Origin of the sequence: Gorillibacterium timonense (assembly GCF_001457415.1) — a bacterium.
Classification (GTDB): Bacteria; Bacillota; Bacilli; order Paenibacillales; family NBRC-103111; genus Gorillibacterium; species Gorillibacterium timonense.
In genome coordinates, this window is sequence record NZ_LN881720.1 from 1 (window position 1) to 56687 (window position 56687).

Sequence of the window (56687 nt, forward strand, 5' to 3'; positions counted from 1 at the left end):
GACCGGGATGGACGTACCGCTGGTGTACCAGTTGTTCCGCCAGGAGCATCGCTGGGTAGCCAAGTACGGACGGGATAAGCGCTGAAAGCATCTAAGCGTGAAGCCCCCCTCAAGATGAGATTTCCCAGTTAGTAAGACCCCTGGAAGACGACCAGGTTGATAGGTCCGAGGTGGAAGTGCGGCAACGCATGCAGCTGACGGATACTAATCGGTCGAGGGCTTATCCACACAACACACACAGGTAAGAATGTTCCAAGCGAGTTGCTTCGCATCCGGTTTTCAGGGAATAAATATCTCTGACTGTTTGGTGATAATGGCGGAGGGGAACCACGCGTTCCCATCTCGAACACGACCGTTAAGCCCTCCAGCGCCAATGGTACTTGGACCGCAGGGTCCTGGGAGAGTAGGACGTCGCCAAGCACAATCAAGTCTGCACACACCGTGCAGGCTTTTTTGTTGTTTCAGGGTCCTGGCCAAGCTGGTAAATGCAGAGTGGGGATGGAAATGAAAAAGCTGTGAAGACTAAGCGAGACAGCAATTTCGGTCGATTTTTGTGTATTCTTTTTCCAAAGTGATAGACCCTTTTTATAATCCACATAAATGCTGCCTTGACACCAAAATTGGGCTTTTGTTAAACTTGCAATAATATAAAAAGGGTTAAGAAAAAAGGGAGGCTTCCATACGTGTGGGAATCCAAGTTTGACAAGGAAGGTTTAACGTTTGACGATGTGCTGCTCGTTCCCCGTCGCTCCGAGGTTTTTGGACCGAAACAGGTCGATGTATCCACGACGCTTGGCAAGTCGCTGAAGCTGAATATTCCGCTTCTCAGCTCCGCCATGGACACCGTTACGGAAGCAGCTTTGGCAATTGCAATTGCTCGCGAGGGCGGAATCGGCATTATTCATAAGAACATGTCGGTGGCACAGCAAGCTGAAGAAGTGGACCGAGTCAAACGTTCGGAAAGCGGAGTCATCACGAATCCCTTCTCGCTCACTCCCGAGCACAAGGTCTATCATGCCGAAGAATTGATGGGCAAATACCGGATCTCCGGCGTGCCGATCGTGGATGGCTCCAAGCGGTTGATCGGAATCATCACCAACCGCGATCTGCGATTTATCCACGACTTCTCCATGAATATCTCGGAAGTCATGACCAAAGACAATCTAGTGACGGCTCCGGTTGGGACAACCCTGGCGGAAGCCGAAGTCATTTTGCAGCAGCACAAAATAGAAAAGCTTCCGTTGGTCGATGAGAACAACGAGCTGAAGGGCCTTATTACCATTAAGGACATCGAGAAGGCGATTCAATTCCCCAATGCTGCAAAGGATGCACAAGGTCGGCTTGTAGTCGGAGCTGCCATCGGCGTTTCGAGTGGCTGGAAGGAACGGGCGGACGCGCTGGTTGCGGCCGGAGTAGATGCCGTTGTCGTCGATTCGGCTCACGGGCATCACATCAACATTCTCAATACGGTCAAAAGCCTGCGTGAAGCCTATCCCGAGCTTCTCATTATCGCAGGCAATGTGGCGACGGGAGAAGGAACCCGCGATCTGATCGAAGCAGGAGCTTCGGTCGTCAAGGTGGGCATTGGTCCGGGGTCGATCTGTACGACGCGGATCATTGCAGGTATTGGTGTTCCGCAAATTACGGCGATTTATGACTGTGCAACCGTGGCTCGTGAATACGGGGTGCAGATTATCGCAGACGGCGGGATTAAATATTCCGGCGATATTACGAAGGCGCTTGCGGCTGGAGCGGATGCGGTAATGATCGGCAGCCTTCTCGCCGGTACCGAAGAGAGCCCGGGTGAGCAGGAGATTTTCCAAGGGCGGCGCTTTAAAGTCTATCGGGGCATGGGCTCGCTCGGCGCGATGAAGGAAGGCAGCAAGGACCGCTACTTCCAAGAGGATGAGACCAAGCTCGTACCGGAGGGAATCGAAGGGCGCGTCGCTTACAAGGGTCCGCTTAAGGATACGGTTCATCAACTGGTTGGCGGCCTGGTTCAAGGCATGGGCTATTGCGGTACGCGTACGCTGACTGAGCTCAAGCTCGATACCAAGTTTATTCGCATTACCGGAGCGGGTCTGCGGGAAAGCCATCCGCATGATGTTCAGATTACCAAAGAGGCGCCTAACTACTCGCTGTGAGCGAGGGATAAATAGTTGAATAAGACCTTCCAAATCGTTCCTACGGGCCTTGATTCAGCGAGGCGGGGAACGAGGACGTACGGTTCATTCTCCGGGAGCGAAAGCTCCCGGTTTTTTCTTTTTTTGCCCCGGGGCCTGTGCTACAATAGGGAAATGAAATCAAGTAAACCTATAGGAGTGTGAATGGTGAAACGCTTGTCAGGATTGAAGAAAGGTCTCTCTTTGGTGCTCGCTGTGTCCCTGGCGGTAACATTCGTCCCGCCGTCCTCCTCAAAGGCTTGGGCTGCACCCGAGTTGAAGCTTAATGTGAAATCCGCGATTCTCATCGACGCGGCGAGTGGACAGGTTCTCTATGAGAATAACGCTGATGTTGCTCTGCCTCCTGCCAGTATGGCTAAGATGATGACTGAATATATCCTTATGGAACAAATCGATAGCGGCAAGTTGGATTGGGATACGATGGTTCATACGAGCCACTATGCGGCAAACGTCGGAGGCTCCGGCGGCATGCTCGCCGAGAACGAGCAATTGTCCGTGAAGGACATGCTCTACGCCCTTTCTATTTATTCTTCCAATGACGCCGCCGTTGCTCTCGCAGAACATATGGCTGGCAACGAGCAATCGTTCGTGGCGATGATGAACAGCAAGGCGAAGGAAATCGGCTTGTCGGACAAAACTCATTTTACGAGTGCGACGGGGCTGACCCGGGATGACATCGAGGATCCGGCTTTGAAGGATAATCCTCTCGAAGGCGACACCCTGATGACGGCCCGGGATGCGGCAACGCTTGGCCTGCGCCTCATCAAGGATCATCCGGACATTCTGGAATTCACGAAGATTCCGCGCAAGAAGCTGCGCGAGTCTGATCAATATCCGATGGAGAACTGGAACTGGATGCTGGAGGGAAAGGTGAACTCCGAATTCCAAAAGCAGTTCGCCTATCAAGGAATGGATGGACTGAAGACGGGCAGCACCGATGCGGCGGGTTACTGCTTCACCGGAACGGCGCTGCGGAACGGCGTGCGGCTGGTTAGCGTCGTCATGAACGCCCAATCGACGAAGAAGAATCCGAACAAGCAGGAACGGGAAGCGGCGCGCTTCATCGAGACACGCAAGCTGCTCGATTACGGCTTCAATAACTTTGAAACGAAGACGGTCGTCACGAAGGACACCGCGGTAGATGCTTTGCCGACGGTCGCGGTCAAGAAGGGACTCAAGAAAACCGTTCCGGTGGTGACCGAGGGCGATGTCTCCATGGTTCTCATGAAGGGCGCCAAGGACACCGAAATCAAGAAGGTAAGCGTCGATACAACGAATGGCAAGCTCACCGCCCCGGTCAAGAAGGGCCAGGAAGTGGGAACCATGACGGTTACTTACGGCAAAGTCACCAAGACGGTCAAACTGGTTGCCGCTGAGGATGTCAAGAAGGCGGGAGCGTTCCGCTTGTTCTTCCGCAGCGTGGGAAGCTTCTTCTCCCGTCTTGGAGATACCATCAAGGGTTGGTTTTAAGCGAGTCAAACCATAAAGGAGCCGTACATTGCTGTAATTGGAGGGGGCGCACAATGGCAAACGAAACGGGAAAGGGAACAACGACCGTCAAACGCGGAATGGCCGAAATGCAAAAGGGCGGCGTCATCATGGACGTCATGAACGCGGAGCAAGCCAAGATTGCCGAGGAGGCGGGAGCTTCCGCCGTCATGGCGCTTGAGCGCGTGCCTGCCGACATTCGCGCCGCAGGTGGAGTGGCCCGTATGGCGGATCCGACGATTGTCGAGCAAGTCATGAAGGTGGTTTCCATCCCCGTTATGGCGAAAGCCCGCATCGGTCATTTTGTCGAAGCTAAGGTGCTGGAAGCGCTCGGCGTCGATTATATCGACGAAAGCGAAGTGCTCACTCCGGCGGATGATTTGTTCCACATCAACAAGCGGGATTTCACGGTACCATTCGTTTGCGGAGCCCGCGACCTTGGGGAAGCGCTGCGCCGGATCGGCGAAGGCGCCTCGATGATCCGGACGAAGGGCGAACCGGGAACGGGCAATATCGTCGAAGCGGTTCGCCATATGCGGATGATGGTTTCCCAGATGCGCAAGGTGCAGGCGATGTCCAAGGACGAGTTGATGGCGGAAGCCAAAAACCTCGGGGCGCCTTATGAGCTGCTTCTGCAAGTCCATGAGACAGGCAAGCTCCCGGTCGTCAACTTCGCAGCCGGCGGTGTGGCGACTCCCGCAGATGCAGCCCTCATGATGCATCTCGGCGCGGACGGGGTCTTCGTCGGTTCCGGTATCTTCAAATCGGACAGCCCGGAGAAGTTTGCCAAGGCTATTGTGGAAGCGACGACGCATTACACGGATTTCGGCTTGATTGCCGAGCTCTCGAAAAACCTCGGTACCCCGATGAAGGGGATCGAGATCTCGAAGCTGAATGCGTCCGAGCGGATGCAGGAGCGCGGCTGGTAAACGGAAGCCGCACATAGCGGTGATCCAGACCCATCCGTTTGTGGAACGAGCTGGATTGGCATAGCTAACGGATCGCCAGGCGGGCTCCCGTTTTATGAGGGAGTCTTTTCGGGAAGAATCAGGATAGATCCGGATGATACAGGGTAGAGGAGAGACCCGTATGAAGATCGGAGTATTGGCGCTGCAAGGCGCTGTGGCAGAGCATATGGTCATGATGACGCGAGCGGGAGCAGAAGCCGTTCCGGTGAAACGGACGGATGAGCTGGCCGAGCTGGACGGGCTGATCATTCCCGGCGGGGAGAGCACGACCATCGGCAAGCTGATCCGTACCTACGGCTTTACCGAGCCGCTGCGGGAATTTTCCATGGAGCGAAGGCCGATCTTTGGCACCTGCGCGGGGCTTATTATCTTGGCCAAGCAGATTACCGGCCAAGCCGACACGCATCTGAATTTAATGGACATTCGAGTCGCCCGAAATGCCTTCGGCCGCCAGCGGGAGAGCTTTGAGACCGATCTGCCGGTAAAGGGCATCGAGGAGCCGATCCGTGCCGTTTTCATCCGCGCGCCTTTGATCGAGGAAGTGGGCGAAGGAGTGGAAGTGCTCGCCAAGCACCGGGACGACATTGTCGCGGCGCGACAGGAGCATCTGCTCGCAGCCAGCTTTCACCCCGAGCTGACGGAGGATCATCGGCTGCATGCGTATTTTGCCGATATGGTGCGCAAGTATCGGAGATGATTTGCCGATAGTAGGAGTAGAGTTGTTAAGAGTGAACAGGCTGTTTCGGCCTGATATTTGTACCCCTTTGGGAGGAATCTTACGTGTTTGACGTGAAGCTGTTGAGAAATCAGTATGAGGAAGTAAAAGCATCGCTTGAAAATCGAGGTAAGCCGCTGCCGGATTTGGCGAGATTCGCTGATCTGGACAAGAGCCGCCGGGAGAAGCTCCAGGAGACGGAGCAGCTCAAGAATCGCCGCAACACCGTATCCCAAGAAGTCGCCGCGAAGAAGCGGGCCGGGGAGGACGCGGAAGGACTCATTCTGGAAATGCGCGAGGTCTCTGACCGGATCAAGGAACTGGATGAAGAAATCCGCGTGCTGGAAACGGATCTGAATGTCATCGTCATGTCGCTGCCGAATCTGCCCCATGCTTCGACTCCGGTGGGCAAGAGCGAAGACGACAACGTGGAAATTCGCCGTCATGGGGAGCCGAAGGCATTCCCGTTCGCGCCAAAGGCTCACTGGGAGCTGGCGCAGGAGCTTGGCATTCTCGATTTTGAAGCGGCAGCTAAGGTAACCGGTTCGCGTTTCGTGTTCTACAAGGGACTTGGAGCGCGTCTGGAGCGAGCTCTGATGAACTTCATGATGGACCTGCATAGCAATGAGCATGGCTACGAGGAGATGCTTCCTCCTTATATCGTAAACCGTGACAGCCTGACCGGAACGGGCCAGCTGCCGAAGTTCGAAGAGGATGTCTTCAAGCTGGATGGCATGGATTACTTCCTGATTCCGACGGCGGAAGTGCCGGTTACGAATTACCACCGGGATGATATCTTGAGTGGGGAAGAGCTTCCGAAGAACTTCGTGGCCTTCAGCGCCTGCTTCCGTTCGGAAGCGGGATCAGCGGGACGCGATACCCGCGGCCTCATCCGCCAGCATCAATTCAACAAGGTAGAGCTCGTCAAGCTGGTGAAGCCGGAGACCTCCTACGACGAATTGGAAAAGCTGACGAACGACGCCGAACGCGTACTTCAGCTCCTCGGCCTTCCTTACCGTGTACTGAGCCTCTGTACGGGCGATATCGGCTTCTCGTCGGCCAAGACATATGATCTGGAGGTCTGGCTGCCGAACAGCAACATGTACCGGGAAATCTCCTCCTGCTCCAACTTCGAGGATTTCCAAGCGCGGCGTGCTAACATCCGCTTCCGCCGCGACTCCAAGGCGAAGCCGGAATTCGTGCACACGCTGAACGGCTCGGGGCTTGCAGTCGGGCGCTCCGTCGCGGCCATTCTGGAGAACGGACAGCAGGAGGACGGCAGCGTCGTCATTCCGGAGGCGCTCGTGCCGTATATGGGCGGAGTGCGCGTCATCACGAAGAAATAAGACGGCCTTCCATTGCTGAAAATAAACATTGAATCATCCGCTTTCCGTATGGTAAAATTGCTTGTGCTGCACCTGGCTTACAGCAGAAAGCCGACGGAAAGCACCGCCTGGAGAGGTGGTCGAGTGGTTTATGGCAGCGGTCTTGAAAACCGTCGTACCTGCGAGGGTACCGTGGGTTCGAATCCCACCCTCTCCGTTCTTTTAAAGAGGCTTAACCCCCAGTTTGACTGGGGGTTTTTATTTTATATAAACGCTATACAGCTAGTACGCTGTCAACTCAAAAACCGTGGTTATGGCCCCCCTTCTCATACCGATTGACGCCGCTTCGTATCCACACGATTAAGGTTGACAGCGTATTAGAGCGTGTCTGCAAACCCATGAAACGGTCCAATCGCAGGTGAGAGTTGTCTGAAGTTTAGCCATTTTTGGCTATAGTCAGAGAAACTGATCCTGGAGCCAAGATCTAAGGTTCTCTGTTACTCTCCAAGCCTACGAAGCAAATCCTTTTTCTTCAGCCCGTTCTTCTTCGCCTGCGGATGCCAAAACCCACGGTCCGCCGATATGCGCCAAGCAAACCGCGGGAAATTCGGACTGAATAGCATCGGATCTCCGCTGTCCCGCGTTAGGATCGCTTGAGCGAGGCGATCCATCGCTTTGCCGAGGTTTTTGAGCGGCCCCTGCCCGAGCGGGACTTTCTCCATGAAATCGAGCATTTCTCCGGCTCCTTGACCGATTCCTTGACCGAAATGAAGCCCGCAGCGAGCACACCAGTTTTTGATGATGTCCATCGCGATGTGGTTTTGCTTCCCCTCATAAAATCCGTTGTTTAGGATGACATAGACGTAGATGTCTTTCTCCTGATCCTGCTTTCGGTATTCCTCAAAAACAGTCAGCATTCGGAACAACTGAGACGGAATGGCATCAATGTAGAGGGGAAAGGAAAGAACCAGCACATCCATACGGCACAGCTCCTGAACCTGCTCCTCGGTCAACGGGGTTTTGTTGACTTTGTAGTGGGAGAGTTCATTTCCGTTCTGGATCAGCGGTTCAAGGGCTTTCAACAGCCGACCGGAATTGTTCTTCCCGAGCTTGGGACTCCCGTTTATCATGGCAATTTTCATTGGAGCACCCCCTTCAGTTCTTGCAGGCTGTTGTGGAAGTGGACATGGTTTTCCTTGGCGTAAAAGTTAATCGCATTCGCAGCGACCAGCGACTTCGCCGTCTCCCGCTCCGCCTCGGTGATGTCATCGCCATAAAAGTGCACATTAAGCTCAAAATGATTGTCGTAGCGGTTCTTGTGATGGGTTTCTCCGTTCAAGGTAGCGAAATAGGGCAGCAAATAGGGGATGCTCCTGTCCCAAACATTGCGTACAAACGGGCTGTAGCTTCCATACAGGCAGCGACTGACGATGACCAGCTCATCGCACTTGGACAGCCGTTCTCCCATTTGCTGATAGCCGTCCTTCAGCACACATACCCCCGGTGTCTTGATCCAGCACCCGAAGCAGCCGATGCAGTGACGGATTCGGCCATTGTCCGATACAACGATAGTGTCCGCGTCCACTTCTCCGTACCATGTCTCAAATTCCCGCTGCTCCAAATCATGAACGAGCATCTTCATGGTCATTCCTCCCCATTTGAGTGACAAACGTGAATACGTCCTGCCAATCCCCGGAATAGTGAATCCCTTTGCTGGTGACCAGTGAGGCAATCCCGTGTACCATTGACCAGAGGGCCAGTAGCGCCTTCGTATCGTCCTCTTCCTTCAGATTCATGCTGCGGAATACTTGATTAGCGGTAGCTTTAAATACGGCGAAAGGAGGGTACAGATCGTCGGCTTCCTGCTTACCTTCCAGATCGATGGATATCGAGGAGTGATAATAGAGAAAGGGGAAATACGCCGGGTTTTCTTCGAAAAACGCGATGTAGGCTTTGCCCAGCGAGGAAATGGCCTGAAGGCTGTCTTCCGCCCCTTGAATAGAAGCTCTTAATTTATCCGTAAAGCGCTCGGTTACATGCTCGCTCATGGCGGAAATCAGCTCTTTCACATCTTTAAAGTGGCTGTAAGGAGCGGCATGGCTGACCTCGCATCTCGCTGCTACCTTACGCAGGGAAAAGCCGCTGATCCCTTCTTCGTTGAGAAGCTCGATTCCGGCTTCGATGAGCTGATTGCGCAGGTCGCCATGGTGGTATGGTTTTTCCTTCATGTGCAAAAATCTCCCTTTTGTTATCTTGACAGTGTAAAGATACTCTTTAATCTTTACACTGTCAAGATGATTGCCAAAGAAAAGGTTCCGGCAACTGAAAAAAAGAGTATGATAGGTATAATTGGCAGGGAATCCTTCCCTTTGCCGCAAAGCTAATAAATCGCATGATGATGACAAATGACATCCAAGAACACGGTCAGCCCTAATCGAGTGGATACGGACAGCGTTCTGGAAGGAGATATACGATGAGAGGCCTCTTTCTCTCTGGAATCAAATGCAAGCCGAGCATCTGGTCGCGAACCGATGACCTGCTTTCGCATCTCAGCATCGACTATGTTGAATATCCTCATTCCGTTACACAAGAAGCAAATTCCGTTTCGGATTTGACCAAATGGGTTTTGGCCACCTATCGGAACACGCCTTATGATTTTGTAGTTGGCCATAGCATGGGAGGAATCATCGCCTTGGAGCTTGCGGCGGATTGGGGCTTTGCCTGCCGCCGGATCATTCTAGTCGATACCAACCTAAAGCCGGCCAATCCATTCTATCGGAATCTGCTTACTCCCCGACACATGGAGGAATATGGGGATGAGCTCATTCAGGTCATGCAGGCCGAGGCGCCTTATTATCGAGAAGAATTAAGGAGTTCCCTACAAGCTGACTTTGATTATTCCAGCTATGTCCGGAGGGCCTCTCAAGAGATCTATGCCATCTATGGGGACCGGGGGCAGCATGGGTATCCGGATCGGATTCGCGATCTATGCTTGGATGAGGATGTAGCGGAGCGGATTTCCTTTGCGTTCGTTGAAGATGCGTGCCATATGCCGATGATGGAGAATCCGCAAGCGTTGGCCGAAACAATATCCAATATCGTAAGCGGCACTTAAGAACATGCGAGGTGAATGCTCCCTTGGATCAGAACCGGGTGCGCCGGAACCACACCCCGGATATGCCTCGCAGCCGAGAGCGACCCGCGTTTTTGAGTTGAACGTGTACCCGATAGAATAAACTCACTCACAATTCGGTACAAGGAGGGGATTGGATATGGGGGATCATCCCTGGAAAAGCGTACCTCTGAAGGACTATGAGGCGCATATGAGTCTGCCTGGTGTACATCAGCTGCAGACGTTGAATGCCATCATGAAGGATCAATTGAATCGGTATCCGGTGGAAACGGCGGCCATCGCGGGAGTTGCCGGAGGGAACGGTCTGGAGCACGTGGTCGATTCGAAGCTCAGGACCGTCTACGGCCTGGATCTCAATCAGGAGTATCTGGATGTGTGTCGAGAGCGATTTCACCATCTTGAAAAGCGCCTCGTGATGCTTCAGGTTGATCTGTCGGATGAGAGGGAGTCGCTGCCGGAAGTCGAGCTCGTGATCGCCAATCTGTTTATCGAGTATGTGGGAGTGGGTGTTTTTGCCGAACAAGCAGGTAAAACGTCTCCTCGTTACCTGTCCTGTGTCATCCAGAAAAATCTGGATACGGAGTTCGTCTCGGAATCGCCCTATGCCGATTCTTTCTCAGGCCTTGCGTGTGTACATTGGAATATCAATGCTGAGGAATTGACCGACAGCTTGCGCCGCGTCGGGTATGAGCGGACGCTGATGGAGGACTACCCGCTGCCGAACGGCAAAAAGCTGATCCGGCTCGATTATCGGGTGGGATAAGAATGCTCCGTTTTACAAAAAGTAAGAGCGGAGGTGGCGAAGCCCATGAGCGAGGATCTTATACCCATCGTGAACGACCGTCTGATTGCCGGTTGGCGTGAGCATTTGCCGGAATGCCTGAATCCGAACGACGAGGCGGAGGTTCAATTGGACGGACACGACCCGAACCTCTTGCGGATTCATATCGTTACGGAAGGGCGCTCCGGATACACGTTTGATTTTACCGTCCGCTACTTGGATGACCGGGAAATCGAGGTCGGCTTCGTCGATGTGGACCAAGAGGGAAGAACGGCCGATGAACGGACTGACAAGATTCAGGCGTTAATCGAGGACTATGTTCGGCACCTTCATGAATGCGCCCAAATCCTGCAGCGGGTAACCCATGCTTAACGCTTGAGGGAGAATCATGGACGAGGCCGGGACCAAACCGGAGAAGATGAACATTCGAAGGGGGTGGTGACCGTGAGCAAGAAGCCGAAGGTGGATAAAAATCTACAGAATACGGTCGATGAGCTGGACCGCAATCCGGTGAACAGCAAGCACGCCGCCGAGCTCCAGCAGGATCAGGACGACCGCCGCAAGCGCTCGTCTCGGCAAAACTATAACTGACGAAGGAATCAGGAGGGAACAGCATGCCGGTTAATATTCCCCAGCCCGTGAATCCTCCCCAGGACGAGGGAGGGCACAAACCGCAGAAGGAATCCCGTTCCCACGGCGGTCAGGAGCCTCTGTCCGGTTCGAAGAAGGTCAAGAATCGCAATCACTCCCGACAAAATCACGGAGAGGGAAGTTGAAGCGGCGGCGGGCGTAACGCTCCTTCAGCTCCGCCTGTATGCTTCCAAGCTCGGAGAGCGGCACATCGTTCGTCGCCTGCGAGTCGGCGGGGAAACTGAATAGCCCCGACCAAAACCAGTCCTCTTGCAGGGCTGGTTTTTTGCCATGTCAACGGTCTGCGGGTCTGAGCACTCTCCGTCCGGTCCGTCCAGGCATGTCGTGAAAATGATGTCGAAAGAAGGGATTTGAATGAATGGGGGAGAACTAGTACCGTCTTACCCTAACAGACACAAGATGAGAAGGAGAGGGCGATTCATGTTTGGAAAACCAATCGGCCGAATTTGCTTGACGGTCCTTCTTCTAGCCAGCCTCTTGACCGGCGCATCCCTGGCAAGTCCGAGGCAAGCAGAGGCAGCGGCGGGAGTCCGCTATGAGAGCAAGACGGTTATGTATAACGGCAAGTCATTTTCACTGCAATATGCGGTCATTGATGTGAAAAATCCTTATCTACGCGTCATGTCGGTTACCGCCAAAGAGGGGATCGGCCATGACGAAAGCTTGGCTTCCATCGTCAACCGGACCGGCGCGACGGTAGCGGTCAACGGCACGTTCTTCGACGCATACACAACCAAGGATGCGGAACGCTACCCGAACGGGCTCCTGCTGAACGAAGGGGAGACGGTCTTTTCCGGCGAAAATCAATCGCTCGTCATTCCGGTCGGCAAAACGCCGGACATCCGCAAGCTGAGCTTAAAGGTCAAGATCACCCTCACGGATGCTCCCTCTAAGCGATATACGTTCAGCCCCTGGAGCGTGAACCGGTATTACGGAGCGTCCAATCAGGAGCAGTCGGTACTGTTCACCCGGGCATTTGGCGAGAAGGTTTCGTTTGTCGGGGTGAAGGCGGTCATCAAGGGCGGCAAGATCGTGACCGTCACCGAGGGAACGGCCACGATTCCAGCGGACGGGCAAGTGCTGCTCGTTGGCAAGGCGGATATGAACAAACGCAACATTCTGCCCTATGTGAAGGCGGGCAACCTCGTCGATGTTACTCATACGGTGCTCGACCTGGAATCCGGCACAACCTACGACACGGAAGACTACGAAGCCGCCGTTGGCGTCGGGCCGAAGCTGGTGACGAACGGGAAGATGGACGTCGATCCGGCTCGAGACGGCTTTCAGGACCCGAAGATCACGACCAACGCGGGCGCGCGTAGCTTCGCCGGCATCGACGCCAAGGGACAGCTCGTGCTGGGCGTCTCCTCTGCTGCCACCATGAAGGACTTGGCAGGTGCTCTCATCAAGCTGGGGCTAACCGATGCCATGAATCTGGATGGCGGGGCCAGCTCCGGGCTCTATGCCGAAGGAGCCATGAAGCGGACCCCAGGCCGCGAGATCAGCAACGCCATCGTGGTGAAGCGCTATGCGAAGCCGCAGGTACAGGTGTTCCTGAACGGCAAGATCGTAAATGAAATCTACGGCTATATGGAAAAGGACCTGACGATGGTTCCGCTACGCGGCATCTTCGAACGCCTCGGCGCAACGATGCAGTGGGATAGCACCGGGCAGGTGCTGACGGTGCAACGGGGGGAGAGTCGGCTTGTGCTGCGGTTAAACAGCCGCCAGGCGATCGTGAACGGACAAGCCGTTCAGATGGATGCCGCGCCTGTTGTCACCGCCGGACGGACCTATGTTCCTCTGCGCTTTGCTGTTACGGCTCTCGGCGGCAAGGTCGTATGGGACAACAAGCTGTATCGCGCCTCCATTACCACGCCGCAGTAAAAGACGGCGAGCCCAGTGAGCGGCGGCCCAGCACTTTCACGGAGAGGGAAGAGTATAAACCCATGAAGGTACAGACGCGAAAAAGGAAGTCACTGCAAAAAGCGGTGGCCTCCTTTTTTAGCTGCAATTGTACTTTCTTTTCCGATTAAAGCAACAAGGAAATTGATTATACTCTATACGCGCCTAGCTCACGCAACCGTATTCTTGATGACCGTTTGAAATCCATTTTCTGAGGCCTTATAGATAAGATTCCATATGGAGTCGCTTGCGGCAGCGCTAAATTCATACCATTGATCCTCGGAAGGATCATGAATCACAACGCTCGGATGATCAGTCGTCCCATCATAAGAACCCCCACCAAATGAAGAATAGATATCAAACCGTTGTAGGCTCTTCCCTTTTTCACCCAAAAAATCATATTGTGCGTTCTTATAATACGAACCAGGTTCGCTATAATTAACTCTCCATGAATAACTCACAGGAGCTTCGATTTGTTTTCCTTTGTTATCGACAAGTAGCTTATAAATGGCCTCTATGTACGCATTCCCATTGATTTGTTGTACGACGCCGCCCATCGTCATATGGTATTCTTGTTGCAATGCGCCCACTTTCGTGCCATCTATGACCAATGGGGCAGTATGGATCGTTACCGTGGAGTTGCTGTAATCCACCGTGCAGCCAAACGTCTCAGCAATAAAGCGAAGAGGAACGAATAGGCGATTCTTCTTGACATAAGGCTTTACATCCATCAGGATCGACTCACCGTTCTTCACGGCAATGCTGCTATTTGGCTTCACCGTTACTTTCATGTTGTGTTTGGTTAGGGTTACTTCCGAATCCGAATGGGCCCAGTCCACCCTAGCCCCCAGATTCTCACTGATGATCCGTATTGGCACCATGGTGCGATTGTTTTTGGTTTCGGGTTTCACATCGGAAGCGATCGCGACTCCGTCGATCTCGATTTGCTTGGTTGCTGCATAGGCAGGGGACGATACCAGGATTAGCATGATGGTAAGAATGATACTTGATAATGCCTTCTTCATTTTTTTGCTCCTTCCTAGCGAGATAGAGGCGATTACTTGCTACAACCGTTAAGGCCTGTAACCAATAGGTGTTCTGAACATCTATAATGGGACTCGAACTTGATCTTACAATTGAAAGGGTACTCCTCTCTACCGTTAAACGCGTAATGCTTGTTTTTGTTACAATTAAATTCAAATGAAAATAAATAATTCCTTTTTATCATGGTGTAACCTTACCTTTTATGAAAAAGGTTCTTATCAAACCCACCCTGAAGCGAGAACGTTGAATGAAGTGCAGGGATGAGACCGGAAGCCTGCGTCCATACAGGCGAGAGGGGGAGAGAGAGATCGAAGACGAAGCGATTGTGGCAGCGGTCCTCGAGGGGCGGACGGAATGCTTCCGCCTGCTGGTGGAGCGCTACCGCATATACCTCTATCACGTCGCGCTCTCCGTCGTCCGCAATCCGAAGGATGCGGAGGATGTGACGCAGGAGGCCTTCCTGAAAATCTACTCGGCTCTCCCTGGTTATCGCAAGCAGGGCTTCAAGACGTGGATCACCCGGATTGCCACCAACAAGGCGATCGACCACGCCCGGAAAATGCGGCGCCGCAAAGAACAGCCGGACGATGAGATCGAGTTAATGGAAGGCAATGCCGGACCGCCGCTTCCTTCACAGGAAGAGCGCATGCTTGACAAGGAGAAACGGGAGCTGCTTCACGAACGGATTCGGGAAATGCCGAAAAATTACCGAGATGTGGTGCTGGCTTATTACTTTGAAGAGAAGAGCTATCAGGAAATTGCCGCTATGCAGAATGTCGAGATGAAGACGGTGGAATCGAAGCTGTACCGGGCTCGGCAGTGGATCCGCCGGCATTGGAAGGAGGAGGATTTTCGTTGATGCATTACTCGCGTGATACCTGGAGGAGCTACCAGGAAGACTTGCTGCCGGAGCAAGAGCGGCTGCGCATGGAGGACCATCTGGAAAGCTGCGATCATTGTCTGGCGATCTATCTCGAAGCCCTTCACCCTACCCTTGTACAAATGGCTGATCAGGGCGAGTCTTCCGTCGATTTCGTGAAGATGACTTCATCCATTATGGAGTCGGTTCAGCGGCTTCAGCCGCTGGAAGCAGCGGATGCCGAGCCGGAGCTTGTCGCCTCCCGTCCCCGGACGAAGGAGAGGTGGTACGAGCGCAAGCTGTTCCATTATGCGGTGGCGGCTGCCATGACGATGGCGATCATCTCGACCGGTGTACTGGAAGAGGTAAGCCGCCATTTGAATCAGGTCGAAAGCTCCCTCTCCACGCGGCAGGAGAAGACGGTATCCGGTCAACTGATGGAGAGAACGGCCGATCTCCTCAATTCGATTCAGCCGACAGAAAATGGAGGAACCAAGCGTGTACCCTAATCCCATTTTGGCCTTCCTGTTCTCGTTCATACCGGGACTCGGCCATTACTATCTGAACCGGAAAGGTCGCGCCTTTCTGTATGCGACCGGTTTTTTCGGAGCCGTCTGTCTGGCCGTTCTGTGCGGCTTGTACGATGTGGACGATTTGGCGGTGATGCTTTCCCTGGTGGCACTCGGCATCTGGGGCATCAATCTGCTGGACGCTCTGTTATACCTCTTGTCTCCGCGGCGGAACGGGGGCAATGGGCAAGCCGGCGGTTATCCGCCACCGCCGCCGCAGGCCTATCCGCCGGGATATGGCGCGGATGCCCGCTACGCAACCGATAACCGTTATGCCTCCGGGTATGGGGATCGTCCTGTTCCTCCACACAGCCCGGAGCAAGCGCAGAATGAACGCTTTTACACGATCTTGCTATCGTTTGTTCCCGGGCTTGGCCATTTTCAGCTCGGTCTCATGCAGCGAGGCCTGACCTTCCTGGTGTCGTTCTTCGGCTTGTTCGCTCTGGTCGCCTTTGTGACGTTCACTACGCGAGTCGAAGGGTTCTTAACCTTCCTCTTGGCTCTGCCGATCATTTGGCTCTACGGGATGTTCGACGCCGTGCAGCTGGTCACGCGCAAGCAGCGCGGAGAAGTGGTGGAAGACCGTTCGCTCTTCGAGGACCTGGAGATGGGCCGCGAGGAGGGGAAGCGCAGCCGCATGGTGGCCACTCTGCTGTCCATTCTCCCGGGTGCGGGGCACATGTACCTCGGCCTGCAGATGCGGGGCATTCAGCTGATGGCCGGATTCCTGATCTCCATCTACGTGATGGATACCTTGCACATCTCGCTGTTCCTGTTCCTCATCCCGCTGATCTGGTTCTATGCGCTCTTTGACGCGTTCCAGACGATCTCCAAATACGGCCGTGAGCCGCTCAGGGATAAACCGATCATCGAAGGGCTGATGACGCATCAAAAATGGTTCGGTGCCATTCTGCTAGCTCTCGGGATCTACTATCTGTTTCAATACATCGGGCTCGATCTGGTGGACCGGCTGATCGGCGACCGCCGCTTCTCGATCTGGTTCTATCGGTATTTTCAGTCGTTCGTCGTATCGCTTCTGCTGGTCGCAGGCGGCATCAAGCTGCTGATCGGCGAGCGGAAGGGAAAGAAGTAGCTGGTGCGCCTTCAACTCGAAAGGTATGGTTCCGCACCCTTTCCATGCTCCATTGACGCGGAAACGTAACGACACAATTAGGATTGAAAGTGTACGGGAGCTCGACAGCCCAGCCGATCGACTCCGTTATGCTCCACGTGGAACATCTTGTCCCGTCAAAAAAGACACATTCCGATCTGCGCGAAGCAGACGAAATGTGTCTTTTTGTACGGGTTACGGCAGGTCGGCGGTTAACGGGAAAGAAAGGAAAGTATTCCCTCCGCGAGCGGGTCCGGTGTCTCCAGCATGCTCATGTGGCCTGCCTCTTCCAGCTCTACGCAGGTGATGGACGCGCGCCGGACGGAGAAGGTTTTCTCCACGGGTACGATCCCGTCTCTCAAGCCCGCCACAAGAAGAACAGGCAGCCCGGTCTCTGCGAGCACCGAGTTGCGGTCTGGACGGCGTTTCATGCCTTCCTGGGTGGCGGCGGCTCCGGCGGCGGAGGTGCCTCGACCGATCCGCTTGGCCTCCTCCACCGCCTCCGGCATGCTGGTGAGATGCTCCGGAGCGAAGAGTTTCGGCACAAGCCCGTCAACAAAGGCGGTGATGCCTTCCGAGCGGATGGTGGCGATGCCCTTGTCCCGACCAGCGCGGCTTTCCTCGGTATCGGGATAGGCGGTGGAGTGGATGAGGCCGAAGCCGGACAGGAGCTCGCCGTACCGTTCCGCCAAAGCAAGGGCGATGTAGCCGCCCAAGGAATGGCCGAGCACGATCGGACGGTCCAGATCGAGCGCCTGAATTAAAGCCGCGATATCGTCGGCATTCGCTTCCATCGAATAGACCGCTTCCTCCGGCGCTTCCGATTCACCGTGACCGCGAAGGTCAGGCGCGATGACGCGGCAGTGCCCGGCAAGGAGCGGAATCACCTTCTGCCAGTAAAGGGAACTTCCACAAAATCCGTGCAGCAGGAGGAGCGGCTTTCCCGCTCCGTGGTCTTCATACGCCAGTGTAATGCCGTTCGCTTCAACTCTCTTCTTGGGCATCCTCTCTCCATCCTTTCTCCTCCAGGCGGACCGGCTTGCCGGTACGGGCGGACCAATTGGCGGCGAGCGTCAGTTCGAAGGTCTTCAGGGCATCGGCGTAGTCCGACCGGATGAGGGAGCGGTCCCCGGTGCGGAGCGCGTGGATGAACGCTTCATTTTCTTTGCGGAAGGCTTGGCCGTCGTAACGCAGCTCGGTCTTTCGGCCCTCCTCCAGTACGGTCATGGAGGAGTCGCGGAGCTCGATGACGCCTTTGTCCGTATACACATCGAGTCCGGTCTTGTGATAATGCGGCAGAAGGCAGGTGTTGGAGACGGTCGCTACTGCTCCACTCGCCAGCTTGAAGGTGACGGAGCCGACATCGTAGACGGTCGTTCTCGGTACCCGCTCATGCATGACACGCTGGCTGTATGCCGCGTATACTTCCGTCACTTCGCCGCACAGATCTCGCAGGAGGTCGACGATGTGGGTCGTCTGCTCCACGAATTGACCGCCGGAGCGGTCGTAGTTGATCCACCATTCGGCGCGCGGCATGGTGCCCATCCAATAGCCGTTCACGAGGCCGATGGCCGTGTTCGCCAGCTCGGAGCGGGCTGCGGCTACCGAGTCGAGGTATCTCCAATGATAGGCGACGGAGGTGAGAAGTCCGGCGGCTTCCACCTTCGCCGCAATCCGGGCGGGCAGATCCCACGAAGCGGCGAGCGGCTTTTCCACCAAGAAGGGGATGCGGCGATCCACCAGCAGCTCCTCCAGCCCTTCATGGGCATCCGGAGGAACACAGATATAGACGGCGTCGAGAGGGCCTGCGTCCAGCATGTCCGTGACATGGGCATAAGCTTTGGCGTTCGGCCATCGCCCCGCAGCCTGTACAGCATTGTCAAAGTTTCCGCTGACGAAGCCGGTAACCTCCACATCGTTCATGCGGGAGAGCTGATCCTGATGAGCGCGGGAGATTCCGCCGGTGCCGACAAATCCAATACGAAGAGACATGGGCAAGCTCCTTTTCAAGTGGTTATGGGCTGGGAGGAGAGCATGTAGAAATCGTGAAGAAATGCCTTTGAATTCAAGTGATACATCTGGACGCGGCCGACTTGTTCGCCCAAAAGGGATGCGATATAGGTAACTCGGCTTGGATGATGCGTCCGGTTGAAATAGTCGAAAGGCTTGAGCGCAACAGGCCACCAGAAAAGTCAACATCTTGAGGGCCACAATTGGACAGAACAACCACGCCTTTTCAGGAAGACTCCACCAAAATTATAGCATGAATGAAATCCCAAATCATTTTATGGACTGCGCTTACGTCGTCCGCCTCCGCGATAAAGGTCTCGCCGTTCTGAGTGACTTTCCATATATCCGATCACGTGGTCGCCGCGCCGGGCCATGAAGTAGCGGGACTTCAAGGTGGCAGGTAAGGGGTCGAGATCGGTTAGCTGCAGGGATGGGCGAGCCTGGAATCCGGGAATGACGTTTCACCCATTGGGTGGTATACTGGTCAAAAATTGGTCAAAACAAAAGGCAGGGAGTGCTGGTAGTGAACGTGAACGGTGAAAAACGGTGCTGGCGTGCGGACAAGCTGGGGCATCTCGGTTCGTCGATCTTCGCGGAGGTGGGAGGTTGGAAGGCGGAGGCACGGAGGAACGGACGGGATGTCATCGATCTGAGCATCGGGAGCCCGGATCTCGGCCCGTCCGAAGAGATCCGCCGGGCGCTTGCGGAGAGCGCGCTGCGAGAGGATAGCTACTCATACCCCGGTACTTCGGGAAGTTTGGCGTTCCGGGAAGCTGCCGCCGACTGGATGCAGCACCGGTTCGGCGTCCGTCTCGATCCGCGGGAAGAGATCGTCTCGCTCATGGGCTCGCAGGATGGGCTCTCGCATCTCGCGCAGGCGGTATGCAATCCCGGCGATCTAGCCATCGTTCCGAATCCAGGCTATCCGATCTATACCGGCGCGTTGGCTTTGGCCGGGGTGAGGCGCTGGCTCCTGCCGCTTCGCGAGGAGAACGGCTTCCTGCCGAACCTCGCTTCCATCCCGGAGGAGGTGTGGCGGGAGGCAAAGTTCATCCTGCTGAACATCCCCGGCAATCCAGCTTCCGCCCGCGCGGATCTGGCCTTCTTCGAGCAACTGATCGCTTATGCGCGTCGATACGGGGTACTGGTCGTCCACGATCTGGCCTATTCGGAGATGGGCTTCGACGGCTATCGCCCGATCAGCATCTTCCAGGCGGAGGGCGCTCTCGAGTATGCGGTGGAGTTCCATTCCTTCTCCAAGAGCTTCAACATGGCCGGCTGCCGCATCGGCTTTCTGGCCGGGAACCGGGAGGCGGTGGGGGCTTTGCGCGAGCTGAAGGAGAACATCGACTTCGGCGTGTTTGAGCCGGTGCAGGCGGCAGCGGTAACCGCCTTGCGGCAAGCGATGGCGGCGGGGGATGGCGTAGGTGAAGGTGACGGCGCGGGAACAGGCGGAGCCGGGGAAGGAGTCGGCCGGCTGTACGAACGACGCCGCGATCTCCTAATCGAGGCGCTCGCCCGCGAGGGCTGGGCCGTGCCGAAGCCGGCTGCGACCATGTTCACGTGGACGCGGCTGCCGGAGGGCTTCCGCCACCTAAGCTCGCGCGAGTTTGCTCGCGGGCTCCTCGCCGCGACCGGCGTGGCGGTCATCCCCGGAGACGCCTTCGGCTCTGAGGGAGAAGGCTATGTGCGTATCGCGCTTGTCGGAGACGATGAGCGGCTTCTGGAGGCCGCCCGGCGGATCGGCGGTTACCTGCGGGAGAATGCGGATATGCTCGCGGGCCGATGAGCGAGTACAGGGGAAGTGCGGGAAACGCAGATAACGCGGATAACGCAGATAACGTGGAAACCAAAAACGAAGCTGTCCCGTACAGGATAAACGATCCTGCTGACCGGACAGCTTCGTTGTTTTTTGCATTAGGGGAGGGGAATGGGGTATTACCGCTCGCCACACTGTTGCGCTTTAGATGGAACGGAGAGCAGAGCTGGGACAACTCGCTTTCTGGAGCACGGCTCTACAGGTCACCCCGTTTGAAGATACGCTCTAATCAGGCTTGCGCCGATTCTGCCTGAAGCTCTTCCACTTCCCGCAGCCATAGGGCCGCCGAAGCATCGCTCGGCATGCGCCAGTCTCCGCGCGGCGACAGGCTGACCGTTCCGACCTTCGGGCCGTCCGGCAGACACGAGCGCTTGAACTGCTGGGTGAAGAATCGGGTGAAGAACACCTTCAGCCAGCCGACGAGCTGCTCGCGGGTATACCCCTTGCCGAAGGCTTCCTCGGCGAGATAGAGGATTTTGCCCGGTCCGGCTCCGGTACGCAGCATGTGATAGAGGAAGAAATCGTGCACCACATAAGGGCCGAGAATGTCCTCCGTGAGTTGGACGATCTCACCCGTGGGCGACGGAGGCAAGAGCTCGGGGCTGATGCCGGTGTCGATGATGCTTAGGAGATACTTGCGGGCCGTCTCATCCGCTTCGTGTTCGGCGTACCATTTGACGACGTATTGGATGAGCGTCTTGGGAATGCCTCCGTTGACGCCGTACATGGACATATGGTCTCCGTTGTAGGTGCACCAGCCGAGCGCGAGCTCGGAGAGGTCTCCCGTCCCGACGACAATTCCACCGTTCTTGTTGGCAAGGTCCATTAGGATCTGCGTGCGCTCCCGGGCTTGAACGTTCTCGTAGGTGAGATCGTGCACCTCCGGGTCATGCCCGATATCGGCAAAATGCTGCAGGCACGCCGCCTTGATATCGACCACCTTCAGAGTGGCGCCGAGCGCGTTGATCAAGCCGACGGCGTTGTCGTACGTCCGGCTGGTGGTCCCGAAGCCAGGCATCGTGACCGCCAGCACGTCGCTTGCTGGACGGCCGAGCCGCTGCATGGCGCGCACGGCAACCAGGAAGGCGAGTGTCGAGTCGAGCCCGCCGGAGATGCCGATGACGAGCTGCTTGACGCCGATATGACTCACTCGCTTCATGAGGCCGGAGGTCTGGATCGATAGGATCTCCTGGCAGCGTTCATCACGGCGCAGGGGGTTGCCCGGAACGAAGGGACTCGCGTCTATCGTGCGGGCGAGCTTTCGGTTCGGAGCAAGCGTCTCCGATGGATCGCTGAAGCGGATAACCCGGTAGCCGCGTCCGCCTTTGCCTGCGCGGAAGGTGCCCATGATCATGCGCGAGTATTGCAGGCGGGGGATGTCGATGTCGGCCGTGATCATGCGGGTCTCTTGCGTGAAGCGCTCCGATTCGGCCAGCATTTGTCCGTTCTCGGCGATCAGGGAGTGGCCGCCGAATACGAGGTCAGTGGACGATTCGCCGGTGTTGCAAGCTGCGTAGACGTATGCGGCGACGCAGGAGGCGGATTGGCTCGACACCAGCTGACGCCGGTAATCCGCTTTGCCGACCAGCTCGTTGCTGGCGGACGGGTTGAACAGCAGCACCGCTCCTGCTTGGGCAAGCAGGCTGCTCGGGGGAACGGGCACCCAGAGGTCCTCGCAGATTTCAATGCCGAAGGCCAGATTGTCGTCCTCTTCGGAGACGAACATCAGGTCGTTGCCGACGGGAACGGCTTGCCCGCCGATGCGCAGCTCCGACGCTTCCAGCTCCTCGGCTCCGGCAAACCAACGAGGCTCGTAGAATTCGCTGTAGCCGGGGATGCAGGTCTTGGGCACGAGGCCTAGGATGAGGCCGTTCTGCAGCACGGCGGCGCAGTTGAACAGCCTTCCCTTGATATCGACGGGCAGGCCGACGATCACGATCAGGCTCTTGCCCGCCGTTCCGGCGGCGATGGTCTGAAGCGCTTGAAGCGCGGAATTCAGCAGCTGGCGCTGCATAAAGAGATCTGCGCAGGTATAGCCCGTGATGCAGAGCTCCGGCAGGATAAGGTATTCCACCTGTTCACTTTCTGCCAGAACGATCGCTTCGAGAATTTTCGCGGCATTATAGGTACAGTCGGCCACGCGCAGCTCAGGCGAAGCGGCGGCCACTCTTGCGAAACCATGCTTGTACAACTTCATCACCTGTCCTTCTGAGGAGTGCCATTATCCAATTTCTTCTCATTGTACCCCAAGAACGGGGATCTGTAACAGTCCGGGTGAAACCCTTTGCTTTGCCGAGATGTCTTTCCCGATGATGTCGAAGAGGATTCAAATGAGGCAACATCGTGAAAATTGCAATCGTCTCTACCGCATGCAGGTCAATTTCGCTAGGATGGAGGAAATGGCCTATTCCTGATCCGCCGGGGGATGTACTAATGAAGGATGATGTGGAAGAGTTTGAAAGGAGCCTATTGTATTTTAGCAAAGTGTTCACGGAGAACAATTCCCACCTTGAACGTCTTCATTCCATAAGCAATCGGGCTTTAACAGCGATCGGAGGAACCCTCTGACCCGCAGCGACTCCATCGCATAAAGTCAAGCACTGAATTTTAGATTGAACCATAAAAACCGGAGTTCCTTGTTCATTTATTTTAAATCAATTTCTTCGATGGAAATCTGGCCAATGAGTTCAATCGCAAGCTCTCAGATTGAGCTGAATTTAATTATAAAATCAAAGAAACTCGCTGCCTTTTTATCAGGCGCGAGTTTCTTTGATTTTGAATCAGGCTTGGATTTATAACGATTCGGTAAATCCTTGAGAGATGGCTTGTCTATCTTCAGGACTGTCAAACCCATCCCCCCAGATAAACCCAGCTCCGTCGCCGCCAGAATAGAGTATAGGAAGTGAAAATAAAAAGCTTCCGGTAAAACCATAATTGTAATTTCCAAACCATTCGCTCGTCCGGTATGATTGGCCCCATCTAGTGATAGCTAACCACCCCTTATCATGTGGAGCATATCCAGGTTGAACTTTATAATCCCATTCGCCTCCACCTCTTACTTTCGCTACCCAAACACTACTGGCGATTATATATGCACTTGCTGGTGTTCCAGGAAATTTGGAATATGATTGGTAAATGCTTTGTATGAAATCTCTATTACCCAATGCGATATGATATGCATCCAAGATGGAGGGACCGCTCATTAAGGATGAAAATGACTGCTTTTCCATATCCCTCTGAAATTCTGTAGCAATGATTTCATCCCGCGAGCGTGTAACAAATGAATAAGTTTCATCGAAGTAAGCATATCCTTTGGATACAGCAATGTTTGCATCATTCATTCTTTCTATGTACAGGTTATAAGTTGATTCTTGGAGTCCTACTTCTTTTGGGTTAATCTCTGCGATCACTATTTTACCACTTTCATCCACTTGAAGCAGATTCAACTCAATTAATGTTGAATGAATAGATTGGAGTTCTTGATCTGTAGGTTCAGTTGCCGACGTTACACCTTCATTAGCAGATGCAAACGAAGTAAATGCGGTGAACAATAGAAGAAACATTAATGTAATATATATCAATTTTTTCATAAATATACCTCCTTTTTATTGTGATCTAAGTATACCATTTATATAATAAATATGTAAATAATACTCATAAACTAAAATAATATGGAGTTGATTTATGATGAAGAAGGTCAACATTATCAGTTTTATTATGGGTCTAGGTTATTTTTTTATGGTCCAATTATATGGAAATATCTATCGAATCAGCAGATTAACTGGATTTGAGCTCAAAACTGTCATTCTTACTGTTCAATGGATAATTGTAATTCTCTTTATCGGAGTCACTATCATTACCTTTTTTTATTCGAGAACTAATCTCCTCGATGAAAAGTACAAATACATTTCTGTAATCCTATGGTTGCCGTACTTTTTACTCCTCAATTTCACCTTTACCAGGATATATCCAATTACAAACTCAGGGGAAATGGTCAGTCCAGCCATTGGTCTCCTCGTAATTTTTTTAACTCTCCTATTCCCACTCTATGTGTTTATTATTTTATTCGTAAGCTCAATCGTCCCCTTCCGTGGTCAAAAGAAACAATGATGATGTGTTTTGAATCTACGCGCACTCTAAGAAAGAGTAAGGATCTCCTCTTGGTTCTCCATGAGGAGGAAACAAGTGGCCGAGCGGAAGACCCACCGTTATTACCGCTGCCCCTCCTGCAACCAAACCTTGCGCGTTCCGAAGGGGAAAGGAAAGCTCTCCATCACCTGCTCCCGCTGCCAAACGTCATTCGTTCGGAAAAGCTAAGCCATGCTAGCGGTGACCGCAAGCAGCTGAGGAAGAGGGCTCGGCATGATGCCGACACCCTACGTACCTTTTTCATGAATAACTGAAGAGCTCCTTCCGATTTGAATTCGAGAGTGATGATCGAATTCGTTTGGAAGGAGCTTTTTTCGTAGGGAGGAACAGCATGCGGGGGCAGATTCATCTCGTTCAGGTATATCGGGAACTCTCATTCTGTCAATATTTATTATAAAAATTGCTAAATATTAAAAAATATGGTGATAAGTATTTTATATCATGATAGCATTCGAATTGCATAATCTTACCGACAAGGAGAGAAGAAAGGATATGATGAAGATGATCGTGGAAGTCCTACCTAGCTACCGCATTGCTTATGTACGGCAGGTTGGTCCATATGGTCCGGCGAACATTCAGGCGATGGAGAAGCTAAAACAATGGGCCAGGGAGAAAAAGCTGTTTACCGAATCGGCAATTCTACTCGCATTTCCGCAAGACAATCCCGAAACAACCCTTCCTGAAGCCTGTAGATACGATGCAGGTATTGTCCTTCCCAAAGACTATCAAATGGATGATTCTCTTTGTGAAAATGAACTCTCTGGCGGGCAATATGCTGTTTTCAAAGTCAACCACACCGTGGAAGGCGTTCAAAGAGCATGGGCTGAAATTTTTCCAGCTATCCAAAACAGTGGATATCAAATCGACAACAAACCGATTATCGAAAGATACGCAGGCGACATGATGGCCAATGAGTTTTGTGAATTATGTGTACCGGTAAAAGAGGAGGGCCGAGTTTAGGCAGCGAGAAGGAGGACGGGACGCGGATCAAGGCTTGGTCGAACGGTGTTTCATAAGGGAGTACGGCCGCCAACAAAACAAAAAGACGGCACCAATCAGTGCCGTCTGGGTATTTTTGAGTGATCTCAAGCAGGGGTACCGGGTCCGATCCTCTATAATCTTAGTATAAATTTCAGATCAGGATAAGTCTTTACTTTTTGAAGAAATACAGGTATTTTATACCTGTTGGTTGGCCAGCCGCGTAACCAAGCGGGACTTTCCGAGTGAGGAGTCGGGTATGGAGTCATTTATTCAACATGTCCATGAGCTTGGCCTGCAGGTAAATGGGGTTATCGTAACGCAGAATGGCAGACGGCTACTGGAGCATGCTTTTGTCCCGGATAAGCGGCAGCGGATTTATTCCTGTACGAAAACGTTCCTAGGAACGGCCTGCGGGGTCGCCCTTGATCAAGGGCTTTTTTCTCTTCACGACCAGGCGGTGAACTACTTTGCCGATGAATGGGCTTTGACCTCGGCGGATCGCCGGCAATGGGAGCAGGTCACCATCGAGCGTCTCTTGACCATGTCGATTGCCGATTTCCCCTTTTCCTGTAAGAGCGAGAAGAACTGGCTGAATGCAATCCTCGACCTGCCTTTACCGGAGATAAGCCGCAAACAGCTCAATTATTCCAATGTGCCGACTTACTTGCTCTCGATCATCCTGGAAAGGGCCTCGGGTCGGAAAACCTGGGAGTTCATGGCGGAGCATGTATTCACGCCTCTGGACATAGAGCCGGTTGCCGATGGAGCCAACTGTCCGGAAGGTTATTTTATCGGAGGATACGGCATAGCCGCTACGCTCCGTGAGTTGGATCGGCTGGGGCACCTGTATGGCAATGATGGCGTATACCAAGGGCGACGGATCGTCTCGGAGGAATGGACTCGGGAGGCGATGAAGCCGCATGGTATGAAACCCGAGGGGAACGGCGGGTATGGGTATCTGATGTGGAGCGTTCCGGGTGTCGGCGCGATGATAGCAGGCATGCTGGGGCAGATTTGCCTCATCTGTCGGGACAAGAACGCGGTGATTACGATCCTGTCCGATCTCCCGGACCGCAGCGGGCAAGAGGATATCCTGTACAAGCTGCTGTGGGACGATTTGTATGCCAATCTATCGTAGAAAGCGGGGAAAGCACTTGGGGCAGGTAACGTTTGCCGTGTTCACCGATCTGCATTACGACAGAATCTCGGGTGGAGACCGGCGGCTGGACGAGTTTCTAAACACGGTTCGCAGGACGGACCCGGACTTCATCATCGAGCTGGGGGACCTGTGCCATCCTATGGAAGAAAACCGGTTCCTGCTGGAGAGGCTGGAACAGGCCGGTGTCCCCTGCTATCACGTCATTGGCAATCACGATTCGGATCGATCTTGTCGATATCGAAGGAATGAAGGGAAGCTATCGGCATCTGACGCCGGCAGACGCGGGCATCGTGAATAATCGCTGGAACGGAATTTCGATGGAGCCGGTTGTTTCCTCTCTGCGGATAAAGGCAAAGCGGTCTGCTCCCGAGAGGGATCTTTGAATGGTATGATGTTACAGTTGAGATGTATTTCCAAAAAATAGTTAACTGTAGTAGTTTTGATATTAGGTAAATAAACCGCACTATATAGAAAGGAGAGGTTTGGATATGTCAGAAATTATGAGGTATGAGGGAAATGTAGGGCAATCCATTGAGGCACAGGTGAATGGCGCACTCGACGTAAAGGGGACACATCAATGAATAATGTAGTCAATTGGCTTCTTGAAGATGACACCCCCGAAGTAAAATACCGTGCAATGACCGAACTTCTAGGTATGTCAAAAGACGAACTTGAAGTGAAAAAGGCTTATGACCATTTATTAAGCTCAAATAGGCTTCGTTTAGTCATGGATAAATTCAAACATAATAAAAAGTGGGAGGATATCAACGCATTCTTGGCACTCACGGAATTTGGTTTAACACGCTTTGATGTACCTATTGATGACTATATTGAACGTATCATCAAACATATGAATTTGAGTATGAAGTGTGCGAAAATATTACTGTTGAGAAATTTGGTATCGCTTGGATATTACGAGCATCCGTGGGTGCAAGAGCAAATACCTTTGGCTTTTTCTACTATACGGCAAGACGGCACAGTTCGATGCCTGGACAAAACCAAAAAAACAAACGACTCTAAGTTGCTGGATATGGGTTGCTATAGACAAACTACTACCTATCTTTTACTCGGGGCAGAGCTGAAAAAGATAGGCATTATTCTGCCGCAATTTGAGCCATTACTTAATTTTTATATGAACCACTACGTTGCGTTCCGCTCTGACGCTCCCGGAAAGGTAATTATCAAAGATATGGCGGGGACGTTTTATCCGATTGATCATGTACACATGGGGTTACAGATGATTATGTATGGGCTTTCGGTTCTTGGTGAGGCGAATCATCCTAATTGCGATAAAGCATGGGCATTATTAGACAGCAAAAAAGACATCGAGGGTAAATATTTGCTTAGCGAATCTTTCGATGAGCCTTATTTCGATGTGGGTATGGTGGGCCAACCCAATAAATGGGTAACGCTATATGTTCTGCTCTCAGAAAAGTATCGAACAAAAAAAGCATAGCGAAAAATCCAAAGATAAACTCTTCTACGCAGAAGGCGTGAAATTCACTGGTGGTTCCCACATACCGCTCCATCGTCGCCGCGGACACATTGTTGAGCTTCTTTTCCTCGATAAAGTTCTTGATCGCAAATTTGAGCAACATAAAAGAGACAACTCCCTCCCGGATTTGCAACCCGTTAGGTTGTTGTCTCTTCGTCTGGAACGGTGTCTGCCCCTGACCACAAAACACGTTGATCGTGAAGAGGGGGAGAAAACCTTATGGTGTAAAGGAAATCGAGACGACAGGATTTGAACCTGCGACCTCTTGCTCCCGAAGCAAGCGCTCTACCAAGCTGAGCCACGTCTCGTCATGATATTTCACCCGGTCTTGAAAGGACCAGCAGAAAAGATTATATCATGGCCCAATTGAAAAAGCAAAGTGTTTTTTATACGGGAGGAAGCAGAGAATAAAGGGCAGATGAAAACGCTGCCTATTTTTGTCGTGAGAATTTTTTTCAATAAAACCTGAAAATCCTTGAAAAAGGTCTTGAAAGTGAGCGGAGATGGGAGTAGAATCAGCTTCAGTACCGAATGACTGGTTTGGACATTTAGTCAGTTTTTCAAAACTCGGGTCTTCCGTTCTTTCGGAGGACGGATGCACAAGGGAGGGAACAAGAATCGCGACCGTAGACAGGAGGCAGCAAATTCTGGATGCTGCAGCCCGCTCGTTCAGCATTTACGGCTACAAAGCAACGACCATGGATCAGGTCGCCAAGGATGCGAAGGTGGGCAAAGGGACGATCTATACGTTTTTTGCCGACAAGGAAGAGCTGTTCCGCGCCATTCTAAATGAATTCATTATGCAAATGAAGCAGATCGCGGAATCGGTGCTGGACCGCAAGCTTTCGTTTTTTGAGAATTTGCATAACGTGCTGCTGTCGATGGTGAACTTCCGGGAATCCCATCGGTTGACGATCCAGCTGACCCATGAAATGAAGGATATGGGGACGCTGGCCGCCATAAATGCGCTGCAGCAGGTGGAGTCGGCGATCATCGGGTTCATCAAGCGAGAGATCGAGGGCGCCATCGCCAAGAAGCAGATTAAGCTTTGCGATCCGGAGATTACCGCCTTCGTCATGCTGAAGCTGTACATCGCCTTCGTCTCGGAATGGAGCGAAACGCGAGGGAAGCTGACGAACGAGGAGATCGCTCGGCTGTTCCAACTGTATTTGGGGGACGGCTTAGCCGTTTCTAATGCTTAGCTGTGACGAAGAGAGTTCGCCGAATGACTGTAGAGACCGGTTGGCGACCGGAATAAAAGCGAATTGAAAAGAGAAGGGTAGGATAAGAGATCCATGAAACAAAGATCTTTTGCAGGTGAATTATCAGCCATCGTGCGCGATAAGCGGGTGCTCATTCCCGTTATTGCCGTCATGCTAGTCCCGCTGCTTTACTGCGGCATGTTCCTGTGGGCCTTCTGGGACCCGTACGCCAAGATGGACGTTCTTCCGGTTGCTGTCATAAACAGCGACAAGGGAGCGGACTTCAACGGCGAGACGATGAACGTCGGCAAAGAGTTGGCCGATAAGCTTAAGGATGGCAAGGACTTCGACTGGCAATTTGTGAGTAAAGAAGAAGCCCTGAGCGGTTTGTCCGACCGTACGTATTACATGGCGATTGAAATTCCGGAGGATTTCTCGCAGAAGGTCGTTACTGTGACCGACGAGAAACCGGAAAAAGCCCAGGTCATGTACATCCCGAATGAAAGCTATAACTTCCTTGCCGCGCAAATCGGCAAAACCGCCATTGAGCGCATCAAGAGCGAGCTGTCGCAAAATGTGACAGAGGCGTATTCCAAAGCCGTATTCAGCAGCGTGAATAAGCTCGCCGACGGCATCGGCCAGGCTGGCGACGGTGCCTCCAAGCTGGCTGACGGCTCCAAAGACATCGACAGCGGCGTGAAGACCGTTAAGGAAAACCTCGACAAGCTGGCTGCAGGCGCAACCGACCTGAACAACGGCGTTCAACTCGTAGACGTCAACACCGGTAAGCTCGTAAGCGGTGCGGCCCAGTTGAAGACGGGGATCGATACGCTGGATGCAAGCGCCGGGAAGCTGGCCGCAGGCGCCGGCGAGCTCAAAACCGGTGCGGAAGCCATCGATGCCGGTCTCGGCAAGCTGGTAGCCGGCGCCGCTCCGATGAAGGACGGCATCGCCGCCCTGCAGCAAGGCGCTGGAGCGCTTGGCAGCGGGCTCACCGAGCTGAACACCGGCGCAGGCTCCCTGTCCGATGGGCTTGGTCAATTGAAGACGGGTGCTGAGCAACTGTCCGCAGGCGCCGACAAGGCTGGAACCGGAGCCGCCCAACTGGAGAAGGGGCTCTCCACCTCCAAGGATAGCCTGACCAAGCTGTCCGCTGGTGCGGACGGTATCACGAACGGCCTGCAGGCCTACGTGAAGGCTCATCCCGAACTGGCACAAGACCCGAACTTCGCCAAGCTGCTTGAAACGAGCAAATCGGTATCGCAGGGTCTCACCGCAGTAACCGCTGGTCAGGATCAATTGATCGCAGGCGCCGGACAACTGGCGACCGGATCGACGGAGCTCAAGACCGGCCTCGACACCGTCGCTTCCAAGCTGACGGAAGCGGCAGCCGGTGGTGAGAAGCTGGCTGCAGGAGCAGTCAAACTGCAAGCGGGCGCTGAGCAATTGTCCGGCGGAATCGGCCAACTGGCCGGAGGCGCGGACCAACTGGTAGCCGGTGCAGGCGAGCTGCAAGCCGGAGCCAAGAAGCTGGCTGCCGGTGCGGGCCAACTGGCCGGAGGCACGGGCCAGCTGACAGCCGGAACCGGGAAGCTGGCTGCAGGCGCCGATGCGTTGGCGAACGGCACCCAGCAATTGAACGACGGTACGCACAAGCTGGCAAACGGAGCCGAGCAAGTCGCGAGCGGCGCCAAGCAGCTTGACGAAGGCACCGGCAAGCTGCAGGACGGAGCCGATCAGCTCGCAAGCGGCAACACCGAGCTGGCAACTAAGCTGCAGGATGCCACGAAGCAAACCGGCTCGATGAACACGGGCGAAGACAACGCCAAGATGTTTGCCGGCCCGGTTGAAGTCACTGAGCAGCGCTACACCGAGGTTCCGAACTACGGCACCGGGTTTGCTCCTTACTTCATCTCGCTCGGTCTGTTCATCGGAGCGCTCCTCTTGACCATCGTCTTCAAGATCAAGGAGCCTGCTACTCCTCCGAAATCCGGCGTGGCTTGGTTCTTCAGCAAGTTTATGGTCACCATTCTGGTCGGATTGGTTCAAGCCGTCGTGCTGGATACGTTCCTGCTTACCGGGCTCGGACTTGAAGTGCAAAGCATTCCGCTGTTCTACATCATGACCATCATCACCAGCATCACCTTTATGGCCATCATTCAATTCCTCGTATCGGCATTCGGCAATGTCGGTCGCTTCGCGGCTATCGTGCTGCTGATCTTCCAATTGACGACTTCGGCGGGTACGTTCCCGAAGGAGCTGCTGCCGGACTTCCTGCAGAAGTTCCATCACCTGCTGCCGATGACCTATTCCGTCTTCGGATTCAAGGATGTCATCTCGAGCGGAAGCTTCAGCACGATGTGGCAAAATGCAGGCGTGCTGCTCGGATTCACGGTCGCCTTCATGCTGCTTGGCTTGGCCTACTATACCTTCCAATTCAGCCGGCATAAGGATGAGTTTAAGGGAGCGGAAATGACCGCTTGAGTTTAGCGAAACCAGCTCCTTGAACGGAGCGAAGCAGCTAACCGCTTCATCCGAATTTAGCTGTTCAAAAGAGAACCCCGTCCCGCTTTGGGATCGGGGTTCTTTGCTGTCGAATGCCAGACTGTCATTGAGAGAAGCTATCAATATCCATAGAATGATAACTTGTTCTGAGAGAGCACGAAATTTATACTTATTATAAAGTTGTGAAAAATCGTACATAGGAGGATTCATCCATGAAAAGTCTTGTCGGAACCCGCACTGCCGAAAATTTGCTCAAGGCGTTCGCAGGGGAATCTCAAGCCAGCATGCGCTATACGATCTTTGCCGAGGTAGCGGAAGAAGAAGGACTTCTGCCGATCGCTGCGATCTTCAAAGCGACCTCCCACAATGAAAAGGAACATGCCAAGCGCTTCTATAACCTGCTGATAGCGGGCTACGGCGGAGAGCTCCCCGGAAGCCTGGAAATCGCCGCGACCTTCCCGTTCGCCAAAGGCAGCACCGCGGAAAACCTGAGGGCAGCTGCGAGCGGTGAGAACGAGGAATGGACGGAGCTGTACCCCGAATTCGAACGAATCGCCAAGGAAGAAGGCTTCCCCGAGGTTGCCGGAGCGTTCCGGCTGATCATGAACATCGAGAAGCGTCACGAAGCCCGCTATCTGAAGCTGGCTGGCGAAGTGGAGAGCGAAACGGTGTTCAAAAAGGAAGAGAAGGTCGTCTGGATCTGCACGGAATGCGGACATATTCACGAGGGCAAGAACCCGCCGGAGAAGTGCCCGACTTGCCTGAATCCGAAAAAGTACTTCGAGCTGTTCGCGGAAGCGCTGTAAGCAGTCCGATAAGGATCATGACCATAAGGTCCGGCCGCTGGCCGGACCTTTTCTTTGGAATGAGCGGAGTTTGGGCGAATAGCCTCCTGCAAGTGACCATGCCAATCGGAATGTGGCACATATCCTAAAGTATCTTCTGTGAAGGGAGTGCTGAAAGATGGGTTTTTTTCCCGGCTATGGCGGTAACGGTGCTTATGGCGGTGCGGGTTGCGGTTGCGTAGCCCCCTATTCCGGTGGAGGAACAGGGGCGGCATTTGTTCTGGTTCTGTTCATCCTGCTTGTCATTATTCTGAAAACACTCTGTTAGTCTCCAAAGCGCCTCCCCGCCGGCTCCCCGCCGTGCGGGGATTTTTTTATGGTCCGTGCCTTCGATTCGTTATCGTTCGTTCTCGATGCTTGACGAATAAGAAGAAGAGAAAATTGGAAGTTTATCCTTATCTGTGTGAAAGGGGAATTCTGGGTCATGGTCCATCTGATCAAAAGGATGATCTCGTCCAAGTCAAAAAAGAACGCGACACCGATCCGCGAGCAGAATGCCCCCGAACTAAACAAGGACAGCCTTCAACGTGAGCTCGGCGCTTCGCTATCGGACAACATCCGTTTTTTGCAAGAAACTCTTGGTCAAAGCTCGGATTACGTTTGCCGGAAGATCGGGGAAGAGGACAACCTTGCGGTGGCTTACCTACAAGGAATGGCGGATCAAAAGCTGCTCGCGGTGTTAATGAAGGAAATGCTCCCGTTTGCACGCGCCTCTGAGATGGCAACCCATTTGCCGCACCGGATTGCCGAACAGCTGCCGTTCGGCAATGTCGAGCAGGAAGGAACCGAACAGGAAGTTCTGAAATGCATTCTGAACGGCAAGGTGGTCCTGCTAGTTGATGGCATGAATGGGGCCTTATCGGTTGCCATTCAAGGTGGCGCGCAAAGGGCCGTGGAGGAGCCGACTTCGCAAACGGTAATCCGTGGGCCGAAGGAAGGTTTTACGGAGAACATCGGAACGAACATTGCCCTCGTTCGGCGAAAGGTGAAATCGCTGGATATGCGTGTGAAGACCCAAACGATCGGAAGGCTGACGCAAACAGAGGTATCTACCGTGTACTTGGAGGGAATCGCAAAGCCGGAGGTCTTGGAGGAAGTCACTGCACGGTTGGGTGCGATCGACATCGACAGCGTACTGGAGAGCGGTTATCTTGAAGAGTTCTTGCAGAACCGTCGATACACCCCGTTTCCGACCATGATGAATACCGAACGCCCGGACGCGGTAGCGGCCTCCATTTTGGAGGGGGGCGTGGCGATCTTTGTGGATGGCACACCGTTTGTGCTTCTGGCGCCAGCTACGTTTTTCAAATTTCTGTTTTCAAGCGAAGATTATTACCAAAGCTTTGACATTTCAACGTTTCTCCGGTTCGTCCGTTTTTTTTCGTTTCTCGTTGCGACGTTCCTGCCCTCGTTATTTATCGCCATCACTACCTTTCACCAGGAGATGCTTCCCACGACGCTTTTGATCAGCCTGACCGCCCAGCGGGAAGGCACACCTCTCCCTGCTCTGATCGAGGCGTTGCTGATGGAACTGACGTTTGAGATCATCCGGGAAGCCGGTGTCCGCATGCCGCGCGCCATAGGTCCTGCGATCTCCATTGTGGGGGCCCTTGTTCTGGGGCAAGCGGCCGTTCAGGCGGGGCTTGTATCGGCTGCCATGGTCATCGTCGTGTCGTTCACCGCTATCTCCAACTTCGTCATTCCCGCCATCAACCTGGCAGCCGCCATCCGGCTGCTCCGGTTTGTTTTTATGATACTGGGCGGTACGCTCGGGCTTTTCGGCATTCTGGCCGGCGCTATTCCGGTTCTCGTACATATGATCGCTCTGCGCAGCTTCGGCGTTCCTTACATGACTCCGCTGGCTCCTTTCGACAGCTCGGCCTTCCGGGACTTCTTAATCCGGGCGCCCTGGAGCCGAATGAACCGACGTCCGGTGACGACGGCGACCCATAACCTTAAGCGCCAGCCTGGGAAGGAGAGCAGCGGCCTAAAGGAAGAAGAACGGAGTTGACAGCGAGAGGAGAAGGTCCGATGAGGCGTTGGAAGGCGGTTGGGCTGGCCGTTGCGGTCAGCTTGCTGCTGGGCGGGTGCTGGAATCGCACGGAATTGAATGAATTGGGAATTGCAACGGCCACCGGTTTTGATCGCGACGACGGTCTATGGGCGGTAACGTATCAGGTTGTCGTACCTTCGGCTGTTTCCTCTGCGGCAGGCATGATGTCCGGAGCATCTTCCCAGCCTGCGGTGCATGTATATACCACGAAAGCCAAAACCGTTTTTGAGGCCAACAATATGAGCAACCTGGAATATCCCCGGCGTTTGTTTGTTGCTCACAACAATGCTGTGGTCATAAGCGAAGAGGTGGCCAGAAGCGGCATAAGCCGAATCATCGACGTCTATTTGCGGCAACCGGAAGCGCGGGAGACCGTCCAGCTTCTCGTTACAGAAGGAAGGGCTGATCATATTCTGCGGAAGCTCTTGCCGCCTGAGAAGATCCCGGGAGTCAGCATTGCGGATATCCTTCGTCAGGAGACGAAAAACACAGCCAAAATGCCGGCCGTGACCGTCCATGAGTTTGCCTTGCATCTGGTTTCAGACGCTCCCTACACGGTTGTGCCCGTGATCGAGGTATCCCCTCAAGATGAAAAGGGAAATCCCGCTGAACTGGAAACTCAGGACATCTACAAAGAAACATCTCCGTCCGCCAAGCTGCGATTGACCAAGCTGGCGGTGTTCAAAGGCGATCAAATGGTGAGATGGATGAACCTCAAGCAAGGCTCCGGTTTGGCATGGATGAAGGGAGATCTTCGCAATGCCGCATTGTCGTTTCCTTCAACCGCGGGTACTGGCGATGAACACGAGTATTCCTCTGCCCGTATCATTCGAGCCTCTACCAAGCTTGTTCCCAGAAAGAAGGGGGACGGATTCCGTATGCACATTGAGGTGAAGGCTAGGCTGGTGCTCACGGAAGTGATGGAGAATAACGACCTTGCGGAAGCAGGAACGATTCGAGAGATGGAGCGGCAGATCGCCGATAAGATCAAAAGGGATATCGAGAATACGTTGGAGTTCATCCAGAGCGAGAAAATCGATCTCGTGGGGTTCGCCGACCTCATTCACCGTAAGTTTCCGCGGGAATGGCCGCGAGTTAAGGAGGACTGGCCGGAAGAGTTCAGTCGCATCGATGTAGACGTCAAGGTAAAGGCGACGATTATACGGCATGGCCTTGTGATGAAATCGATGGAGAGCTTGATGAAAGGACGACGCTAAGGAAAGGAAAAAACCAAGGGGGGGTGTGGAAATGAATAGCGTCCCAATACGGGTATCCTATGTCGCCATCAGTCTATTTATCTTCGAGATCGGCAGCAGCCCCATGTTCCTATTGGGCGCAAAAGCGGGGAGAGACGCCTGGCTATCCATGCTGATCGGCGCCGTCACCGGGTTGCCCTTTCTTCTCCTGTATCTGGCCATTCACAGACTTGATCCGGACAAGGATCTGTTCGAATTGCTTCTGTACTATTTCGGCAGGACACTGGGCACTGTGGTGGGGTTGGCGTTTGTCGGTTATTTTATTTTGGAAGCGAACCGGAACCTCCGTGATTTCGGCGATTTGACGGGATTGGCCATCTTGACGCAGACGCCACTCTTTTTTATCATGCTGATCGTCATTCTTGTGATCATGAACACCATGCGGTATGGTCCAAGGACACTGTTTCTGGTCATCACAAGTTTGTTTCCCCTCATCCTCTTTAGCTTCATCCTCTTGTTTGTTTTTCTCCTCACGACCGACTTGGTCAGGCCGGAATTTCTGTTCCCCGTACTCGAGCATGGAATTAAGCCGGTCTGGGACGCGGCGGTTCCCGAACTGATCTCGTTTCCCTTTTGCCAAAGTATGCTCTTTCTCGTTTTCTTCCCTCTCGCTGACCCCCGCCGTAGATTGACCAAAGCGATTGTGCTGTGGTACGCGGGGACCTCGGTGTTTTTGACTTGCTTGAATGAGGTCAGCATTCTGGTGCTCGGTCCCGTTCTAGCGGCGAACAGCACCTATCCGATTCTGCAGGTGGTTCAGTTGATTCGGGTATCACAGTTGGTTCAGCGCTTCGACGCGCTGTTCGTGATGATTTTATTTTTGGGGTTAGGGACGAAGCTCTGTTTCTTTTTTATGGGAGCGCTGGTGGGGATGGAACGCATGACGGGAAAGAAGGTAAAGCTATGGGTCATCCCGGTGGGGGCGACCATCTACCTAACTGCGTTTTTTCCATCCTCCTTTACCTCGTTTGTTAGACTCGGCCTGGAGGTTTTGGTCACCTATGTTTATCCGTTCTTCCAGCTGGGCTTCCCTTTGCTGCTGTTTGCTGTCATGCTTCTTCGCCAAAAGAAAAAGGGATCCCGGACAACCGGTCATCCCTCTACTGGTTCTACCTAAGCCTCCCGACCATGATCTCCAAGGCTCTGCGTTCCTTCTCGTATGCGGTTTTCAACAGGGAGGCAATGTTCGTTCGAACCTCGAGCAAGCTTGCATCCTCGTTTTTTTTGATGGTAAAGGCGCTCAGCCAAGCTTGGTAAACGGTCTGATATAACTCAGCGAGCTCAGGGAGATGGGCCTTCTCGAAATACTTGTAGGCATATTGTTTCAGCGGTGCATAGGTCCCGAGGAAATATTCGGCATTTGATGAGTCGCCAAAGCCGGTAGCTTCCTCATAATGCTTGATGAGAGCCGGGTAGACCTCCAGGCCTTTGGCGTTGTCGCACCACTCCTCCCCCTGCAAGTGGGAAACGGCAAGCTGCAGCGTGTCGTGCTGAATCGCTTCCCGCGACTTCTCCGACTTTCCGGTCAAGGTGAGTACCGACAAAATCGGGATTTCCCGCTTGCCTAGGGCATCATAGGACATCTCCGCAGCTTCGCCTGTAACGGATAGCGTGGCGAAGGTTTGAGAGGCGTCATCGTAACCCGTGATCAGCCCCCATTCGGGAACTCCGATATCCCAGGAAATGGCCGCGATGCCTTGATCGATGGAGGTTCTGATCCGTTCGATGGCTTTAAGCCGCTGCGCTTCCTCCTGGTCGTCCTGCCCCCAATAGCGGCCGACATAATCGCAGTGAAGACCTCCGTTTTCCACCCACCTTTGCTGATCGTCCCAACTCCAGATCGAGGTGGCGCTTCGGCACAAATCGGCAGACAGCCACATCCGGAAAGCAAACCCGCTCGTGGCGACAATCTCCTCCGCCAGATCGGCATACGGGCTGTTTTTGACGGCGGCAGACAAGGCTTTCGCTAAGGAAAACAGATACCCGGTGGCGTCGTCAACGCCGTCCCACGTGATGGCTAGCTTCTTCATTTCAATCCCTCCAAAGGTATGTGGATTTGTTCTCGGAATGTCCGAGCTTCTTCGGTATACGTCTCGAATTCGTGTCCGCCGGTGCTCCGGCAGCCGCTAGTGGGAAGCCATTTGTTGTTGATGAATGCCCATGTTTGATGAATGGTGCTCACAAAGGTATAGAAAGTCGATGGAGGAGTGGTAAAAACGGCATACCGGCCGCCGCTGATCGCGATTTCCTGAGTATCGCTCAAATCTCCGCGCGCGTGCTCCTTGCGAATGCCAATGAAATAATCCAGCTTGCCAATCGAGTGGTTCCAGATGCACACCCCGTAATCCGTGCATGGCATTCCCCCGGATAGCTTCTTCGACCCTTTCCGGCAGTTGTATTTGTTCCAGAAGCTTGGCGGATCCTCCTCATCGCTTTCATAGGCGACGACCGTAAACGGATCAAGCGTCCTGATTTCAGGCGTTACCGAGAAGGGAACGCTTTCAAATTGAAGGGGTTCATAAAGCTTCAGGCTGCTTTGCGCCGCCTTAAATTCCGTGGGGCGAATGCGATGCTCGGCTGCAAACGCCCGCGTGAAATTCTCTTTGGAATTGAAGCCGTAGGCAAAGGCAAGATCCGAAATCACGGCTTCGTTATCCAGCCGTTTGATGATTTCGGTCAGTCTCCGCTTGCGAATGTAGTCGGCCGGCGTGAGCTTGGTCGCATACTTGAACACCCGGATAAAATGATAATCCGAGTAGCCGGCCATCCGCGCGCAGTCGGCCAGGGTTAGTTCTTGACTCAAGTTCTCTTCGATATAGGCAATCACACGCGCCATATGCGCCTTATAGTCCATACCGCCTCACCTATGTATAGATATACCACAACAAAACCTCACAGAGTTGATAAAAATTGCTTTTTTTGCTTTCTCCAGAATATTGACAATCCAATTCTATCGTCGTATAGTGTTGTGAACTGAAAATAGTCAGGTTTTCTAGGGTTCCGCAACATATCCATGTTGGCCTGGTCCGAGAGAAAGCCCGCAGCCCACCAGCTGCGCCACGGAAGGATAAAAGCCTGGGAGATAAACTGCATCATGCGGTTTGTTTCCCAGGCTTCTTGTTTTCATCCACTTTTGGCTTTACTAACGAAGGGAGAGATCACGGTGAACAAAACGTGGGCATCGGTTATTGCGGCAGCTATCTTTGAGGTGTTTTGGGTCATTGGGCTAAAACATGCGGATAGCTTTTGGGAATGGGGAGGAACGGCAACCGCGATTTTCTTTAGCTTTTACTTAATGATCATGGCGGCGCGTTCGCTTCCAGTTGGTACCGTTTATGCCGTCTTTGTTGGCTTAGGAACAGCGGGAACGGTTCTTGCTGAGATTGTTTTGTTCGATGCGGAAGTTCAACTCTCGAAAATTGTATTCATTGTCGTGCTTCTTATTGGGGTTGTCGGCCTAAAACTGCTTAGCATGGAAAAAGGGAATGAGGTGAGCGGAGAATGAGCTGGTTGTATCTCTTTATGGCGGGGATCTTTGAGATGCTCGGGGTTTTATTGATAAATCTATTTAACCAAGCACGCAATTGGAAATCGTTTTGCTTCATGTTTGCTGGTTTTGGTCTCAGCTTTCTATTCCTATCGCTGGCCATGAAAACATTGCCGATGGGGACAGCCTACGCGGTATGGACCGGAATTGGAGCTTCCGGGGGCGCGATCCTTGGAATGATCTATTACAAGGAGCCTCGAAGCTTTCTTCGTATCGCTTGTATTGGATTGGTATTGGGCTCAGCCGTAGGGTTGAAACTGGTGGGTTAGAGGTTAACATGCCCAAAGAGGTGGCCTGGCTCCCCTGTTTTGGGATGTCGCAGAGGTACGGTCGGATCTGCGGATCTGGATAGCAAGGCGTAGCAGCAAACGAAAAGGAGCCGCGCTAAGGGCTCCTTTTTGTATGTGTAAATGTGTATTCGGATTCGGAATCATTCAAAAAAATGGCGTTCCCGAGAGGATTCGAACCTCCGACCTGCAGTTTAGGAAACTGTCGCTCTATCCTGCTGAGCTACGGGAACGCAGCGAATAACATTATACCACCAGCCCTGCTCGCGGCGCAACATGCGGAATATCCCCCAGTTGGACGAAAGAAGGTGCCTGGTGTGGAGACCCTCTCCCGGATCACAAGCGGATCACAGGTAGTTGCTGCGAAACCCTCTGGTGCATGCAGTTGGGCAGCTCAGACGTGTCCCCAGGGGAAAGGGCTCACAACATGTGGGCAACAACCCATGGAGAGCCAGTTGTCAGCTTCTACAAGGATCTGTTCAGTGAGCCCATCTCCGTAATCACTGAGGGAGACCGGAGCACCACAACAATCATGCCGGCAAGCGAACGTTAGGAACGGGTGTTTGTAGCGACGATCACAAAAGTTTTGTTTCACCGATCACAGAAAATTTGTAGATTATTGGATATTATGCTTGTAAGTTGAATGCCAGTGTCTTTTCTCCACGGGGTCTTTGGTGATTTCAGCAAGCATATGTAAGTGATCCAGGTTGAGGATCGTGATGAGTCGCTTCTCTACAAGAATGATACCTTCTTGTTGGAACTCGATTAGGATTCTCGCAGCGGACTCTCGGCTGATTCCGATCATGTTACCAAGATGTTGTTGCGTGATCTTCCAGTCGATCAGTTGGCCTTCGCTTGAGGGAACACCAAAGTTGGAAAGCAGGTCAAGTAGTATGTTGGCAACTCGTACACGGGCGTCAAGAAAGGCCAAGTACTCCAGCTTACGATCGGCTTGGGCGAGCCGCTCGCTCACTACGTAGAATAGGTTGCGAAGGATCTGTGGAAAGCGGTCGATTAGCTTGTCCACGTCTGGCTTGCGAATCATCCAGAGAACGGTGTCTTCAATGGCAGCGACAGAAGCGAGCCGCTCACTACTACGGTGGACAACTTCCAACTCTCCTATGGTTTGGCCTGGGAATTGGTGGCCAAAGACGATCTCTTTGTCTTCACCTTCACGGAAGATCTTGAGCTGGCCGGACTTGACCACGTACATTTCGTTGCCGGGGTCGCCTTGGGAGAACAAGACTTGGTGCTTTCGAAGGCGACGCTCAGTGAATTTTTCTAGTACCCATTCTGTGGTCTCGGGTGGAACGGTGACATCTTCAAAGAAGGTGGATTCTAGTATATATGTAACCAATAGCAGTCTCTCCCAGGCAGTAATTATTTCATAATACATTTTACCAGAATTATAGAAGGTAGGAGAAAACGAATTACTCAGTATATTTGAGGGAGGCAGCCATGAAACCTGGAAAGATTACGAAAACAAGGCGGTTCGTTTTGGTTACGACAGCGAGTATATTGTTACTAACTACTGTTCCCGCAATAGGGTTTGCCGGTTCCAATCAGAGTTCTATTTCTGTCGTTATTAATGAGCGAAAACAACAGTATGATCAGTCCCCTGTTCTACTAAATGGGTCGGTCATGGTTCCATTGCGTTCTGTCTTTCAGTCTCTAGAAGCTAATGTTACCTATGACTCGAAAACCAGAACAATTAAGTCGAACAAAGGGGAAATATCGGTTTCCCTTCAAGTCGGCAGCAAAATAGCTAAAGTAAATGGTAAGGAAGTCACATTGAGCCAACCTGCGACCAGCATTAATAATTCCACATACGTACCAATCCGATTTGTAAGCGAAGCGCTGGGTGCAGAGGTAAAGTGGGATTCAAAGAATAACATAGTTTTCATTACATACAAGGAAAACCCAGAGCATTTGAGTAAACTCGTTGAGGCGGAGTTACTCAATAATCAGATTGACGTCGAAAAGGTTGCCTCTCTTATCCGAAAAGGAGCGGATGCAAACCGCGCATTGTTTTTTGCTATAGACCATGGTGCACCTTTGGAAGTGGGTCAGGCTATTGTGAAATGTGGTGCAAATCCAAGCATTCTGTTAATCAGTAATGTCACGTCTAGAGATATAACGACTGTTAAGATGCAGCTTGCTTTAGGTGCCGATCCTAACGTACAGGATACAACGGGGAATTTCTTTTCCCCATTAACATCTGCATTAAACAAATGGACCGTTAATGGTAAAAAGGTGGATATATCTTTCGAATTAGCAGAAATTCTTTTGGAGGCAGGGGCAAAGCCAACTCCTGAAGATTTGGCTAATATTCTTATCTACCGAAATTCTGATGCCTTAAAGCTTTTGCTGGACCATGGTGCCGATCCTAATGGAATTGTCACAAAAATCGTATACCGAGGGACGAATAGTACCTCCTTTTACTTCTTTGGTGATGCACCTGATCCGAATGTTAAGCAGAAAGTTATTTTACAAGCAATTGATCAGGCTATTGCGACAGGGGAGAGCGAGTTTAAGGATGATGTATTTAGAAATGTGGAACTCCTGTTGAAGTACGGAGCTAGTCTAGACACTGTATCTCAGGATCAACTGGATCAATTATTACAGCTGGCATTAAAGCTCGGAGTAGATAGCCCTTACTTACTGAATGCGCTCAGAACAGCAGGAGCTAAATAAATCAGGATGCGAACCCAAATTGGCCATAAAGATAAAAGCTAAGCGAAGGGTATTGGCGGAAAGTTGCTGTTACCATTTTTGGAGAAGGAAGAAAATGCCCATCAGTACATATTCCAACCATGATGAATCAACACTTCCCGGAAACCCCAGCTGGACAGCTAGAGTTTAGCGTGATCCCTGTGGCAGGCGGAGAAGTAGCAATTGCTACAGATATGCCCCTGTAGAGAACCAGCCCCAGACCTCGCAAAGGCCATATATTATATTGATGCTATTCTATTGCCCTGCATGTGAGCTTTTTTGCAGGGCTTTTGCTTTTTCTGAACAAACCCTTGAGACTACTTTGACCATGCAGAGATTCGGACAGAGTTGTTGCATTAGTTCTTCGACATGAAGCAAAAGGCAACCACCAACAGTAGGAGCTGCCGGTGGTTGCCTGATCACAACCGGATCACATGATGGTGTCCAGAAATTCATTTGGCCGGAGGGGGCGTTCTATGTACAATACGTATCCAAACCCTCTTGTTAACGTTGGTTTAGATGGTTCAGATGTTTTTCACACTTACCATTCGAAGGCATTCTACCACCATGGCCCTTGGCGGAGCAACATGCGGAATATCCCCCAGTTGGACGAAAGGAGGCTTCCAGTGCGGCCTTATTTCCCTTGACGCGAGGAGTGGAGGAGCACAATTGCTGCTATACTCCTCGAATGATATTTCACTAAAGTATTTCGTAATAGTCGCCTTCTTTTTCCTCTCACTACTCCTCAGAGCCACCACGCACCGTCCCGGATTGGAACTCTCTCCACCAGATGACCAACACGACGAACGTCAGGCCCCCTAATACGAGGAACAAGCTATTGGCAACTTGCAGGTTCGCCACTTCTAGCGGAACATGGCGGGCGACAGAATGGCCTCTTCGAAGCACAAATGCCAATAGAGCAATCACAATGGCAAAGGAGGATACGAGCTGTTCAACCAGATCGTTGAGCACCGAGCCTTCGACCAGACGGTGTTCCGGGAGTGTCCCCATACCCGCCGTTGTGGCCGGAATGCACGAAAGCCCAAAGCCTGCACCCCGAACAGCCAAGAGCAAGGCAATATACCAGAGAGGCGATTCTGCGGATAACCATCCGAGCAGCAAGGTTGTAATTCCAACGATGAACAGTCCCGCTGCAACCACGTTCTTGGCTCCATTGCGATCCAGAATTTTCCCGCCGACGATCATGAAGATTCCGGTCATTAGAGCATCCGGGATAAACATTAATCCGGTAACGGTAGCGCTATAGTGGTATACATCCTGGAGCACAAGCGGGATGAGAAAGAACGACATGTAATATCCGACGGCCCCTAAGGTAGTCACGATAGTGCCTGTGCGGAACGGACGAATCTTCAGCAATGATAAGTGTAGCAGAGGATGCTGGATAGCCTGCTGATGGATAACAAACAACACAAGACTAACCAATCCTCCGGCCAACAGCAGCCAGTTAAGAGGACTTAGCGCCTGCTCGAAGGTACCCATTTTGCCAAGCGCATACAGGGTTAATCCGACACCGAGGAAAACCGTAAGGTATCCTTTCTTGTCAAAAGGGCCGGGCTTACCGGTTGCGGATGGTTGAATAAGCCCAATGGCGGCAATAAGCCCAAGAACTCCCGTCGGCAAGTTGGCCAAGAACAACAGCCGTGGGCTTCCAAAATCAACAATCACTCCGCCCAGAGTGGGGCCGACGGTTGGAGCAACCATACTAACAACGCCCCAGATCCCCGTGGCGACTCCTCTTTCTTGGATAGGAACAGCAGCAAAGATCAGTGTAATTGACAAGGGCGTGAGCAGTCCTGCACCAAGACCCTGAAGCCCTCTACTGATGATAAGAACAGGCAAATTCCCCGCGGCAGAGGCGGCGATGGAGCCAATGAGGAACAAGAACAGACCTGCAATGTAGATTTTCTTGGCACCGTACCGTTCGCTTAAGAAGCCGGTGAGCGGCAAGGTTATGCCTACAACTAGAATGTAAATATTGATGATCCAGCTGGCCTGGAATTCATCAATCTGAAATTGTCTGACAAAAAACGGAATAGCTGGATTCAACAAACTGGTATTCAATATGACGGTGAACGTCCCCAGCAAAACAGCCAGCAGGACGGACCATTTATGTGATAGATGCTTCATTATCTTTTTCCTCCAGGTAGGTTGCCCAAGGAAAAAGCAAACGGCTAAGACTGCCGGTTAACCCTATGCTGGAACAATCTTATCCTCTACTTTCTTGCCAAAGGCACCTCGATTAATAAATTCAATGGGGTACACTCTGGCAGACAGATGATGAGCTGGTTCATAGACCGGGTCACCTCCTAATGATTGTTGGTTCGAATCCTATCATAATACCACAGATTGATCAGGTTGAAGACTTCTCCACCGAACCCTTTGTCAAACCGAGCGAACTGCACCTTCCGGGAGTCTAGAAGGGACAAGGTGCGCTCCACACAAGCCGATGGGGAAGAACGGATTCCTTTTGAGAACCGAGCGGATGGGGCAGGGATGGCTATTGCTTACTGGATCGTCCTGTTCGCGGTTGGGAATAATCTGGAAGCGACCGTCGAGTTTACGCTCGACATTGTTCACTAAAGGATTGGAACTCCGTAATAACAAAAAACACCCGAAGCTTTTGCTGTCGGGTGGTTGCCTGATCACAACCGGATCACACGTGGCGCAACACACGGAATTCCCATGCCTTATCTGATCGGCTTATTGCGTCACTGCCGTTTTGCCGATCGGGCTGTTCCTGCTCGAAGCAAAAATAGAATCATGAGAGCGGCAAAACCCGTCAAAAGCCATATCGCTGCATCCGGTTGAATGGCGTCCATACTCCACCCGATTAGCAAGGGGAGCACAGCCCCTCCAATGCCGCCCGAAGCGATGATGATGCTTGTCGTTTGCTTTGTCGTATCCGGGTTCTTGGAATTGGCGTATACGATCGCTATGGCGAAAATGCCCGAAAGGAAAAGTCCAATTAGGAACACGAGGGTAAAGACCATCCATTTCGGATGGAACACGGCAAACCCGATCAGCAAAAGAAGCGCACCCGAAGTGCTGATGAGCAAATAGGTGAAGTAGCTTATCCTTTCGGCGGTCACGCCCGAAAACAGGCGTCCGATAATCATGGAAATCCAAAAGACGGAGACAGCGAGCGCGGCTTGAGAGCTCTCCAGATGAAGACGATGCGCCAATACAGACGGAAGGAAATTGATCACGCTTGTTTCCAATCCAACATATAGAAAGACGTAAATCATCAGGAAGACCAGAGGATAAAGGCGGATCCGTTTCTTACCGGGCAGTGCGGGAACATCGGCATCGCTTTTCTTTTTCGACCCCAAAGCAGCTTCCCTATCAAGGGGCATCCTGCTCCAGAGGATGGCCAGGGCTAGCGCGCATAGCGCGACGATCGCGAACGGCCCCGCTCCGTTGCTGTTCCTCAGAAAGAAGCTGGAGATGAGCGGCATTACGAAAGCTCCGATGCCGAACGATACTTCCAGGCGGCTCATCGTAACAGCCTTCTTGTTGTCCTGTGCCTCCAACAGCATGGTTCCGATCGCCGTTTGGGCCATACCGAATGAAAATCCGTTCAGAGCGGCCGGGATGAACAGAACCGACCAAGACGGCCGGAAAAACAAGACGGTATGCGCGAGAAACAACCCCGCAAAGGAAAGCGAAATCACCCGCCGGTACCCCAACCTGCGAGCCCCGTGCGGCGCAAGCAGCACGCCTCCAAGAAAACCAGCAAACTGGGCAAACACCAAGGATCCGCCACTGCTGAAGGATCGGTTGTATTCCTGAAGCAATTCCGACAGCAAGGTGCCAAAAATGACGGTGGCTAACCCGATTACAAAGTAAGACAAGCCTCCTAATCCGATGATTCTTTTCATCCCATCACCCCCTCGCGGATTGGTTGGAAGAGAAAATCAGGTCGATGGCTTCGGCAACGGAGCTTACAACATATCGTGCTTCTTTTTTTACCTCATCGGGAGCGCCTTCCATCGCAAAGCTGTGCGGGGTAAACGAAAACATGGAGAGGTCATTGTAAGAATCGCCGATGCAGGCGACCTCATCGGGCCGCACGCCCAAATGCTCCGTCAATACGGATAATCCGGCTCCCTTCGAAACGTTGAGAGGCATTACGTCGAGGCAATCTTTGTCGGATATAAATACATTGACGTGACCTTGGAACCGCCGAGTCAATTCGGCTTGCAAAAGACGGAGCCTCTCGATCCCGCCAAAATGGGAAAACTTGCTCGATACCAGTTCCTTGTGCCGAAGAGCCGCTTCCAGATCGCCGCAGACCGTGCCGACAGTCATGATGCGTGCTTCATACGGTAAAGTTCTCTCCGTTCTCTCCTCCAGATAAAAGGAGTCATCGCTGGAATGAACGAAGCTTTCCAAATGGAACTCGCGAGAGACCTGAAGCAATTGCGCCGCGAGTTCCGGCTTGAAGGAGGAGGACGCGAGGAGCGCTCGCTCCTTCGTATGAACGGTCGCGCCATTCTGGCTGATCGAGTGAAAGCGAGCCTCGAACTCGTTCATGACGGTGTTCAATTCGGTGAACATTCGACCCGATGCGAAACAGATTTCACAGCCTTCACGGCTTGCCGTTTCAATCGCCGCTCGGTCTTTGGGGCTTACCCGCCGATGACGATCAAGCAGCGTGCCGTCCAGATCACTTGCAAATAGCTTGATCATAATTCTTCCTCCGATACGATGAGTATTTCGACATTATGTTCGGAGAGGGTATCCAGCATCGCTTGATCCGGCTGACGGTCCGTGATCAACAGATCGATGGAGTCCAGCCCGGAGATCCGGTAAAACATCTGCTCTCCAAATTTGGTGTGATCCGCGAGGACGATCACTTGGCCGGCTCGTTTGATCATCTCGCGCTTCACAACCCCGTCTTCTTCATGCGGGTAGGACAAGCCGCTGGCTGTGATTCCGCATGCGCCGAGGAACAATTTGTCCACTTGATAGTCAGCCAGCTTCGCGATCGTGGATTGCCCATATAGAAATCGATGCTGAGGGTCTAACTCTCCGCCTAACAAATACGTTCGCACGGCTGCCTTTCTCGATAGGACATCCGCAATATCGATCGAATTCGTGACCACCACGACGTTATCAGCGGCGATGTTCTCCGCGGCGAATTGGACGGTGGTCGACGCGTCCATAATGATGTAATCCCCGTTATCGACGAGCGAGGCGGCAAAGGCTCCGATCTTGTGCTTTTCGTCGGATTCCCGGATGAGCCGTTCCTTGTACTCGTATACCTCTTTTGTCTTCTTGGGCAGGATGGCTCCGCCATGGGTTCGGAGGATCAGTCCCAGCTCTTCCATCTTCAATAGATCACGGCGGGCCGTGTCCCGGGATACGCCGAATTGTTGGCAAATCTCCTGTATGCCCACTCGTTCATGCTGTTTCAAATGCTCGACAATCGCGTTCATGCGCTCTTCCTGATACATGAGATCTCTTCACCTCTCCTAAATGGATTGATGCAAATGTGCAAATGTGCTGAATCGATATAAGTCATTGTACATCATTTTTTAAGTGATTGAAAGCCAAATTGAATGTATCTAAAAGTTAATGATCGATAAAGATGCAGAAATGGGCGTAAACGCAGCTGCGAGTTTAAGGCGCAAGAGGCTTTTACTGAAGGAAGCGAGGGCTGCCCTTCGAGCGGCTCGCAGGGCAACCGGGAAGAAACAGGGAAAGGACTTGACACTGTTCATAAAATGATTAAACTGTGTATATAGTCATATTAACAGTTGGTTGACGAGGTGAGGGTTTGTACATCATTTTATCCAACAGCGATCCGCTTCCGCTCTATGAGCAGATCAAGAAGCAGATTACCGAGCAGATTGTGAACGGCAAGCTGCTTCCGGAGGACCCGCTGCCTTCGATCCGGGCGCTCGCCAAGGAGCTAGAGATCAGCGTCATCACCGTGAAGAAGGCTTATGACGACCTGGAGGCGGAGGGCTTTATCGTCACTCGACAGGGCAAAGGATCCGTCGTCGCGCAGGCGGGAGCCGCATTCGTCCGGGAGGCGAAGCTGAAGGCGATGCAGGATCGATTGGAAGAGGCGATTGCAAAAGGCCGGGAGCTGAGCATGAGCGACGAGGATATCCTGCGCACGCTGGAGCTGTTACTCAAAGAGCTGTAGAGGAGGAACCACGATGGCAAGCGAATATGCCCTGGAAGTGGAGGGGCTGAACAAGCATTTCGACCGGTTTCAATTGAAGGACGTCACCTTCCGGATCCCGCGCGGATACATCATGGGCTTTGTCGGGCGCAATGGAGCGGGCAAGACCACCACGATCAAATGCATTCTCGACCTGATCAAGGGGGACAGCGGGCAAATCCGTGTGTTCGGCGAGGATTATGCGCGAGATCCGATTGGAATTCGGGACCGGATCGGCTATGTCAGCGAGGAAGCCCATTTTTATGAGGAAATGACGGTCGCGTGGACCGGGAAGTTTGTCGGCAAGTTTTACTCGCGCTTCGATGATGGCGACTTCACCCAGTGGTTGCGGCGCTTTCAGGTGGACCCGGCCAAGAAGGTGAAGGAGCTGTCGCGGGGGATGAAGGTCAAGCTGTCGCTCGCGCTGGCCTTGTCCCATCATCCGGAGCTTCTGCTCCTGGACGAGCCGACATCCGGCCTCGATCCGGTTGTGCGCAGCGAGCTGCTAGAGGTGTTCCTGGAGCTTCTCCAGGACGAGAATTGCACCATCTTCTTCTCCTCGCACATCTCCTCCGACATGGAGAAGATCGCTGATTACATTACACTGATCGACAACGGCCAAGTGCTTCTAAGCGATGAGAAGCACAAGCTGCTCGACGAGTGGACGATCGTCAAGGCGGATAACCGGTTCCGCAGCCCGGAGCTCGATGCGCTGCTGACAGGCGTGAAAGCTGGTGAATTCGGATACAGCGGGATCGTGAAGGATGTGTCCGATTTCCGACGGCGCTTCGCCGCCCGGTATCCCGGGGCCGACTACAAGACGGATCGGCTTACGCTCGACGAGCTGCTGCTGCGAATGACGAGGGAGGAGGGTGTCGTATGCTAGCGCTCATTTCGAAGGATTTTGCCGTGCAGAAGCGATCTCTCCTACTATTCCTCATGATCGGACTCATCATCTTCTTCAGCTTTGGCCTGATGGAGGATGCGGGGATGATGACCCTCATCTTCCCGGTGTTTGTTGTCGGGTACAGCTTCGTCAACCGCTCGCTCTATGAGGATGAACGCAATCACTCGCTCCGGCTGCTTCTCGCGTTTCCGTTAGCCCGCAAGCAGCTCGTTCGCGCCAAGTATGCAAGCGTCGCGTTGTTCTTTCTGGCGCTCATCCTCCTGTTTTGGCTGATCGGCGGGTTTATGGGCCTGAACGATGTCGCAGGGGAGCCGGGTCTCTCGTTCCTCGTGCTGAGCGGTACGATCTTCGGCTTTGTCCTGCTCGTCTCCATTTACTTGCCCATCGCCTATAAAGTGGGGATGATCCGGGCGCAGACCGTTCAACGGTTTCTCTTTATCGGGCTCTTTGCATTGGGGACATCCGCCGGCGCTGTGTTCACCCGGCTTGGCAAAGAAACCGGCGGTCCGCCGCCCTGGCTGAACGATCTGCTGGAGCAAGCCGCGAAGCTGAACGTTTCCGTGTACAGCCTGGTGCTCCTCGCGCTATCCGTGGTTCTCTATCTAGCCTCCATGAGCCTGTCCATCCGGTTCTTCGAGCGCCGGGAGCTCTTCTGATCAATTGCATCACGGTGAAGAAGGACGTTGCTCAGCTCCATCAAAAAAAGCTTCTCTTCCCCCTTATGTCGGGCGGGAGGAGAAGCTTCTTCGCATTGATCCACTGGATTAGCGGATCAGAAAGGCCTGTTCGATGGATTCGGGCCGGGAGGGGCGGCCGATCAGGTAGCCCTGCCCTTCGTGACAGTTGTTCGCTTTCAGGAAATCGAGCTGTTCCCTCGTTTCGACCCCTTCGGCAATGACCTTCAGGTTCAGGCTTTTGGCGAGCGTGATGATGGTCGTGACGATCTCGGAGTCCGCATGATCGGTGTAAATGTTCCGAATGAAGGACTTGTCGATCTTGAGCGCGTCGATGGGCAGCCGGTTCAAATAGCTGAGGGAGGAATAGCCGGTGCCGAAATCATCGATGGAGATGTAGATGCCCATGTTCTTCAAATGCTCCAGAATCCGTACGGTATGCTCTCCCTGCTTCATGATCGTCTCGGTGATTTCCAGCTCCAATTGGGAGGCGGACAACTGTTCCTCCTCCAACACCCGCTCTACGAGCGCCGGTAAGCCGGGGTCCTGCAGCTGCTTCACGGAGAGATTGACAGCGAGCCGTTCTCCCGGATTGCCCGTGCTGAGCCACTTGCGGAATTGGCGGCAGCCGGTGCGAAGCACCCATTCGCCCAGCGGGATGATGAGCCCGCTCTCTTCGGCAACCGGTATGAATTCATCCGGCGATATGGGACCCCACTCCGGGTGATCCCAACGCAGCAGCGCCTCAAAGCCCGTGAGCTCTCCGGTCAATAGATCGATCTTCGGCTGATACTCCAACCGAAGGCTGTCCGTTTCCAAGGCGCTGCGAAGTCCTTTGTCAATCTCGACCTTGCGGAGCACCTTCTCGGTCATATCGGCAGAGAAGAAACGGAAATGGTTCTTCTCATGGGTTTTCACATGGTACATGGCCGTATCGGCGCATTTGATCAAAGACTCGGCATCCTGTGCGTCCTGCGGGTACATGCTGATGCCGATGCTGGGGCTGGTGAAGCATTCGCGTTCGCCGAGCTTGTACTTGCGGCCGAGTGACTGCTTGATGTAGAGGGCGAAATCTCCCGCTTCCTTCAAGGTGACGCCGTTCAGAATCACCGTGAACTCGTCGCCGGCAAGCCGGGAGACCGTATCCTGCTCCCGCACGCACTCCTTCAACCGGCGGGCGACCTCGATCAGCAGCAGATCGCCTATTTCGTGGCCGAGGGAATCGTTGATCAGCTTGAAATGGTCGAGGTCGATAAACAAAAGCGCAAGCGAGGCTCCTTTGGGCTGCATGTGCAGGCATTCCGCGAGCCGATCGTGGAACAAGCGGCGGTTTGGTAAGCCGGTAAGCGAATCGTGAAAGGCGTAGTGGCGGATTCGTTCCTCTTGAAGCCGGCGTTCCTGAATATCGCGGAAAACGAGAACAACGCCGGTGATGGCTCCGCTCTCGTCATAGATGGGAGAAGCGCTGTCGTCGATCGGAAGCTCCGTTCCATCTCGGCGCAGCAGGCTGGTATCCGGGGGCATATCCACGGAGGCTCCCACCTCGATAGCCCGATAGATCGGATTGAGAACCGGTTCGCGGCTTGTTTCGTGAAAGATCGGCATGACGGTCTCAATCTTTTGCCCGATGGCTTCGTGCAGGCTCCAGCCGGTCAGCTTTGCGGCTACGGGATTGAGGTAGCGGACCTCTCCCGCCGCATTCGTGGAAATGACGCCGTCCCCGATGCTGTCGAGGGTGATGGACAGCCTGTTGCGGCTGTCCCGCAATTCTTGCTCCTGCCGTTTGAGCTCTCTCGCATTGGAATAAGAGCGCAGCTGATTGTCCGCGAAGATGAAGCTGAGCAGGCTCACCGGAATGAGAATCAAGCAGTAGAGGACCGTGGACCTCACCGCAAGCCGAGTATCCGGAATGACCACCATCAGGACGATGCTCGACAAAACAAGCGTACACAGATTAAACCGGAACCACTGGGCGCGGGGAGAACCCCCGAGCTTCCGAATGAGGCTGCAGCCGAGGGCGCATAACAGAAGATTGATCACAGCGATCTCAGAGGCAAACGACAGCCCGAACAAGGTTACCCGAGCGGTACCGATGAGGAGAGCGGACAGGACAGCGGCGAAAGGCCCGCAGAAGAAGGCGGCGAGCATGATCGGAATCATGCGAAAATCCATAATGACATGGTCCGTCACCGCGACGGTAAACAACATCAGGAGGACGCCGAGAAGCCCGTAGGTGAGCCCGTGAATGACGTTTTTCCATCGGGAGAGACGGCTGCCGTGGAACCGGTCCGTTAGCTGGTAGAAGAAAAAAAGAAAGGCGATTAACAACGAACCGTTGATGATTAATTCTTTACCCATTCGTGCACCTGCTTTACATCCGATGTCAACGTATTCGACAGGTTTCCCCATTTTCCCTGTATAGACCTGTAAAAATAATTAAGCGGCAAGCGGCGGCAGCTAGCCGAAGAGAGGCGATGGAGGTTGACGGACTTCAAGCGGCGGTCAAGCGAAAGAAGAAGAAAAATGAAACAAAATATATTTTGACAGTAACTATCAAAAGGAATAGTATATCATTTATGTAGTTCATCTTATTATTCGAGGGTGATTGAAAATGGTAACTTTGGAGAAGTCCCGATGGTGGATCCTCTTCTCGCTCGCGTTGGGGTTGTTGGCTGTTGGTCTGGATATGACGGTACTCAATGTGGCTCTGCCGACCCTGGCAATGGATCTGCAAGCCTCAACCAGTGAATTGCAGTGGATTTTGGACTCTTACAACCTCGTTCTGGCCGCTATGCTGCTGCCTGCCGGGATGCTTGGCGACCGGTATGGGCGCAAAAAGCTGCTGCTCGCTTCACTGTTCCTGTTCGGGGGAGCATCGGCTGCCTGCGCATTCTCGGATACTCCTGCCATGCTGATCGGGATGCGAAGCTTGCTTGGTCTCGGTGCGGCCTTCCTCATGCCGCTCTCCATCTCGGTTCTTCCCGTGCTGTTCAAGGGCGCGGATCGAACGAAAGCGATGATGGTTTGGATGACGGTGAACATGCTGGGCATTCCGCTCGGTCCCATCGTCGGCGGATGGCTTCTGAACCAGTACAACTGGGGCTCCGTCTTCCTGATTAACCTTCCGCTGATCGCCATCGCCCTGATCGCCGTAGGCCTGCTAATGCCCGAATCGCACAGTCCGGAACGGCTGCGGCTCGATATTCCAGGGGTGCTCGGCTCAAGCGCCGGCCTTGTCGGCATTACCTATGGAGTCATCCGGGTGGGGGAATATGGTTGGGACGATAGAAGTGGACTTCTTGTCATGGCTGCCGGGGTGCTTATTCTCATCCTCTTTGTGATCGGGGAGCGCAGGGTCCGTCATCCGCTGATCGACTTGTCCCTGTTTCGCTCTTCTAGCTTCACCTGGGGGACACTGCTTGCTACCTGCGTCTCCTTCGCGATGTTCGGGCTGCTCTTCGCGATGCCGCAATATTTCCAGGCGGTAAATGGCGCTGATGCGTTCGGCACCGGCCTCAGGCTGCTTCCGATGATCGGGGGAATGATGGTGGGAGCCAAAGTTTCCGAAGCGATCATCAAAAAGTTCGGGGCGCGAATCGTCGTCTCCTTCGGTTTCGCCGTTATCGCCGGGAGCCTGTTCTTGGGCACGGTCACCGGCCCCGAGAGCGGCTATGCCTTTGTCGCCGTCTGGATCAGCTTGTTCGGTGTCGGTTTGGGCTTTGCGCTGCCCACATCCATGGATTTGGCCATCGGCGAGCTTTCCGCAGAACGCGGCGGAGTTGGCTCCGCGCTGATCATGGCGCTGCGGCAGGTGGGCGGAGCCATCGGCGTGGCGGTTCTCGGATCTGCTCTTAATTCGGCTTACCAGAGCCGCCTGGAGCTCGACGGCCTTCCCGGCCAGACCGCCAATGCGATCAAGAAAAGTGTGTCCACCGGGGCGGCTACCGCCCGCCAAATGGGCTTGCCGGACCTGCTTGCGATGGTGAAGTCCGCTTATATCCACGGAATGAGCCTGATGCTGTGGATTTGCGGAGGCATTGCGGCGATCAGCTTCGTGTTGGCAGTTCTGTTCCTGCCCCGCCGCGCCGCAGGTGAAACTAAGGCTCAAGGCGAATCCGATTTGCGCGCCTGAACGCACCGACCAGGGACTGTCCCTCCCGCCGAAAAAAAGGTACACTGAAGAAAACCCGTAGGAACGGGTCTTCGACAGGTTTATGGAGGGATCGCTGTGCCTGATGGAAACCAGTCCAAGATCGGACTGCGTGAGCGCAAAAAAATGAAGACGAAAGCGACGATTCAGCGAAACGCCCTGCGACTGTTCCGTGAGCAGGGCTATCAAGCCACGACGGTGGAGCAGATCGCGGAGGTGTCGGAGATATCGCCGAGTACGTTCTTCCGCTATTTCGCGACGAAGGAAGCCGTCGTTCTGGAAGACGATTTCGATCCGCTGCTGATTGAGACCTACTGTAAGCAGCCGCGTGAATTAAGCCCGATTGAGGCGTTTCGTAAAGCGCTGCGTGAAGGGTTCTCGCAGATTCCGGAAGAGGAACGCATCGAGCTGTGGGATCGGATTTCCCTGTCCATGTCCATTCCCGAGTTGCGAGCGTCTATGCTTCAACAAGTGACCGACGCCGCGGATTTGATCGCGACGATTATTGGGGAGCGGCAAGGCTGCGATGCCGCCGATTTGAAGGTTCGCACGCTGGCCGGGGCCTTTGTCAGCGTGTTGCTCTCCGCGCAGGCCCACTACTTGCAGCATCCCGAAAGAGAGTTTGTTGATATAGCAGACGAAGCGCTGGCGTTGATGGAAGCGGGCTTCCCGCTGTAACGGTCTGCCCTCCGCATGGGCCACGCATACAAAAACGAGACGGTTCCCCGTCGTGGTTGTCCACGACGGGGCCGTCTCGTTTGGCATTAAGGGGTGGGAACCCGTTCCAGCGGCGGGGAACGCCGAAGCGAAAAACGCCGCCGGTATTCGGAGGCCGCGAACAGAATGACGAGCGGCATGAGCGGAAGCGCATAACGGGAATGCGGCAGATAGATCATATGCAGCAGCGAAAAATAGCCGAGCAGGGTGATGATGGACAAGGCGATCCCTTGCTTGCGGTTTCGCCAGAGCCCGATAAAGCCGGGGATGAGCAGCAGATAGTGAGCGACGACGGCAGCGGCGAGCGGGATGCCGGGAAGGGGCAGCCAGTAGAAGACGTCTCCCCAGAAGAGCAGGAATTTCCCGATCGTATACCAGCTGGCGTAGACCCAGAACCGGTTGGAGAAGCCGTCCTTCAGCCGCTCTATCGCATGCTGCGTATCTTGCTCGTCGTTCACCCAGAGGTTATCGGTGCTATGCCAGGTACGCTGCTCGTCGAGGAAGAGCGCCGGGACGGTCCACGGATAGGTGCCGAGCAAGAGAGGATTTCCGGACGATTTGGTGAGCGGGATGTATTCGCCGCCCGAGACACGTTCGTTGCGCGCCCACCAGGGGGCGAGGCAGAGCGTGAAGACGAGGGCCGAGACGATCCCGCAGCGAAGCAAGCGTCGGAAGGGAATGCGCTTGCGAAAGGCGAGCAGCAGGAAAAACACCCCCGGCCAGAGTGCCACAGTAGGGCGGATATAGACGGCCGCCGCCCAGGCGAGACCGAAGAGGAGGGCGCTGCCGAGCGTAGGCCGCTCTTCGGCACGAAGCGCGATCCGGAATAGCAGGAAGAGGGCAAGGATAAACAGAGACTCCGTAAAGACGAAGTTCGAGATCAGCCATAACGGTGGATAGAGGCTGCACAGGATTACCGCGAGCAGGGCGGTCCGCTCGTCGAACAAGCGGCAGCCGATCCGGTAGAGCAGCCAGAGCGCCGCCGTGATCATGACGGCCTGCAGGATGCGCACGGCCTGAGCCGCTTCCGGACCGGTGCCCGTCACCTGCATGACGAGGGCAAGGAAGCCGGGATAAGCCGGAGTAATGAATGCGGTTGGACGGCTCGGATCATTGTAGGTAAGGGTACCCTGCTCCAGCAGGATGCGGGCGGAACGCAGATATTCCTGGTCATCCGAGTGGTAGTCGAAGCGGGCTCCTGCGACCAGAACCAGAATGACCTTTAACGCAAGAGTCAAGGCGAGCACCCAAAGACAGATCCGTTTCGGATTGCGGGAGCGGGTGGCCATGCGTC

Annotated in this window: 53 protein-coding genes, 3 tRNA genes, 2 rRNA genes and 1 riboswitch (1 of these 59 running past the window's edge); of the genes, 38 read left to right on the top strand and 20 right to left on the bottom strand. The window is 53.5% G+C overall.

The window, feature by feature from the left end; translation table 11 throughout:
- From BN2684_RS00515 to BN2684_RS00550, 8 genes are all read left to right on the top strand, one after another.
- Window positions 1-228 (top strand): 23S ribosomal RNA (locus BN2684_RS00515); the annotation flags it as partial.
- Between the two features lie 75 nt (window positions 229-303).
- Window positions 304-420 (top strand): 5S ribosomal RNA (gene rrf / locus BN2684_RS00520).
- A 263-nt stretch (window positions 421-683) separates the two neighbouring features.
- Window positions 684-2144, top strand: coding sequence for an IMP dehydrogenase (gene guaB / locus BN2684_RS00525; protein WP_058300238.1), 1461 nt, complete (start codon window positions 684-686; stop codon window positions 2142-2144).
- A 183-nt stretch (window positions 2145-2327) separates the two neighbouring features.
- Window positions 2328-3653, top strand: a complete 1326-nt coding sequence (locus tag BN2684_RS00530) for a D-alanyl-D-alanine carboxypeptidase family protein (protein WP_058300239.1) — start codon at window positions 2328-2330, stop codon at window positions 3651-3653.
- A 53-nt stretch (window positions 3654-3706) separates the two neighbouring features.
- On the top strand, window positions 3707-4600 hold the full coding sequence (gene pdxS / locus BN2684_RS00535; RefSeq protein ID WP_058300240.1) for a pyridoxal 5'-phosphate synthase lyase subunit PdxS: 894 nt from the start codon (window positions 3707-3709) through the stop codon (window positions 4598-4600).
- A gap of 160 nt (window positions 4601-4760) precedes the next feature.
- Window positions 4761-5336, top strand: a complete 576-nt coding sequence (gene pdxT, locus BN2684_RS00540; protein ID WP_058300241.1) for a pyridoxal 5'-phosphate synthase glutaminase subunit PdxT — start codon at window positions 4761-4763, stop codon at window positions 5334-5336.
- A gap of 83 nt (window positions 5337-5419) precedes the next feature.
- Window positions 5420-6700, top strand: a complete 1281-nt coding sequence (serS, locus tag BN2684_RS00545; protein ID WP_058300242.1) for a serine--tRNA ligase — start codon at window positions 5420-5422, stop codon at window positions 6698-6700.
- 109 nt (window positions 6701-6809) lie between these two features.
- Window positions 6810-6896 (top strand) — tRNA-Ser (locus BN2684_RS00550).
- 280 nt (window positions 6897-7176) lie between these two features.
- Here the strand turns inward: BN2684_RS00550 and BN2684_RS00555 are convergent.
- Genes BN2684_RS00555 through BN2684_RS00565 form a run of 3 tightly spaced genes read right to left on the bottom strand, consistent with a single transcriptional unit; the run spans window position 7177 to window position 8907 of the window.
- A complete protein-coding gene (locus BN2684_RS00555) occupies window positions 7177-7821 on the bottom strand; it encodes a flavodoxin family protein (protein WP_058300243.1) in 645 nt (214 codons plus the stop codon).
- Window positions 7818-8321, bottom strand: coding sequence for a flavodoxin family protein (locus BN2684_RS00560; RefSeq protein ID WP_058300244.1), 504 nt, complete (start codon window positions 8319-8321; stop codon window positions 7818-7820). The genes BN2684_RS00555 and BN2684_RS00560 overlap by 4 nt, the downstream gene beginning before the upstream one ends.
- Window positions 8302-8907, bottom strand: coding sequence for a TetR/AcrR family transcriptional regulator (locus BN2684_RS00565; protein ID WP_058300245.1), 606 nt, complete (start codon window positions 8905-8907; stop codon window positions 8302-8304). The genes BN2684_RS00560 and BN2684_RS00565 overlap by 20 nt, the downstream gene beginning before the upstream one ends.
- Window positions 8908-9152: 245 nt before the next feature.
- Between BN2684_RS00565 and BN2684_RS00570 the strand changes: the two genes are divergently transcribed.
- The 6 genes from BN2684_RS00570 (at window position 9153) to BN2684_RS00590 (ending at window position 13131) form a co-directional block, all read left to right on the top strand.
- The gene (locus BN2684_RS00570) at window positions 9153-9794 is read left to right on the top strand and encodes an alpha/beta fold hydrolase (RefSeq protein WP_058300246.1); all 642 of its coding nucleotides are present in this window, start codon (window positions 9153-9155) and stop codon (window positions 9792-9794) included.
- Between the two features lie 157 nt (window positions 9795-9951).
- Window positions 9952-10575 carry a class I SAM-dependent methyltransferase gene (locus BN2684_RS00575; RefSeq protein ID WP_058300247.1) on the top strand — a complete coding sequence of 208 codons (624 nt, stop codon included), beginning with the start codon at window positions 9952-9954 and terminating at the stop codon, window positions 10573-10575.
- A gap of 45 nt (window positions 10576-10620) precedes the next feature.
- Window positions 10621-10965: a hypothetical protein gene (locus BN2684_RS00580; protein WP_058300248.1), complete on the top strand. Its 345-nt coding sequence runs from the start codon at window positions 10621-10623 to the stop codon at window positions 10963-10965.
- A gap of 72 nt (window positions 10966-11037) precedes the next feature.
- On the top strand, window positions 11038-11184 hold the full coding sequence (locus BN2684_RS24650; RefSeq protein ID WP_187385732.1) for a hypothetical protein: 147 nt from the start codon (window positions 11038-11040) through the stop codon (window positions 11182-11184).
- A gap of 23 nt (window positions 11185-11207) precedes the next feature.
- Window positions 11208-11369, top strand: coding sequence for a small acid-soluble spore protein P (locus tag BN2684_RS00585; RefSeq protein ID WP_058300249.1), 162 nt, complete (start codon window positions 11208-11210; stop codon window positions 11367-11369).
- Window positions 11370-11664: 295 nt separating this feature from the next.
- Window positions 11665-13131 (top strand): stalk domain-containing protein, encoded by a 1467-nt coding sequence (locus BN2684_RS00590; protein ID WP_058300250.1) that lies wholly within the window; start codon window positions 11665-11667, stop codon window positions 13129-13131.
- A 188-nt stretch (window positions 13132-13319) separates the two neighbouring features.
- Here BN2684_RS00590 and BN2684_RS00595 read toward each other — a convergent pair whose 3' ends face one another.
- Window positions 13320-14174 (bottom strand): copper amine oxidase N-terminal domain-containing protein, encoded by an 855-nt coding sequence (locus tag BN2684_RS00595; RefSeq protein WP_058300251.1) that lies wholly within the window; start codon window positions 14172-14174, stop codon window positions 13320-13322.
- A 266-nt stretch (window positions 14175-14440) separates the two neighbouring features.
- Between BN2684_RS00595 and BN2684_RS00600 the strand changes: the two genes are divergently transcribed.
- From BN2684_RS00600 to BN2684_RS00610, 3 genes are read left to right on the top strand one after another with little or no spacing between them, the layout of a single operon-like run.
- A complete protein-coding gene (locus BN2684_RS00600) occupies window positions 14441-15052 on the top strand; it encodes an RNA polymerase sigma factor (RefSeq protein ID WP_058300252.1) in 612 nt (203 codons plus the stop codon).
- A complete protein-coding gene (locus tag BN2684_RS00605) occupies window positions 15052-15561 on the top strand; it encodes a zf-HC2 domain-containing protein (protein WP_058300253.1) in 510 nt (169 codons plus the stop codon). The genes BN2684_RS00600 and BN2684_RS00605 overlap by 1 nt, the downstream gene beginning before the upstream one ends.
- Window positions 15551-16714: a hypothetical protein gene (locus tag BN2684_RS00610; RefSeq protein ID WP_234340123.1), complete on the top strand. Its 1164-nt coding sequence runs from the start codon at window positions 15551-15553 to the stop codon at window positions 16712-16714. The genes BN2684_RS00605 and BN2684_RS00610 overlap by 11 nt, the downstream gene beginning before the upstream one ends.
- A 230-nt stretch (window positions 16715-16944) precedes the next feature.
- Here the strand turns inward: BN2684_RS00610 and BN2684_RS00615 are convergent, their stop codons facing one another.
- Window positions 16945-17736 (bottom strand): alpha/beta fold hydrolase, encoded by a 792-nt coding sequence (locus tag BN2684_RS00615; protein WP_058300255.1) that lies wholly within the window; start codon window positions 17734-17736, stop codon window positions 16945-16947.
- Window positions 17717-18724: a Gfo/Idh/MocA family protein gene (locus BN2684_RS00620; protein ID WP_058300256.1), complete on the bottom strand. Its 1008-nt coding sequence runs from the start codon at window positions 18722-18724 to the stop codon at window positions 17717-17719. The genes BN2684_RS00615 and BN2684_RS00620 overlap by 20 nt, the downstream gene beginning before the upstream one ends.
- 532 nt (window positions 18725-19256) lie before the next feature.
- Here BN2684_RS00620 and BN2684_RS00625 point away from each other — a divergent pair.
- A complete protein-coding gene (locus BN2684_RS00625) occupies window positions 19257-20531 on the top strand; it encodes an aminotransferase class I/II-fold pyridoxal phosphate-dependent enzyme (protein ID WP_082651660.1) in 1275 nt (424 codons plus the stop codon).
- 259 nt (window positions 20532-20790) lie between these two features.
- Here BN2684_RS00625 and BN2684_RS00635 read toward each other — a convergent pair whose 3' ends face one another.
- Window positions 20791-22758, bottom strand: coding sequence for an NAD(+) synthase (locus BN2684_RS00635; protein WP_058300258.1), 1968 nt, complete (start codon window positions 22756-22758; stop codon window positions 20791-20793).
- A gap of 595 nt (window positions 22759-23353) precedes the next feature.
- Window positions 23354-24151 (bottom strand): polymorphic toxin type 44 domain-containing protein, encoded by a 798-nt coding sequence (locus BN2684_RS00640; RefSeq protein WP_058300259.1) that lies wholly within the window; start codon window positions 24149-24151, stop codon window positions 23354-23356.
- Window positions 24152-24746: 595 nt separating this feature from the next.
- Between BN2684_RS00640 and BN2684_RS25150 the strand changes: the two genes are divergently transcribed.
- From BN2684_RS25150 to BN2684_RS00670, 5 genes are all read left to right on the top strand, one after another.
- The gene (locus BN2684_RS25150; RefSeq protein WP_262360849.1) at window positions 24747-24878 is read left to right on the top strand and encodes a hypothetical protein; all 132 of its coding nucleotides are present in this window, start codon (window positions 24747-24749) and stop codon (window positions 24876-24878) included.
- A 327-nt stretch (window positions 24879-25205) separates the two neighbouring features.
- Entirely contained in the window at window positions 25206-25670 is a 465-nt protein-coding gene (locus tag BN2684_RS00655; protein WP_058300515.1) for an AraC family transcriptional regulator, read from the top strand.
- A 277-nt stretch (window positions 25671-25947) separates the two neighbouring features.
- On the top strand, window positions 25948-26829 hold the full coding sequence (locus tag BN2684_RS00660) for a serine hydrolase domain-containing protein (protein WP_058300262.1): 882 nt from the start codon (window positions 25948-25950) through the stop codon (window positions 26827-26829).
- The gene (locus BN2684_RS23725; RefSeq protein ID WP_082651661.1) at window positions 26813-27148 is read left to right on the top strand and encodes a metallophosphoesterase family protein; all 336 of its coding nucleotides are present in this window, start codon (window positions 26813-26815) and stop codon (window positions 27146-27148) included. The genes BN2684_RS00660 and BN2684_RS23725 overlap by 17 nt, the downstream gene beginning before the upstream one ends.
- Before the next feature lie 279 nt (window positions 27149-27427).
- On the top strand, window positions 27428-28306 hold the full coding sequence (locus BN2684_RS00670) for a hypothetical protein (RefSeq protein ID WP_058300264.1): 879 nt from the start codon (window positions 27428-27430) through the stop codon (window positions 28304-28306).
- A 273-nt stretch (window positions 28307-28579) separates the two neighbouring features.
- On the opposite strand, the gene BN2684_RS00675 is transcribed toward BN2684_RS00670, so the two are convergent.
- Window positions 28580-28653 (bottom strand) — tRNA-Pro (locus tag BN2684_RS00675).
- Window positions 28654-28848: 195 nt separating this feature from the next.
- Here BN2684_RS00675 and BN2684_RS00680 point away from each other — a divergent pair.
- The 6 genes from BN2684_RS00680 to BN2684_RS00705 all read left to right on the top strand — a co-directional run bounded on the left by BN2684_RS00680 (window position 28849) and on the right by BN2684_RS00705 (window position 37323).
- A complete protein-coding gene (locus BN2684_RS00680) occupies window positions 28849-29547 on the top strand; it encodes a TetR/AcrR family transcriptional regulator (RefSeq protein WP_082651662.1) in 699 nt (232 codons plus the stop codon).
- Window positions 29548-29640: 93 nt separating this feature from the next.
- Window positions 29641-32031 carry a YhgE/Pip domain-containing protein gene (locus BN2684_RS00685; protein ID WP_058300265.1) on the top strand — a complete coding sequence of 797 codons (2391 nt, stop codon included), beginning with the start codon at window positions 29641-29643 and terminating at the stop codon, window positions 32029-32031.
- A gap of 233 nt (window positions 32032-32264) precedes the next feature.
- On the top strand, window positions 32265-32858 hold the full coding sequence (gene rbr / locus BN2684_RS00690) for a rubrerythrin (protein WP_058300266.1): 594 nt from the start codon (window positions 32265-32267) through the stop codon (window positions 32856-32858).
- Between the two features lie 463 nt (window positions 32859-33321).
- The gene (locus BN2684_RS00695) at window positions 33322-34908 is read left to right on the top strand and encodes a spore germination protein (protein WP_082651663.1); all 1587 of its coding nucleotides are present in this window, start codon (window positions 33322-33324) and stop codon (window positions 34906-34908) included.
- Window positions 34909-34928: 20 nt separating this feature from the next.
- Window positions 34929-36167 carry a Ger(x)C family spore germination protein gene (locus tag BN2684_RS00700; protein WP_058300267.1) on the top strand — a complete coding sequence of 413 codons (1239 nt, stop codon included), beginning with the start codon at window positions 34929-34931 and terminating at the stop codon, window positions 36165-36167.
- A gap of 31 nt (window positions 36168-36198) precedes the next feature.
- A complete protein-coding gene (locus tag BN2684_RS00705; RefSeq protein WP_058300268.1) occupies window positions 36199-37323 on the top strand; it encodes a GerAB/ArcD/ProY family transporter in 1125 nt (374 codons plus the stop codon).
- Here the strand turns inward: BN2684_RS00705 and BN2684_RS00710 are convergent.
- Together BN2684_RS00710 and BN2684_RS00715 are read right to left on the bottom strand one after the other, a co-directional pair.
- Complete coding sequence (locus BN2684_RS00710; RefSeq protein ID WP_108722133.1) at window positions 37316-38236, bottom strand: hypothetical protein; 921 nt, start codon at window positions 38234-38236, stop codon at window positions 37316-37318. The two genes, BN2684_RS00705 and BN2684_RS00710, sit on opposite strands and share 8 nt — an antisense overlap.
- Window positions 38233-39060, bottom strand: coding sequence for a helix-turn-helix domain-containing protein (locus BN2684_RS00715; RefSeq protein ID WP_082651664.1), 828 nt, complete (start codon window positions 39058-39060; stop codon window positions 38233-38235). Before BN2684_RS00715 ends, BN2684_RS00710 begins: the two co-directional genes overlap by 4 nt.
- A gap of 127 nt (window positions 39061-39187) precedes the next feature.
- A riboswitch (guanidine-I (ykkC/yxkD leader) is annotated at window positions 39188-39290 on the top strand.
- Between the two features lie 79 nt (window positions 39291-39369).
- Between BN2684_RS00715 and BN2684_RS00725 the strand changes: the two genes are divergently transcribed.
- Window positions 39370-39711, top strand: a complete 342-nt coding sequence (locus tag BN2684_RS00725) for a DMT family transporter (RefSeq protein WP_058300518.1) — start codon at window positions 39370-39372, stop codon at window positions 39709-39711.
- On the top strand, window positions 39708-40022 hold the full coding sequence (locus BN2684_RS00730) for a DMT family transporter (protein ID WP_058300271.1): 315 nt from the start codon (window positions 39708-39710) through the stop codon (window positions 40020-40022). The genes BN2684_RS00725 and BN2684_RS00730 overlap by 4 nt, the downstream gene beginning before the upstream one ends.
- A 174-nt stretch (window positions 40023-40196) precedes the next feature.
- Here BN2684_RS00730 and BN2684_RS00735 read toward each other — a convergent pair.
- Window positions 40197-40273, bottom strand: a tRNA-Arg gene (locus BN2684_RS00735).
- 383 nt (window positions 40274-40656) lie between these two features.
- Window positions 40657-41397 (bottom strand): Crp/Fnr family transcriptional regulator, encoded by a 741-nt coding sequence (locus tag BN2684_RS00740; RefSeq protein ID WP_058300272.1) that lies wholly within the window; start codon window positions 41395-41397, stop codon window positions 40657-40659.
- Window positions 41398-41498: 101 nt separating this feature from the next.
- Between BN2684_RS00740 and BN2684_RS00745 the strand changes: the two genes are divergently transcribed.
- A complete protein-coding gene (locus BN2684_RS00745; protein WP_058300273.1) occupies window positions 41499-42734 on the top strand; it encodes a stalk domain-containing protein in 1236 nt (411 codons plus the stop codon).
- A gap of 756 nt (window positions 42735-43490) precedes the next feature.
- Here the strand turns inward: BN2684_RS00745 and BN2684_RS00750 are convergent.
- Window positions 43491-44900 carry a DHA2 family efflux MFS transporter permease subunit gene (locus tag BN2684_RS00750; protein WP_058300274.1) on the bottom strand — a complete coding sequence of 470 codons (1410 nt, stop codon included), beginning with the start codon at window positions 44898-44900 and terminating at the stop codon, window positions 43491-43493.
- A gap of 300 nt (window positions 44901-45200) precedes the next feature.
- On the opposite strand from BN2684_RS00750, the gene BN2684_RS24385 reads away from it, so the two are divergent.
- Window positions 45201-45353: a hypothetical protein gene (locus tag BN2684_RS24385; RefSeq protein WP_159065744.1), complete on the top strand. Its 153-nt coding sequence runs from the start codon at window positions 45201-45203 to the stop codon at window positions 45351-45353.
- A gap of 128 nt (window positions 45354-45481) precedes the next feature.
- Here the strand turns inward: BN2684_RS24385 and BN2684_RS00755 are convergent, their stop codons facing one another.
- The 3 genes from BN2684_RS00755 to BN2684_RS00765 are packed head-to-tail and all read right to left on the bottom strand — an operon-like array spanning window position 45482 to window position 48229.
- Window positions 45482-46651 (bottom strand): MFS transporter, encoded by a 1170-nt coding sequence (locus tag BN2684_RS00755; protein WP_058300275.1) that lies wholly within the window; start codon window positions 46649-46651, stop codon window positions 45482-45484.
- Window positions 46652-46655: 4 nt separating this feature from the next.
- Window positions 46656-47462: a Cof-type HAD-IIB family hydrolase gene (locus BN2684_RS00760; RefSeq protein WP_058300276.1), complete on the bottom strand. Its 807-nt coding sequence runs from the start codon at window positions 47460-47462 to the stop codon at window positions 46656-46658.
- Entirely contained in the window at window positions 47459-48229 is a 771-nt protein-coding gene (locus BN2684_RS00765; protein WP_058300277.1) for a DeoR/GlpR family DNA-binding transcription regulator, read from the bottom strand. Before BN2684_RS00765 ends, BN2684_RS00760 begins: the two co-directional genes overlap by 4 nt.
- Window positions 48230-48552: 323 nt before the next feature.
- Between BN2684_RS00765 and BN2684_RS00770 the strand changes: the two genes are divergently transcribed.
- Genes BN2684_RS00770 through BN2684_RS00780 form a run of 3 tightly spaced genes read left to right on the top strand, consistent with a single transcriptional unit; the run spans window position 48553 to window position 50508 of the window.
- Window positions 48553-48927: a GntR family transcriptional regulator gene (locus BN2684_RS00770; protein ID WP_058300278.1), complete on the top strand. Its 375-nt coding sequence runs from the start codon at window positions 48553-48555 to the stop codon at window positions 48925-48927.
- Between the two features lie 13 nt (window positions 48928-48940).
- Complete coding sequence (locus tag BN2684_RS00775) at window positions 48941-49831, top strand: ABC transporter ATP-binding protein (protein WP_058300279.1); 891 nt, start codon at window positions 48941-48943, stop codon at window positions 49829-49831.
- Window positions 49825-50508, top strand: a complete 684-nt coding sequence (locus tag BN2684_RS00780; RefSeq protein WP_058300280.1) for an ABC-2 transporter permease — start codon at window positions 49825-49827, stop codon at window positions 50506-50508. Before BN2684_RS00775 ends, BN2684_RS00780 begins: the two co-directional genes overlap by 7 nt.
- A 108-nt stretch (window positions 50509-50616) precedes the next feature.
- Here BN2684_RS00780 and BN2684_RS00785 read toward each other — a convergent pair whose 3' ends face one another.
- Complete coding sequence (locus BN2684_RS00785) at window positions 50617-52884, bottom strand: putative bifunctional diguanylate cyclase/phosphodiesterase (RefSeq protein WP_058300281.1); 2268 nt, start codon at window positions 52882-52884, stop codon at window positions 50617-50619.
- Window positions 52885-53137: 253 nt separating this feature from the next.
- On the opposite strand from BN2684_RS00785, the gene BN2684_RS00790 reads away from it, so the two are divergent.
- Together BN2684_RS00790 and BN2684_RS00795 are read left to right on the top strand one after the other, a co-directional pair.
- Window positions 53138-54658: an MFS transporter gene (locus BN2684_RS00790; protein ID WP_058300282.1), complete on the top strand. Its 1521-nt coding sequence runs from the start codon at window positions 53138-53140 to the stop codon at window positions 54656-54658.
- Between the two features lie 96 nt (window positions 54659-54754).
- The gene (locus tag BN2684_RS00795) at window positions 54755-55354 is read left to right on the top strand and encodes an acyl-CoA-like ligand-binding transcription factor (protein ID WP_234340124.1); all 600 of its coding nucleotides are present in this window, start codon (window positions 54755-54757) and stop codon (window positions 55352-55354) included.
- A gap of 86 nt (window positions 55355-55440) precedes the next feature.
- Here the strand turns inward: BN2684_RS00795 and BN2684_RS00800 are convergent, their stop codons facing one another.
- Window positions 55441-56682: an ArnT family glycosyltransferase gene (locus BN2684_RS00800; protein WP_058300283.1), complete on the bottom strand. Its 1242-nt coding sequence runs from the start codon at window positions 56680-56682 to the stop codon at window positions 55441-55443.
- A gap of 4 nt (window positions 56683-56686) precedes the next feature.
- On the bottom strand, window position 56687 holds a 1-nt sliver of the coding sequence (locus BN2684_RS00805; RefSeq protein ID WP_058300284.1) for an EamA family transporter. Its footprint extends 929 nt past the window's final position; only 1 of the gene's 930 nt is visible here; its start codon lies off the right edge, out of view; only part of the stop codon is in view: it crosses the right edge, with 1 base visible at window position 56687.

What these genes read in the sequence shown, in the direction of transcription:
- BN2684_RS00530 (WP_058300239.1), top strand. Translation starts at nt 2,328, where the DNA reads ATGGTGAAACGCTTGTCAGGATTGAAGAAAGGTCTCTCTTTGGTGCTC.
- pdxS (WP_058300240.1), top strand. Translation starts at nt 3,707, where the DNA reads ATGGCAAACGAAACGGGAAAGGGAACAACGACCGTCAAACGCGGAATG.
- pdxT (WP_058300241.1), top strand. Translation starts at nt 4,761, where the DNA reads ATGAAGATCGGAGTATTGGCGCTGCAAGGCGCTGTGGCAGAGCATATG.
- BN2684_RS00555 (WP_058300243.1), bottom strand. Translation starts at nt 7,821, where the DNA reads ATGAAAATTGCCATGATAAACGGGAGTCCCAAGCTCGGGAAGAACAAT.
- BN2684_RS00560 (WP_058300244.1), bottom strand. Translation starts at nt 8,321, where the DNA reads ATGAAGATGCTCGTTCATGATTTGGAGCAGCGGGAATTTGAGACATGG.
- BN2684_RS00565 (WP_058300245.1), bottom strand. Translation starts at nt 8,907, where the DNA reads ATGAAGGAAAAACCATACCACCATGGCGACCTGCGCAATCAGCTCATC.
- BN2684_RS00570 (WP_058300246.1), top strand. Translation starts at nt 9,153, where the DNA reads ATGAGAGGCCTCTTTCTCTCTGGAATCAAATGCAAGCCGAGCATCTGG.
- BN2684_RS00575 (WP_058300247.1), top strand. Translation starts at nt 9,952, where the DNA reads ATGGGGGATCATCCCTGGAAAAGCGTACCTCTGAAGGACTATGAGGCG.
- BN2684_RS00580 (WP_058300248.1), top strand. Translation starts at nt 10,621, where the DNA reads ATGAGCGAGGATCTTATACCCATCGTGAACGACCGTCTGATTGCCGGT.
- BN2684_RS00585 (WP_058300249.1), top strand. Translation starts at nt 11,208, where the DNA reads ATGCCGGTTAATATTCCCCAGCCCGTGAATCCTCCCCAGGACGAGGGA.
- BN2684_RS00590 (WP_058300250.1), top strand. Translation starts at nt 11,665, where the DNA reads ATGTTTGGAAAACCAATCGGCCGAATTTGCTTGACGGTCCTTCTTCTA.
- BN2684_RS00595 (WP_058300251.1), bottom strand. Translation starts at nt 14,174, where the DNA reads ATGAAGAAGGCATTATCAAGTATCATTCTTACCATCATGCTAATCCTG.
- BN2684_RS00600 (WP_058300252.1), top strand. Translation starts at nt 14,441, where the DNA reads ATGAAGTGCAGGGATGAGACCGGAAGCCTGCGTCCATACAGGCGAGAG.
- BN2684_RS00605 (WP_058300253.1), top strand. Translation starts at nt 15,052, where the DNA reads ATGCATTACTCGCGTGATACCTGGAGGAGCTACCAGGAAGACTTGCTG.
- BN2684_RS00615 (WP_058300255.1), bottom strand. Translation starts at nt 17,736, where the DNA reads ATGCCCAAGAAGAGAGTTGAAGCGAACGGCATTACACTGGCGTATGAA.
- BN2684_RS00620 (WP_058300256.1), bottom strand. Translation starts at nt 18,724, where the DNA reads ATGTCTCTTCGTATTGGATTTGTCGGCACCGGCGGAATCTCCCGCGCT.
- BN2684_RS00635 (WP_058300258.1), bottom strand. Translation starts at nt 22,758, where the DNA reads ATGAAGTTGTACAAGCATGGTTTCGCAAGAGTGGCCGCCGCTTCGCCT.
- BN2684_RS00640 (WP_058300259.1), bottom strand. Translation starts at nt 24,151, where the DNA reads ATGAAAAAATTGATATATATTACATTAATGTTTCTTCTATTGTTCACC.
- BN2684_RS00655 (WP_058300515.1), top strand. Translation starts at nt 25,206, where the DNA reads ATGAAGATGATCGTGGAAGTCCTACCTAGCTACCGCATTGCTTATGTA.
- BN2684_RS00660 (WP_058300262.1), top strand. Translation starts at nt 25,948, where the DNA reads ATGGAGTCATTTATTCAACATGTCCATGAGCTTGGCCTGCAGGTAAAT.
- BN2684_RS23725 (WP_082651661.1), top strand. Translation starts at nt 26,813, where the DNA reads ATGCCAATCTATCGTAGAAAGCGGGGAAAGCACTTGGGGCAGGTAACG.
- BN2684_RS00670 (WP_058300264.1), top strand. Translation starts at nt 27,428, where the DNA reads ATGAATAATGTAGTCAATTGGCTTCTTGAAGATGACACCCCCGAAGTA.
- BN2684_RS00680 (WP_082651662.1), top strand. Translation starts at nt 28,849, where the DNA reads ATGGGAGTAGAATCAGCTTCAGTACCGAATGACTGGTTTGGACATTTA.
- BN2684_RS00685 (WP_058300265.1), top strand. Translation starts at nt 29,641, where the DNA reads ATGAAACAAAGATCTTTTGCAGGTGAATTATCAGCCATCGTGCGCGAT.
- rbr (WP_058300266.1), top strand. Translation starts at nt 32,265, where the DNA reads ATGAAAAGTCTTGTCGGAACCCGCACTGCCGAAAATTTGCTCAAGGCG.
- BN2684_RS00695 (WP_082651663.1), top strand. Translation starts at nt 33,322, where the DNA reads ATGGTCCATCTGATCAAAAGGATGATCTCGTCCAAGTCAAAAAAGAAC.
- BN2684_RS00700 (WP_058300267.1), top strand. Translation starts at nt 34,929, where the DNA reads ATGAGGCGTTGGAAGGCGGTTGGGCTGGCCGTTGCGGTCAGCTTGCTG.
- BN2684_RS00705 (WP_058300268.1), top strand. Translation starts at nt 36,199, where the DNA reads ATGAATAGCGTCCCAATACGGGTATCCTATGTCGCCATCAGTCTATTT.
- BN2684_RS00710 (WP_108722133.1), bottom strand. Translation starts at nt 38,236, where the DNA reads ATGAAGAAGCTAGCCATCACGTGGGACGGCGTTGACGACGCCACCGGG.
- BN2684_RS00715 (WP_082651664.1), bottom strand. Translation starts at nt 39,060, where the DNA reads ATGGACTATAAGGCGCATATGGCGCGTGTGATTGCCTATATCGAAGAG.
- BN2684_RS00730 (WP_058300271.1), top strand. Translation starts at nt 39,708, where the DNA reads ATGAGCTGGTTGTATCTCTTTATGGCGGGGATCTTTGAGATGCTCGGG.
- BN2684_RS00745 (WP_058300273.1), top strand. Translation starts at nt 41,499, where the DNA reads ATGAAACCTGGAAAGATTACGAAAACAAGGCGGTTCGTTTTGGTTACG.
- BN2684_RS00750 (WP_058300274.1), bottom strand. Translation starts at nt 44,900, where the DNA reads ATGAAGCATCTATCACATAAATGGTCCGTCCTGCTGGCTGTTTTGCTG.
- BN2684_RS00755 (WP_058300275.1), bottom strand. Translation starts at nt 46,651, where the DNA reads ATGAAAAGAATCATCGGATTAGGAGGCTTGTCTTACTTTGTAATCGGG.
- BN2684_RS00760 (WP_058300276.1), bottom strand. Translation starts at nt 47,462, where the DNA reads ATGATCAAGCTATTTGCAAGTGATCTGGACGGCACGCTGCTTGATCGT.
- BN2684_RS00765 (WP_058300277.1), bottom strand. Translation starts at nt 48,229, where the DNA reads ATGTATCAGGAAGAGCGCATGAACGCGATTGTCGAGCATTTGAAACAG.
- BN2684_RS00775 (WP_058300279.1), top strand. Translation starts at nt 48,941, where the DNA reads ATGGCAAGCGAATATGCCCTGGAAGTGGAGGGGCTGAACAAGCATTTC.
- BN2684_RS00780 (WP_058300280.1), top strand. Translation starts at nt 49,825, where the DNA reads ATGCTAGCGCTCATTTCGAAGGATTTTGCCGTGCAGAAGCGATCTCTC.
- BN2684_RS00785 (WP_058300281.1), bottom strand. Translation starts at nt 52,884, where the DNA reads ATGGGTAAAGAATTAATCATCAACGGTTCGTTGTTAATCGCCTTTCTT.
- BN2684_RS00790 (WP_058300282.1), top strand. Translation starts at nt 53,138, where the DNA reads ATGGTAACTTTGGAGAAGTCCCGATGGTGGATCCTCTTCTCGCTCGCG.
- BN2684_RS00800 (WP_058300283.1), bottom strand. Translation starts at nt 56,682, where the DNA reads ATGGCCACCCGCTCCCGCAATCCGAAACGGATCTGTCTTTGGGTGCTC.